This window comes from Cupriavidus sp. USMAHM13 (genome assembly GCF_001854285.1).
GTDB lineage: Bacteria > Pseudomonadota > Gammaproteobacteria > Burkholderiales > Burkholderiaceae > Cupriavidus > Cupriavidus malaysiensis.
Map to the genome: position 1 here is coordinate 4,079,324 of NZ_CP017751.1, position 54,629 is coordinate 4,133,952.

Consider the following 54,629-nt stretch of genomic DNA (forward strand, 5'->3'; position numbering starts at 1 on the left):
GAAACCAGCAAGCCCAAGCCTTGGTGCCTTGAGAAGGATGTGTTCCTGATCCTCGACTGCTGGGACAACTTCGAATACTTCAAGCTCAACCCCAAGGGCAAGGAGCTTAAACCGCAGTTGCCGCTCCCGGTGCGGCTGGTGGGCCTGCGCCTCGACAAGATCGAAAAGGCCAATGACAGCGGCCATGCCGACATCGCCACGCGTGAAGTCGCCAAGCTCCGCCTGCAGATTGCCGCGTTACCCAAAGAGTCGGTGGTGATCAAGGAAGCCGCCGCCGCGCTGGCGCGGCTGGACGATGACAACTTCTGGATCAGCCTCAGCCACGAGCGCCTTGAGTTCCTGCGCGCAGAAATCAAGCCGCTGTTCCGCACCGTGTCCGAGGCCGATTTCAAGGCCATGCGCTTCGAGCGCGATCTGCTGGAATATTCACTGGCCGTTTTGAGCGAGGAGAAGGAACAAGCCGACACCCTCAAGGAAGGCATCGTCGAGCAGATCGGCGAATTGCCACTCTCGGTCGGCTTCGTCAAGCAGGAAGAGGCCCTGATCCGCGCCGCGCAAACCAGCCACTACTGGGCCAAGGCGGATGAAGACGCCTTCGACGAACTGGTCGCCAAGCTCGGCCCGCTCATGAAATTCCGCGAGCAATCCAGCGGCCAGGAGCAAACCCACCTCGATCTGGCCGATGAGCTGCACAAGAAGGAATGGGTGGAGTTCGGCCCACAGCACGAGGCGGTCAGTATCACCCGCTACCGCGAAATGGTGGAAAACCTAATCGCCGAACTCACCGCGCACAACCCGGTGCTGCAGAAGATCAAGAACGGCGAGGTAGTGAGCAGTGAAGAGGCCAACGAACTGGCCGAACTACTGCACGAAGAACACCCGCACATCACCGAGGACCTGCTGCGTCAGGTCTACAAGAACCGCAAGGCGCGCTTCATCCAGTTCATCCGCCACATCCTGGGTATTGAAGTTCTCAGGAGCTTCCCAGACGAGGTCAGCGCCGCCTTCGACCAGTTCATCCGCGCCCACACCACGCTCAGCAGCCGGCAGATGGAATTCCTCAATCTGCTGAAGGGCTTCATTATCGAGCGCGAAAAGGTGGAGAAGAAAGACCTGATCAACGCCCCCTTCACGGTCATCCATCCGCAAGGCATCCGTGGCGTGTTCAGCCCACTTGAAATCAACGAGATCCTACAGCTGACCGAACGGTTGGCTGCCTAAATAACAGAGCACACCATGCTGCAAAACAACCCCGAACTCAAAAGCAAGATCGACCAGCTCTGGAACAAATTCTGGAGCGGTGGCATCAGCAACCCGCTCACTGCCATCGAGCAGATTACCTACCTACTGTTCATGAAGCGGCTCGACGAACTGGACCAGAAACGCCAAGCCGACGCCGAATGGGCAGGTGAAAAATACATATCCAAGTTCACCGGAACCTGGATTCCACTCGAGGAACGCAACTGGCCAGCGGCGGAACAGCGCCCCATCGACAAACGTACCCTGCGCTGGAGCGAATTCAAACGCATGCAGGCCGAAGAAATGTTGCAGCACGTGCAGGGCAAGGTGTTTCCCTTCCTCAAGGATCTGAACGGCGCAGAAAGCAACTTCACCCACCATATGAAGAACGCCGTGTTCATCATCCCCAAGCCAGCCCTGTTGGTGGAAGCGGTGAAGACCATCGACGACATCTTCGAGGTGATGGAGCGCGACTCGAAAGAAAAAGGCCAGGCCTTTCAGGACATCCAGGGCGATGTCTACGAATTCCTGCTGTCCGAGATCGCCACCGCTGGCAAGAACGGCCAATTCCGCACCCCGCGCCACATCATTAAGCTGATGGCTGACTTGGTGCGACCAGATGTTTCCGCACTCCTCCGTTCAAGTCCTAGTAGGCCTTACAAGGTTGCAGACCCGGCCTGCGGGACTGGAGGCTTTTTGCTGGGCGCCTATCAGTATCTGGTAACGCAGCTCGCAACTGAATCAGGCACGAACGATATTGCTACGGACGAAGACGGATTTAAACGAACGTCAAAGGCCGCAACGCTAACCACCGCTGTGCAAGCCAAGCTTGCCAGCTCACTTTGGGGTTACGACATCGACCAGACCATGGTGCGTCTGGGCCTGATGAACCTGATGATGCACGGCATCGACGAGCCGCACATCGACTACAAGGACACCCTCAGCAAGAGCTACACCGAGGAGTCTGAATACAACATCGTGCTGGCCAACCCGCCGTTCACCGGCAGCATCGACAAGGGCGACATCAACGAAAAACTGCAGTTGGCCACCACCAAAACCGAACTGCTGTTTGTCGAGAACATCTATCGCGTGCTTAAAACGGGCGGCACCGCCTGCGTGATTGTGCCGCAAGGCGTGCTGTTCGGCTCTGGCGGAGCGTTCAAAACGTTGCGCCAGATGTTGGTGGAGCGTTGCGACCTCAAGGCCGTGATCACCCTGCCCAGCGGCGTGTTCAAACCCTATGCCGGGGTCAGCACCGCCATTCTGCTGTTCACCAAGGTCTGGGGGCCGAAAGACAAGGTGAGCAAAGTCGCCACCGAACACGTCTGGTTTTACGAAATGGCCGCCGACGGCTATTCGCTGGACGACAAGCGCAGCAAGCAGGACGGCTATGGCGACTTGCAAGACATCATCGCCCGGTACCACGCCCGCGATGCCGCCACTGACACCGACCGCACCGCCAAGTGCTTCATGGTGCCGCACAGCGAGATTGCCGATGAGAAAAACAACTACGACCTCTCGCTCTCACGGTACAAGCAGGATGTATTCGAAGAAGTGCACTATGACGCGCCGGGCGTGATTCTGGATCGGTTGATTCAAGCCGAGGTGGGCGATGTGGATGAAGCGGACCTCGCCAAGGTGCAAAGCGGCATCGTGCGCGAGTTGCTGGAGTTGAAGGGGATGGTGGGATGACTCCTTCAATCAAACTAAAACCTTACATCACCCAAGTCAGAGGGATTGCTTACAAGCCCGATGAAATTGCGGATACCCCTTTTGAAAATTCCGTGCCATTGCTTAAAGCAAATAACATCACAGACGATGGCTTGGACAGTTCCTCTTTGATCTACATCGCCGCAGACAGAATTAAGTCTGAGCAATTCATCAGAGCCGGCGACTTGTTGCTGGCGGCGTCAAGTGGAAGCAAGAAGGCAATTGGCAAGAATGTACATTTTCCAGAGCCGTTTTCCGGTTCTTTCGGTGCATTCTGCAAAATTGTTCGCCCAAAGAATGGGCTTTACTCGGGTTACTTGAAGCATTTCTTCAAAACAAGATATTACCGATCCTCAATTGAAAAGGCCGTCCAAGGTGCAAATATCAATAACCTCAGGAACGAACATCTTGATGATCTTGAGATTTCCCTTCCGCCCCTCAATGACCAAATCCGTATTGCCCATCTGCTCGGCAAAGTGGAAGGGCTGATCGCCCAGCGCAAACAACACCTGCAACAACTCGACGACCTGCTCAAGAGCGTGTTTTTGGAGATGTTTGGCGACCCGGTGCGGAATGAGAAGGGATGGGACAAACCTGAGTTGAAAGCCTTCGGCAAGATTTCGACCGGCAACACGCCACCCAGAAATGAGTCTGCAAATTACGATGGCGATTTCATCGAGTGGATTAAGACGGACAACATCACCGGCAATGCTGTTTTCGTCACGTCAGCCACCGAGCACCTTTCTGAGGTTGGAGCGAAAAAGGCGAGAACGGTCACGAGCGGTGCGTTGCTTGTGGCCTGCATCGCGGGTAGCGTTGAATCAATCGGGCGTGCCGCATTAACAGACAGAACTGTGTCGTTCAATCAGCAGATCAATGCCATCCAGCCTGGAAAGGATGTTAATCCTTTGTACTTGTATGGCCTGTTTAAGTTGTCTCGAAGCTATATACAGAGTCACGCCACGAAGGGGATGAAGAAGATTCTGACAAAGGGCGATTTTGAGAAAATCACGATGATCAAACCACCCTTCGAAATTCAAAATCGATTCGCGGTCACTGTTGAAAAAGTCGAAGGTATTAAGTCTAGATACAAACAAAGCCTCGCCGATCTGGAAACCCTCTACGATGCACTAAGCCAGCGAGCTTTCAGAGGTCAGCTGGATCTGTCGCGCGTGCCTATGCCAAAACCACCAGCTCAACATATCGCTCCTGTTACCATTGGAGATCAAGCATCCGTACCCGAGCCTGTTGCGCAGGCTTCGCCTGTGATCGACTTGCCCGCCAGCGACAAGCTTCCGGCGGCACTGGAGAATGCCGAGGCGCGTAAAGCATTGATCGCGGAATGGCTGGAAGCCTATCGCCAACAACTGGGGGATGCACCATTTTCGGTGCAAGATTTTATGGTGGCGGTGAGTGATCGACTCACAGAATGGCTGCAGACTGTGGTGGAAGACGAAGCTGTCGCTGATGAGCAGAAGAACCGTTTAGCCGAGTTCTACCCGAGCAATGATGTTGGGCTTGACATAAACGACTATGAACACATCAAAAAATGGGTATTCGAGGCACTGGCGGCTGGCGCCCTGACGCAGAGGGGCAATAAAGTCGGCAACCGCATCGAACTCACGGCTGTTCAGTCATGAAACTGCTCCGCCTCAAGATCACTGACCCGGCGGGCTTTCGTAGCCTACCCTATGGTTTTGAACATCACTTCCGCACTGAGTGGAGCTTGCAGGAAGAACTGGCCCAGCCCGAAGGTTTTGCACCCTTCGTGTGCGCTGGCCCCAACGGCAGCGGTAAGTCCAACTTGCTCGAAGCGTTGGCAGCGATCTTCTTTCAGCTGGAGGTGCAGCGGGTACGCCGCAACTTTCTACCCGACATCTTTCAGTACGACCCTGATGACAATCCAGAGGGCATACAAGAGTACGAAGGCCATCCCAACGCCTATGAACTGGAATACCTGATCAAATTCCCGAAGGAACACCGGTCTTCCGGCAGTCCGGAGTTCGCCCATGTGGTCGTGATCAAGGAGCCGGACAAGTCGCCGTGGTTGCGCTGGGAGAACAACGAAGCGTTCCCTGTGGAGGGGTTTGCTTTCAGCACATTGACTGATGAAGAGCGTGACCTGTTATTGCCGCAGTACGTGCTGGGCTATTCCTCCGGCGAGAACGAGATTCTCAGCCTGCCGTTCTTTAAGATGCGTTTCATCCAGTTCGATGAGTACTGGAATGCTCTGACCCGGCAGCTCCCTTATCCCGGCCGTCCCGAAACGCGGCTGGCCTATCTGGACAGTGGCTTCAGCCAAGCTATTCTGTTGTGCAATCTTCTGCTCCAGGATGAGGCCACTCTCCAGCCCTTCCGCGAGGATGTGGGCATAGAGGCACTGCACGAGTTCCGCATTGTCCTGCGCCGCAGCATTCCGGCCACAAGCCAGCAAATTTCTGCCTTTACTTCGGGTGAGTACGCCTTGCCCACCGAAACGCAGGATGGTCGTTTTACAGATACCAATGTGGTTTATCTTGATCCGGAGACCGGAGATTACCGACTCAATCTGCTTCAAGGACTAGAGGCCAATGGCGATGAGCGTACTGAACGCACGGCCATTGTCGAAAAGCTCAAGCGCTGTGCCACGCTGCATTTTTACGATGAGGCTTCCGACACGCTGATCCTGGACTACAGGATCAATGAAGCGACCAAGCAAGCCTTCCGCGCCAATTTCGATGATCCGGCAGGCCCTGCACTCGCTTTGTTCCAGGCCTTGCAGGTTCTGCTGACGCTCAACCTGTATAGCGTCAGCGATACCATCAAGACCGATTTGTACCGCTCCACCAGCCACTACGTCAGTGAAACGGTACCGACGCTGGCTTCCGACCAGCGCATCATGCGCTTCAAGAATTTTTACTTCACAAAGCAGGGCGTAAAAAAGCCGATGCTGCTCAAAGAGCTGTCGGATGGCGAGTACCAGATGCTGCACAGCCTGGGGCTATGCCTGCTGTTTCGCAAGACCAATAGCCTGTTCCTGTTCGACGAGCCAGAAACCCACTTCAACCCGCACTGGCGCGCCAACTTCATTACCCGCCTGCGTCAATGCTTGCCCGATGTGGAGGATGCGAGACAAGAAATGCTGGTCACCACCCACACGCCCTTCCTGATCTCCGACAGCAAGCCGGACAAAGTGTTGGTGTTCGCCAAGGATAAAGCCAGCGGCGAGGTTAGTATCAGCAAGCCGAACTACAACACGCTGGGTGCCTCGATCAACAAGATCACCATGAACACCTTCGGCAAGCGCGAAACCGTCGGCGGTCACGCGCAGGCCTTGTTGGAGGCGTTGCGCGCACGCTTTGAACAGGGTACCGAAGACAAAGGGTCGTTGATCACGGAGATTCACCACCAGCTCGGCGACTCGGTAGAGAAAGTGCTGCTGATCAAGGCCATTCTTGACGGCGATCAGCCAAAAAATGGGGAGGCATAGGGCTGATGTTGTTTCCGTACACCTACGTGCCACACCAGATGGAGAAGATGCAGGCGTTCATCGACTTCATCTTTCATGAGGTCTGGTGCAAAGCGCCGGCAAGCGGCGACTACGGCCTGGATTTATTTCTTGCGAACCCTGAACTGCATGAAGTGATGACTGCATTTCACTATGACGACAGCAATGGCGCGGAGTTTTTCTCTGGCCATGTGGAGCGCATCTACGGCTTCTTCTCGGTTCTATCCGACGCGCAGATCAGACAGTTTCAGCAGTGGTATCAAGGCAATAACGACCTGGAGAAAGTGTGTGCCAATGATCCGGCAACACAACTCGCCCGTTACGGCGACATCGCTGTCAATCACAAAGACCTTGCCGCCCAGCTCGGTACGTTCTTCAAGGGCCTGTATTCGCAATCGCTTCTGAACCTCGTCGCATTGCGCGGCAAGATCGGTGACATTGACGACCACTATCAAATGTTCGTGCAGGCCAATAAGGCTGGGAAATGCCCTTTTTGTGGTGTCAACGATCTCCTGGGCGAGTACCACAACAAGCGCGAAGCCTACGACCATTACTTGCCCAAGGCGTTGTACCCGTTCAACTCCATCAACTTCCGCAACCTTGTCCCGGCTTGTCACCACTGCAACAGCAGCTACAAGACCAGCAAGGATCCCGCCTACACACCCAAAGACCCCGCCAGAGCAGTTCAACGTCGTGCTGTTTTCTACCCTTACAAACCAGCAGCGCAGTCCATCGAGCTACAGATCACTTTGCAGCATTCAGACATCGCCAAGCTGGCCCCGGCTGATATCACCCTACACTTTGGCCCAGCCGCTGTTGCCGAAGAAATCGAAACGTGGAAGGACGTTTACGGCATTGAAGAACGCTACAAAGCCAAGCTCTGCACAGAAAGCGATGGCAAGGCCTGGCTAACGCAGGTATTGGATGAGTGGAAGGAGCTGGGTCGAGATCCGCAAGATTTTCTGCAGACCTTGACGTTCAATACGAAAAAACGCCCATTCACTGACTGCAATTTTCTCAAAAAGCCCTTTCTCGATGCTTGTCATCAGACCGGTGTTCTTTGATGGATCTTAGGCAGCCTACAAGTCGGCTGCGGATCTTTGGAGGCTTGGGCTTGAATCAGCTTCCCAGATAGATTGCTGTCACTTCCATCCTCTCATGCCCAAGTTCACGACTGATCTGCTGCCGGACTTGTTGGTCGGCCAGGCGTCGTGATAGGCCGAGTTGAGCCGTGCTAAGTCCGCCTGCTGCCGGTGACTTCCACCCCGTCAATGTTTCATATCGCATCTGTGCATACCGATGCCGCAGTCCATGCATATTGCTCAAGCCCGCCGCCTTGCACTGTCCATCGTAGACGTGCCTTTGCTGTATGTAGGTCTTGTTTGCTGGTACCAATGACCCTGTGCCTGCCAGGTGGTGTGCCGCCTGGAGCGCGTCGCGTTGCTCTATCGTGATGACGGGCACCGCTCGCTCCCGGCCGCCCTTCGTCCATGATCCTTTGAGGGCAATGTGGTCACCCCGATCCGCGTAACTGGGCTGGAACTTGATCGCTTCCTCCCGACGCAATCCGAAGGCGGCCTGCAGCTGAAGGCTCATGCGCACGTGGCCATCGGTGATCTGTTCAAGACCTGTGCCCAGTTCCTGGGCCTTGCTGATGTTGGTCACATAGCGGCGTTCGGGCACGCCAAGCTGTGTGTTGTCCGCCGGCAAGATGCCAGCCTTGCCGATCTTTTCGGCTCACCAGCGCAGGTGAGAGAGCCGATTCTTGATGGTGCCAGACGACAAGCCTTCTCCCTGCCAGCGTTCTAGCAGCGTCTGGACGTGCTTTCCCTTGAGCGACGAGGCTTTCATCTGCCGGAAACCGGCCTCGCGCAGTTGCCGCGCGGCCAGCGACAGCGAACGCATCCGGTCGGCCTGTGTGTTGTAGCTACCGTCACGATTGCGCTAGCAAAGCTGCCGCAGGGTGTAGGTCAAGTCGTCCATTTTCCGGCCTCCATGCAAAGCGCCGTAATGCGTTGTCCTGAAATTCATTGGTTAGTGTTAGTGCCAACGCGCCAAGGCGAGATCCCGTGAGGGCAAGGGCATGGTGTTCAGGAGACACCAGAGCCTCGAATGAGGCGTCCGTCTTGCTCCTTGCTGGAAGTCCAGACGGAGGTAATGCAAGACGAAAGTGTTGTGAACGTGGACGAGTCCTCCTATGAGGTGAGTGGGATGAGACATGCAGCGGGAACCCTGTGCGTCGCGCACAGGCAATTGCTGCAAAGGACAGTGCGCCAGACGGCGCGGTAGGGATGAGTTCAAACAGACGAAGAAGGCTCCGCCCTTGGGTAGGGCCGGTATGCGGTCGGAGCCTGGGCATACCTGGGGTGGCTCCACCCTGCTGGGCCAGCGCTTGCAGGAACCTGCGCTGTTGGGGGGGCCGATGTACGAAGCCCATCGGTCTTGGCAACTGCCCGGTCAATGTAGTGCGGACATCATCATGTAGGCCGCACGCAATAGGAACTGGCTTTCGCCCGCATTGTTTGCGGTGTTACGCGGGTCGTCACTGCGGCGTGCAGTGACGACCCGTTTCGCGGCAGCATTTGCTACGCAGGATGCGGCTGCCATCCCCTGGCCTGCATTGCCTGCGCTGCGATGTTCCCAGCGTTCGTCGAGGTGTTCATGATTTTGCGGATGTTAGCGATGTGCGCCAGGGCGGTTTCACGCGATGCCGGTTGCGCCGTCGGTTCAGGGCGATCTTCGGTACGCGGCGGAGCTGCGGGCCGATTCTCGGCATTCCATGGGGTGGCAGACATCTCCTTGCGACCTGCCCACAGGCGGAATTCGCCAGCAAAGACGCGCTTCACCAAAGCGAAGAAATAGGCCACGACATTGCGCACGGTGCCGCTCTGGCTGCGTGCCTGCAACTCGTCGAGTACTTCCTGGCGATGCTGCGGCGGCAGCCGCCGCAAGGCGGCCTGCACGTCCTTTTGCTGGTCTGCCTGGGCATTGCTCAGGCAGGGCGGCAAGCTCAACGGCCGCGATGCGGGATCGCTGTTTTCTTCGCGCGCGCGGTACGTACGTTCTTTTTTATACATATACGTCTTATACGTACTGCTCTGCTCAGTCGTCATGTGGCGAGCATGCCCGGTCTGTTGCGGAACAAGCGTGCTGCCAGCGGAATCGCCAGACAATGGCAGTGGGTCGGCTGCCTCGCTTGCCGGCGACGGCGGCATCGGGGGCAAATCATCGTCATCGCGGAATTGATCGTGGGCCGCAATGGGAGCAGCTTCCGGTGCTTGCGCCAGCGTTGCCTGAATGTAGACGGCCACCCGATCCACCTGGTTGTTTTCGTGGCCGATGGAGGCTTGCAAAAGCGCGGGCAGGCTGGCATCGAGCGTGCAAGCCTGTTGGAAGTCGAGAGCGCTTTCGTGAACCTGATACAGCTCACTGAGCACATGGCCGGTCAGAGGATCGCGTTGCTGGCCCACCTGACTGATCCACCCCGTCAGCCGAAGCACAACGAGGACGCGCCGGGCCGTCTCGTACCCGGCCCTCTGCCCCAGCGGGGTGGAGGTGAGATAGCGGCGCAACTGCCCAAGGTTCGCCAGCGGGCTGATGCCCTCGGCAGAGCGCAGCATGCGCAGCACCTGCCAGCCATTGCGCTCCAGCGGCGTGAGGCGAGCATCGAGCATGAGCGAGGCGGGCGTGGTGAACAGGGCATCTTGCCCCAGCGAGTTGTGGCGGGTGTGGTGGTCTGCCATGAGCATTCTCCAAGGTATGGGCCGCAGCGGCCCGTTCCCCTGCATCTCATCGCGTGCCGTTCCATGCGTCAGCCAACAATGCGGTTTGCACCATACCCGTTTTATCCGGCAGGCGCAGCGCTGGCACCGGCATCCAGACTGATTTATCATCCTGATACCCCCTTGGGGGTACAACTGGGGGTACTTCCAGCGATTCCCGCAAAGGCCGTGGCTCGATTTCCCCGCGAAACCTAGCATTCACAGGCCTTTGCCGACCGATCAACGTTTAAACGTGTGATCCACGCCTGAGCCCGGCCCGGCACCTTGCCCCGGGCAGGCCCACCGAAAAGCCCGCAATCCCCTCGGAGTTGCGGGCTTTTTGTCGATTTTTCGACACTTTTGTCGTCCTGTTGTCACATGCAGCACCCGCAAGGGCAGCCGGCGCCGCCCGCTGCAGACTCCCTTACGCAGCCTGAGCCACTCCCGGGTACGACACCCCGAAGGCGCGGCCATCCCGGCGCGGGAGAAAACCGCCGGCTCAGTCCGAGCTAAGCCTGCCTCGGTAATGTCTCCACCGTGCAGATCCCTGCACTGCCCCTCCCGGAGACGCGCCATGTCCCGCCGCACCCGGCTTTCCGTGCCGGACCGGCGCCTCGCCATCCTGCCTGCCGGCGCGCGTGCGGGGCACGACGACCACAGCGGGCGGGCCCGAGCGCCCGCCCGCGAGGCCGAGCCGTCCGCGCCACGGAGGTCCGGCCGGGAGAACCTGGAACCGATGGAAGCCCTCAACCGAACGCTCTTTCTCTGGCTCAACGCGCCTGCGCACCCGCAGGCGTGGCTGGTGGCGCTGGCCACGGTCCTGGCGCAGTGGCTGATCTGGGCCATACCGGCCCTGCTCGCCATCGGCTGGCTGCGTGGCGATGAGCGCACCCGCAAGGCGATGCTGGCGGCCACGGCGTCGGCCTGGCTGGGGCTGCTCGCCGGCCAGCTGATCGGTCTCGCCTGGCCGCACCCCCGGCCCTTCATGATCGGCCTGGGCCACACGCTTCTCGCTCATGCGGCCGATCCGTCCTTCCCCAGTGATCACCTGACGCTGTGGTGGGCGGTCGCGTGCGCGCTTCTGCTGCAGGCAGGCCAGCGCCGTATCGGGGCCGCGCTGGCCTTGTCCGGCCTGGCCATCGCCTGGGCACGCGTCTACCTGGGCGTGCATTTTCCCTTCGACATGCTCGGCGCGGCCGGGGTGGCCGCGTCCAGTGCCTGGCTGGCACAGCGCGCCGCGCCCTGGTATATGGGGCCGGCCTATCGGACCGCCGATGCCGTTCATTGTGTCCTGTTCGGCAGGCTGATCGCGCGCGGCTGGGTCCGCGCATGAGGCGGGCCGCTTGCCAGGCGGCGCTGGCCGATCTGCCGAAAACCTTCGATACTTTCCAGGGCAAAGCCCGCACCGAGAGCGCTTCCGATGAAAACGCCAACTGAACAGGCACTGGCCAAGGTTCCCGAAGTCACGCTGGGGTTCTGGCTGATCAAGATCGCCGCCACCACGCTGGGCGAAACCGGCGGCGACGCGGTTTCGATGTCCATGAACCTCGGCTACCTGGTGAGCACCGGCATTTTCGCCGTGCTCTTCCTGGTCGCCGTGGTCGCGCAGATCCGGGCGAAGCGATTCCATCCGCTGCTGTACTGGGCCACCATCATCGCCACCACCACGGTCGGCACGACGCTGGCGGACTTCGCGGACCGCTCGCTGGGCATCGGCTACGCGGGCGGATCGCTGTTGCTGCTGGCCTTGCTGCTCGGCTCTCTGCTGGCCTGGCATCGCACGCTCGGCTCGGTGTCGGTGGGCACCGTGCACTCGCCCAAGGCGGAGGCCTTCTATTGGGTGACGATCATGTTCTCCCAGACCCTGGGCACCGCGCTGGGCGACTGGACCGCCGACACCGCGGGCCTGGGCTACACCGGCGCGGCCGTCGTCTTCGGCGCACTGCTCGCCTTGATCCTGGCCGCCCGCTACGGCACCCGCGTGTCCCGCACGCTGCTGTTCTGGGCGGCGTTCATCCTGACCCGCCCCCTCGGCGCGGTGGTCGGCGACTTCCTCGACAAGCCGCTGAGCGCCGGCGGGATGGCGCTGAGCCGCTATTCGGCGTCGGCCGCGCTGCTGTCCTTCATGCTGGCCGGCCTCCTGCTGTTCCGTCAGCGAGCGGCCACGACATCGCATTGAACCATCACGCCGCGGGAGGAGGAATGCGGGTATTGCTGGTCGAAGACGACCCCATGATCGGCGCGACGCTGGCCGCGGCGCTGAAGGATGCCTCCTACGCAACCGACTGGGTGCAGGACGGACTGGCCGCCCTGACCACGCTGGATTGCCAGCACTACGACCTGGTCCTGCTCGACCTGGGCCTGCCCGGCAAGGACGGCCTGGAGGTGCTGGCCAGCCTGCGCGCGCGCGATAACCCGGTGCCCTTGCTGATCATCACGGCCCGCGATGGCCTGGATGACCGCCTGCGCGGCCTGGACAGCGGCGCGGACGACTACGTGCTCAAGCCGTTCGAACTGGCGGAACTGCTGGCCCGCATGCGCGCCGTGCTGCGGCGCAAGGGCGGCAGCGCCGCGCCGGTTCTCGGCAATGGGGTGGTGTCGCTCGATCCGGCGGCGAAGGCAGCGAGCGTCAGCGGCGGCGCACCGGTGCAGCTGTCCAACCGCGAGTTCTCCTTGCTGCGGGCCCTGCTGGTCCGGCCGGGGGCCATCCTCTCGCGCGGCGAGCTGGAGGACCGCATCTACGGCTGGGGCGAAGAAGTCGAGAGCAATGCCGTCGAATTCCTGATCCATGCGCTGCGGCGCAAGCTGGGCAGCGACGTCATCAAGAACGTCAGGGGCGTGGGATGGATGGTCTCAAGAATAGTCTCGGAAGGCGCCTGAACGAGTCGGTACAGCTCAAGCTGTCCTTCACGCTGTCGCTGGCCATACTCGCGCTGGCCATCGTCGCCGGCGCCTTCTCGTTCCTGTCGGCCCTGGGCGAAGCCCATGAACTGCAGGACGATGTCCTGCGCCAGGTGGCGCACCTGGTGGATCGGCAGCACCTGCTGCCGGCGGAGCCGGGGGCCGCCACCGAATTCAAGCAGGGCGATGAAGAAGCACGGGTGATCGTGCAGGGCCTCGGCGATGGCGCCACTTCCCGGCTGAGCGTGGACGAAGGAGGAGCGCTGCCGCTCCCCGCAACCCTGCCCGATGGCCTGCACACGCTTGAGGTCGGCGGCGAGACGTTCCGTGTACTGGTCAAGACCACGCGTGCCGGCGAGCGTATCGCGGTCGCGCAGGAATCGGGCTTCCGCAATGAAATCGCCCGCGATGGCGCGCTGCGCACCGTGATGCCCTTCCTCATCCTGGTGCCGATCCTGCTGCTGATCGTCGCCGACCTGGTGCGCAAGATGTTCCGCCCCATCGCGGCGCTCTCCCGGGAGATCGACCAGCGTGCCGAACAGGACCTGCACCCGATCGAAGACCGGCATCTGCCTGCCGAGGTACGGCCCTTCGCCGTGGCCATCAACCGCCTGCTCGCCCGCGTCGGCCAGGCCATGGAGTCCCAGCGCCGCTTCGTCGCGGATGCGGCCCACGAGTTGCGCTCGCCGCTGACCGCCCTGTCGCTGCAGGCGGAGCGGCTCGCAGACGCGGAAATGTCAGCGGCGGCACGGGACAGGCTGGCGGTGCTGCGGCAGGGCATCGAGCGCGGCAGGAACCTGCTGGACCAGTTGCTGACCTTGGCCACGGCCCAGGCCGTGGCGGCATCGCCGACATCCCCCGTGTCCGTCCAGCACGTCTTCCGCCGTGTGCTGGAAGACCTGCTGCCGCTCGCCGAGGCCAAGCACATCGACATCGGCGTCGAGGGAACGCAGGACGCGCGGGTATGGGTGAGCGAGCTGGACCTGACCGCCGTGGTGAAGAACCTGGTCGACAATGCCATCCGCTATACGCCGGTGGGCGGACGCGCCGATCTCTCGGTAAGCGTGGCGCAGGGGCATGCCGTGCTGCGCATCCAGGACAGCGGGCCGGGCATCCCGGCGCAAGAGCGGGACCGGGTGTTCGACCCGTTCTACCGGACGCTGGGCAACGGGCAGCTCGGCTCGGGCCTGGGGCTGTCCATCGTCCGGACGATCGCCGATCGCATCGGCGCGGAGATCCGCCTCGACTTTGCCGACGAGGCGAAGCAGGCGGGCTTGTGCGTCACGCTGCGGATTCCGCTGGCGGGGCCGCTGCCGCCGGCCTGAGGGCCGTGCTGCCCGCGCCGCGGCGAGCCGGCACCTGACCGTGCGGCGCGCGCTGCCATACAATGCAGTCGAGCCTGCCCGCACCAGCGCGCCGCCCGTGCGGGCGGCCGCCGGCAAAGCCGGGCGAGGCCATCGCCATCCACCGGATGACTGCATCATGTATCGCCCCCGCACCTTTCTTCCCGTTCCGCCGTCCTCCCGCCTGACTCCCTGCCTGGCCGCCCTGGCGACCGTGTTCGCCGCCGCGGGCACGCCCGCCCGGGCCGAGGACGCAGCGCCCGCCAGGGACACCGGCGTCTGCCGCACCGCCTGGTTCGCGCACGGCGGCCACGTGCAGATGGAGGCCGACGGCAATATGCCGCTGTCGCGCCGCTCCACGCAGCAGCCGCCGCGGGCCACGGCCGCGGGCTGCGAGGTCGAGATCGAGATCCGTTCCAAGACCGCGCTGGCAGCCCTGATGGGGCCGCCCATCGTCACCGAGCAGCAGCAGCGCGTGCTGATCCAGCCCCCGGCCGACGGGCAGCAGGCCAGCGTCACCGGCAGCGCCATGGTCAACGCCTGGGGGCCGCATGCCCGCCTGTACGGCATGACCACCATCGACGGCCTCGGCCTGCTGGACTACCAGTACCGCGGCCAGGACCTGCGCGAAGGCAGCATGCTCGACGGGGAAACCGTAGATTCCAGCGCGTCCTTCACCATCTACGCGCGCGAGTCGGGCGAGGAAGTCGGCAAGCTGGTGGCCCCGCACGCCACGGTCGAGATCAGCGTGCGCCAGGTCGGCAAGCGCCGGGTGATTCAGACCGCGCTGGGCCCGTCGGAATGCCTGCCGATCCGTTATGTGCGCACCACCTCGGTCGGGCGCCTGATCGTGGCCGGCGTGCAGGTGCTGACCGAACCGTCACGCATGAGCGTCACCGACTGGTTCTGCCCCGCCGAGGGCTTCGTGATGCGCCAGGACATCGTCGAAGGCGGCGAGGCGCAGCGCATCGACACCACCATGGCCGACCGCGCGCAGGCGCCGGCGCCTGCGCCGGCCTCCCCTCGCACCAGCGACTAGCGCCCTGGCGCCGGGCCCGGCGCGTCGGCCCCCGGCGTCGCCGTGCCGCCTGCGGGCACCGCCAGGCGCAGCGCGCTGGCCACGCTGGCCAGCGCGGAGAAGGCCGCGCCCAGGCCCAGCGCCAGGGTCGGGCCGTGGCGCCCGGCGATGCCGAAGCTGGCCGCCACCAGCGCCGCGCCGGTGGCCTGGCCGAGCAGGCGCGCGGTGGCGATCACGCCGCTGGCGCCGCCGCTGCGCTCGCGCGGCGCGCTCGACATCAGGGCCTTCAGGTTAGGCGACTGGAAGAAGCCGAAGCCCGCGCCGCAGATCGCCATGCGGATGCCGATGTCGAACGCCGAGGGCGACACCGGCAGCATGGCCAGCGAGGCCATGCCCACGGCCAGCACCGCCAGGCCGATGCCGCCCAGCAGGCCGGGCGGGTAGCGGTCGGACAGGCGGCCGGCCAGCGGTGCCATCAGCGCCACCACCAGCGACCACGGCGTCATCAGGAAGCCGGTCTCCACCTGGCTGCGGCCGAGCACGGTCTGGAAATAGAACGGCAGCGAGACGAAGGCCAGGCCCTGGGCGGCGAAGGAGCAGATCGCCGTCACCGTGGACAATGCGAACAGCGGCCGCCGGAACAGGTCCACCGGCAGCATCGGCGCCGGGTGGCCGCGCTCGCGGCGCAGCAGCAGCGCGAACGCCACCAGGAATACCGCCAGCGCCGCCAGCGTCCAGTGCAGCGGCGCATGCTGCGAGCCCTCGCCCAGGGCGAAGATCAGCGCGGCGAAGGTGATCACGTTGAGCCCGGCGGCGACCCGGTCGAAGCCGTGCCCGCTGCGTGCCGTCTGTGGCAGCGAGGACCAGGCGATCGACAGCGCCAGCAGGCCGATCGGCAGGTTCACGGCGAACAGCCAGGGCCAGTTGCCGACCGACAGGATCACCGAGGCCACGGTCGGTCCCAGCGCGAAGGACATGCCCACCACCAGCGCGTTCAGCCCGACTCCGCGGCCGAGCCGGTGCATCGGGTAGAGAGCGCTGATCAGCGCCGTGTTGACGCTCATGATGGCGCTCGCGCCGATGCCCTGCAGCACGCGCGCGGCGGCCAGCGTGGGCAGCGACCACGACAGCGCGCATACCAGCGAGGACAGCAGGAACAGCACCACCCCGCCCAGGTAGATGCGCCGGTGGCCGAGGATGCCGCCGAGCGCGGCGAAGGGCAGCAGGGTCGCCACCATGGCGAGCTGGTAAGCGTTGATGACCCATACCGAGGCGGCCGGCGTGGCATGCAGGTCGGCGGCGATCGAAGGCAGCGCGGTGTTGGCGATGGCGGTGTCGAGCGTGGCCAGGGCCACCGCGATCATGATGGCGGCCATGCCGCGGCGCTCGCGCGCATTGAGGGGACGGTCGGCCGGGCGCGCCGTGGTCTGGGGGTCGGGAGTGCTGGGCATAGGGTGCGGCCTGTTGCGTGCTGCTTGCGGCGCGCACCCTGGCGGGCGCCGCCACGTCGCCGTGCGGCGCTGGCTGTCGGGGTCTTTGTCTGACGTCAGACGACACGATAAGGGAAAACACGGAAGTCTGCAGGCGTGGCGCACACGCGCCGGCGCCCACCAAGCGCCGGCACCATCACGTCAAGTCAGGTTGAGGCCGCCGTCGGCCAGCACGATCTCACCGGTCAGGTAGGACGATGACACCAGCATGGCCACGATCTCGGCAATGTCCTCCGGGCTGGCCCCGCGCCGCATCGGCGCGCGCTCGCGCCAGAGCGCGTGCGCCTGCGTCCAGTCGGCCGTCAGCGGAGTATCGACCAGGCCGGGCGCCACCGCGTTGACGCGGATCTCGGGCGCCAGCGCCAGGGCCAGCAGCCGGGTCGTATGGTTGAGTGCGGCCTTGCTCGCCGCATAGGGGATGGAAGCCCCCTTGGGCCGTATCCCGGCGTGGGAGCTGATGTTGACCACGCAGCCCGGCCGGCCCCGCGCGGCGGCCGCGCGCAGCGCCCCCTCCGCCTCGGCCACCAGCCGGAACGGCGCCACCACATTGACCTCGTGCATGGCCTGCCAGACCGCGGCGGTGGCCGCGCCCAGGTCGGCGTGGGGAATCACGCCGCTGATGCCGGCGTTGTTGACCAGGACGTCCAGCCGTCCCCATGCCGCCTGCGCCTCGCCTACCAGGCGCGTCCGCTCGGCGTCGTCGGCCAGGTCTGCCTGGACGTAGACCGCGTGGCCGAGTTCGGCGGCCAGCGCCCTGCCCGCCTCGGCGGAACGGCGCGAATGAAGCACCACGGCAAAGCCGTCGCGCGACAGCCGGCGCGCGACGGCGGCGCCGATGCCGGAGGTGGAGCCGGTGACGAGGGCCACCGGACGGTCAGCAAGGATGGGCGGTTTCATGGGTACGGACATACTCGGGACGGGATCGGAGAGCCGGGCCGCCCCGCTCGGAGCCGCAGCGGGCCGGCACGGCGCACGGGGGGAAGCGGGCCGCATGGCCCGGCCGGGATCGGAGGTGCGATCCGTGAGAGCGGCGGCGGGGGCCGCCATGCCGGCGGATGGCGCCGGAGGCGTGCCCGCAGGCCAGCCCCGCCGGTGGGCCGGGGCTATGCGCGGCAACGGGCTTGGCACCGCCGCGTCACGCCTGCAGACATCATGCAGCGGATTGTAGCGTGGCGGACAAGCAAGGGATGCTCCCTGCGCCGCACGCCATCCTTGACCATGGACTCAAACGCGGCACCACCCGCCTCCCTGGAACCAGACCGCCAGACGCGCGCTATGCGTGCGTCATGCGCACGTCATGCGCGCTTTGTGCGCGCGGCATAAAGCACCCGCCTTGACTTCGCAGGGACGGCCATTAGTATTTTTTGTGAAGACTCCCTCTTTCCGCGGCCAGAGCGCGGCCGTGCCCTCGCAACGAGGAGCACCACGGCGCGGCGCGGAATCCCCATGTGCGAACGCCGCCGCAATCGCCTCGCTTCCCGCACGCCCGCCTGCATGTGCCGGGCGGATGACTTCAGCCACCGTTTACGTTTGCCTGGTGGCTCCCGCCCCTTCCCCCGATGAACAGGAAACAACAATGCACCCTACCGCTCGCACCCTCCGTTCCGCCGCCACGCCGGCCTTGCTGGCCCTGGCCCTGATGGCCGGCCCGGCGCTCGCCCAGAGCAGCGCCAGCGCTCCGATGTCGACGCCCGCCGCGGCGGGCAAGCGCACGCCGGCCCTGCAGCACGAGGCGGCCGTCGAACAGCGCATCAAGCAGTTGCACGACCAGATGCAGATCACCGCCCAGCAGGCGCCGCAGTGGGACGCCTTCGCGCAGGCCATGCGCGACAACGGCAAGCGCGCCGGCGAGGCCTACCAGGAACACGCGCAGAAGCTGTCGACGATGAACGCCGACGAAGCCATGAAGTCCTACGCTTCGCTGGCACAGATGCACGCCGACCATATGCAGAAACTGAGTGCGGCCTTCAGCCCGCTCTATGCCACGCTGTCGGACACGCAGAAGGCGACCGCCGACCGGCTGTTCCGCCATGAGCATGAGCGCCACCATGGCGGCGACATGCACCACGGCATGCGCCACGGCATGCGGCCGGGCGCATCGTCACCGGCGGCAGCTGGCGGTTGAGGAGCGGTTGAGGAGCCGTTGAGGTTCCGCGCCAGGGCCGCGGCCGGAAACCGCGGCAAAGGGCGGCAAGCGGCGGCAGCCAGGGGGAGCGCGCCTACTGCGGCAGCTCGTTCGGCTCGATCAGGTCGTCGAGCGTCAGGCCCTTTTCCTTCAGGATGGCTTCCAGCACGGGCTGCAGCTTGCCCAGGGTTTCCTGCACCGTTTCGCGCACGGTGTCGACCACCACCTGGGTAGCGCGTTCGATCTCGACATTGAGCGCGTCGCCGGGCTGCTTCTGCTCGAACACCGTGGCGCGGCGCGTCTCGGGAATCAGCCACACTTCGAACCAGCCTTCGGCGCGGTTGACCTCCGCCACGGTCAGGCTGGCGCCGTTGACGGCGATATAACCCTTGGCGAAGACGTACTTGCGGAACGCCGGCGGGATACCGATGCGCAGCACGCGGTTGTTGTCCGAGTGGCGCACGCTCAGCAGGGTAGTGGCGAAATCGACGTGCCCGGACAAGGGATGGCCGCCGATCTCTGCGCCGTCCTTGGCCGCGCGCTCGACATTGACCTCGCCGGCCTGGGCATAACCACCCAGCGTGGTGATATTCAGGCTCTGCTGCATCACGTCGAAGGAGGCCGCGGTCGGCGACAGCAGCTCGGTCACGGTCAGGCAGACGCCGTCGACCGAGACGCTGGCGCCGATCGCCAGGTCCTGGCAGAAGCCGGGCGGGAATTCGAGTGCGAAGGTGCGCAGGCCCTCGCGGTCCTGGATGGCGGCGATCTTCGCCACGCCCTGGATGATGCCGGTGAACATGATGCTGTCTTCCCAAACTGGTCGGTGGTCCCGCGGGACCGCGGGGGGATCCGCCGGATCCCCGCCTGGATGCGGCGCCGGCCCGGCGCCGCCGCCATTGTCGCTCAGGCAGGCGGCGCGCGCTGGCGCCCCGCCCGCCGCGCTCATGCCGCGGCCAGGCGGCCGAGGCTGGCGATGGTCTGCACGCAGGCGTTGGCCGCTTCCTTGCCCTTGACGACGAAGTGCTCGGTGAAATAGCGGCGGTGCTCTTCGTGATCGTGGAAGCTCTTCGGCGTCAGCACGGCGGAGAGCACCGGCACCTCGGTGTCGAGCTGCACGCGCATCAGGCCCGAGATCACCGCGTCGGCGACGAACTCGTGGCGGTAGATGCCGCCGTCGACCACCAGCGCGCACGCCACCACGGCATCGTAGCGGCCGCTGGCGGCCAGCTTGCGCGCATGCAGCGGGATCTCGAAGGCGCCCGGCACGTCGATGACATCGATGGCATCGCGCGCCACGCCGAGCCGGACCGCTTCGGCCAGGAAGGCGTCGCGCGCGCTATGGACGATGCCGGCGTGCCATTGGGCACAGATGAGGGCAATGCGGCCGCCCGCTCCGCCGGAGCCCGGCGACGAGGAAGAACGGCCTTCGTGAACGAGTTGATACGAGGGGGTCAGCTGATTCATGGCTTTCCTTGGAGAGGTTTCCAGAATCAGGGCGCACGAGCGCTGCCTCCCGGGCCCGGCAGGCCAGGCAGGAGGCGAACACATCGCGCTCTCTTCCATCCGGACTATGACCGTCGGCTTCGGAATCGCACCGAATCTGCTGACCCCGGCCTGTGGGCAGGCCGGGCGCTCGCGGGCTAATGCGGGCTAGCGCGAGACGCGCGACAACCGCCATTACCGCCGGTGGGGACTTTCACCCCGCCCTGAGAACGCTGTTGCGGCAGTGCCGCAACGGGAAGATTCTGCCTCAAGGCAGCGCCGTCCGGCAAGGCCGGAGGTGATGCCGGCGGCAGAAAACCGAAGACAGGCGGCACATCGTGCGCCTGGCGCCGTGCCGCTGGCGACCGCGGCGGCACGGCGCCTGCAGAGCGGAACGCGATGGCAGCGCCGCTCACTCGGCCGACGCGCCCGATTCCTTCGCCACCTTGCCCCATTTGGCCGTCTCGGTGCGGATGAAGGCGGCCAGCTGCTGCGCGTTCATATTGCCCGCCGTCACGCCCTGCTCCTCGAAGCGCTTCTGCACCTCGGGCTGCTTCAGCACCTTGGCCAGCTCCGCGCCGACGCGCTGCTCGATCTCCGCCGGCGTGCCGTGCGGCGCCACCAGCGCGTACCAGGTGGTCACCTCGAAGCCTTTGACGCCGCTCTCGTCGAGCGTGGGCACCCCCGGATACGCGGAGGAGCGCCTGGCGGTGGTGACGGCCAGCGCTTTCACCGCGCCGCTGCGCACGTGCGGCGCCGCCGACGGGCTGGTCTCGATCGCCATCTGGATCTGGCCGGCGATCAGGTCGGTCATCATCGGCGCACCGCCCTTGTAAGGCACGTGCGAGAGATCGGTGCCCGTCATGGCGCGGAACAGCTCGCCCGACAGGTGCTCGGTGCTGCCGATGCCGGCCGAGCCGTAGTTGACCTTGCCCGGATGCTGCCGGATGTAGGCAATCAGCTCCGGCACCGTCTTGGCCGGGATCGCGGGATTGACCAGCAGCACATTGGGGGTCAGCGCCACCAGGCCGACCGGGTCGAGGTCGCGCGTGAACTCGTAGGGCAGCTTCTTGTAGATTCCCGGCGCCATGGTGTGCGCCACGGTGGCGAGCAGGAAGGTGTAGCCGTCGGGCTGGGCGCGCGCCACCACGCTCGCGCCCAGCGTGCCGCCGGCGCCGGGCCGGTTGTCGATCACCACCGGCTGGCGCAGGGCCTCGCCCAGTTTCTGCCCGACGATGCGGCCGATGATGTCGGTGGTGCCGCCCGCGGCGAAGGGCACCACCAGCGTGACAGGCCGCGCGGGCCAGGCCTGGGCCAGCACCGGCGCGGCGCCGGCGAGCATCAGCGCCGTGCCCAGCAGGCCGGCGAGCACGGTTCTGCGTGCGTGGGTCGTCATGGGTTCGTCTCCTCTTGGCAATGTCGCAATGTCGCAATGTCGCAATGTCGCAATGTCGCGATGTCTTTATCGTGATCGGTGCCGCGCGGCTCTCAGTCCGAGCCCAGCTTCAGCGTGTCCGGCTGGCGCTTCTCGATGGCCGACTTCAGCAGCGCCGCGCTGCGGTAGATGCCGTGCGCGAACTTGCCGTAGGGCAGCGTGGCGAACAGCGCCATCACCACGCCCAGGTGCACCGCCAGCAGCGCGGCCATGGCGCCGCTGTCGCGCCCGGCCAGCAAGGCCAGGCCGCTGAGCGCCGTCAGCAGCAGCAGGGCGATGAAGCCGCGGTCCATCGGTCGCTGGGCCGCGTCGCCGCGCGCCGGGTCGCGGCGCAGGTTCAGCCACAGCAGGCCGGCGCTGCCGATCGAGAGCGCGACGCCGCCGATGGTGCCGAGCAGCACCGGCGCGCTGAGATAGGCGTAGGGGGCGTGCCAGCCGAAGGCGTAGTGGTAGAGCGTCGCCACCGCGGTGGCGGCGAAGCACAGCAGGAAGCCGTAGAAGGTGCAGTGGTGGAAGCGGCGCCGCGCCAGCGTGAAGCGGTCATCCTCCTCGTTGCAGCCCTCGCCGTGCCCGCCATCCAGGTAGGTCAGCGTGAGCGCGTCGTGCGCGGCCTCGGCCAGCGCCGGCGCGCCGGCGCGGCCGGGCGAAACGCTGCGCCAGAAGCGCGTCACGCCGAGCGCCAGCGCCAGCAGCGCGAAGGCGAAGACCGCGCCGAACATCGCCGCCATCAGGTTGTGCGGGAAGATCGCGTAGAAGTCGCCCGCCAGCGGCGCGTGCCGCAGCGTGCCGTGGCGCGCCAGCGCCAGCAGCAGGAACAGCGCCAGGCCGGCGGCCAGCGCCAGCGCCACGGTGAGCCCGTTGCGCTTGTACAGGGCGCCCAGCGCCGGCGGCCAGGCATAGTCGGCATAGGTCTGGCCGCGCACGCGCGCCATCGCCTGCGGCACGTTGACGCCGAAATCGTGGGGCGGCGCGTACTGGCAGGCGTGGTAGCAGGCGCCGCAGTTGTGGCACAGGTTGGCCAGGTAGTGGATATCGGCCTTGCCGAACTCCAGGCGGCGCGTCATGGCCGGGAACACCGCGCAGAAGCCCTCGCAATAGCGGCAGGCATTGCAGATCTGCATCTGGCGCGCGACCTCTTCTTCATTCTCCGTCAGCGGCAGCACGCGGATCACGCGCCGCGGCGCGGATGCCTCGGCCGGCGCCTGCGCCAGGGCCTGCGCCTCGCGCGTGAGGGCCGACAGCGTGGCCGGCGCGGACAGGGTCTCAGGCTGCTTCATCTTGCTTTCCTCGTTGCTGCGCGGCGGCCTGTGCCGCCTGTGTGCCCGCGATGCGGCCGAAGGCGGTGCCGATCGACATGCCGACGCCGGCCGTGTATCCCTTGCCGAGCACGTTGCCGGCCATCATCTCGCCGGCCACGAACAGGTTGTCGCTCGGCACGCCGCCGAAGTGCACCGCCGCCTGCTCGTTCACCTTGAGGCCGAGGTAGGTGAAGGTGATGCCGGGGCGCAGCGGGTAGCCGTAGAACGGCGCGGTATCGAGCGGGCGCGCCCAGTGCGTCTTGGGCGGCACGATGCCCTCGGTGTGGCAGTCGTCGAGCCGGGTGTGGTCGAAGGTGCCGACGCGGCAGGCCGCGTTATAGGCCTCGATGCTCTGCAGGAAAGCCGCCTCGGGCAGGCCCAGCTTGCGCGCCAGCTCCGGCAGCGTATCGGCCTGGGTGCCGGGAAAGACCGGCGGCATGAAGCGGCCCACCGCCTTGGCGTCGATGATGGAATAGCCGATCTGGCCCGGCTGCTGCGCCACCAGCCGGCCCCAGATGGCATAGCGCTTGGGCCAGAAGTCCTCGCCCTCGTCGTAGAAGCGCCGGGCATCGCGGTTGAGCACCACGCCCAGCGAAACGCAATCGATGCGCGTGCAGATGCCGCCGTCGTAGAGCGGCGCGCGCGCGTCGATGGCCACGCAGTGCGACTGCGAGGGATCGCCGATGGCGTCCGCGCCGGCATCGATCATGTAGCGCAGCAGCACGCCCATGTTGTAACGGGTGCCGCGGATCAGGAAATTGTCGGCCGGCCACTCACCGCGCTCGTTGCGGCCCCAGGCCTCGCGCAGCCAGCCGCGGTTGGACTCGAAGCCGCCGGCGGCCAGCACGCAGGCGCGCGCGGCGATGCGCTCGCGGCCGATGCGCGCGGCGACGAAGCGGCCGCCGTCCAGCTCGATGGCATCGACCGGCGCCTGGTAGCGGATCTGCACGCCCAGTGCCTCGGCGCTGCGGTAGTAGGCATTGACCAGGGCCTTGCCGCCGCCCATGAAGAAGGCATTGGTGCGCGCCACGTGCAGTGCGCCGGACAACGGCGGCTGGAAGCGCACGCCGTGCTTGCGCATCCAGGGCCGGCAGCTGGAGGACGCGCGGATCACCAGCCGCGCCAGCGTCTCGTCGGTGAGGCCGCCGGTGACCTTGAGCAGGTCCTGCCAGTACTCCTCCTCGGGATAGGCGTCGACCAGCACATCCTGCGGCGCGTCGTGCATGCAGCGCAGGTTGCGCGTGTGCTGCGAATTGCCGCCGCGCCACGCGCGCGGCGCCGCTTCCAGCATCAGCACGGAAGCACCGGCTTCGCGCGCCATCAAGGCTGCGCACAGGGCAGCGTTGCCGCCGCCGATGACCAGGACGTCCCACATATTCCGCTCCGCCTCCCGCACTGCTTGGTGTCGAAGCGCGGACTGTAGCGAGCGGGGCGAGGCGGCGCCAGACGCGCCGGCTCAAGGGGTCTTCAGGCTTTGTGAAGGGTGGCCCCGGGCCAGCGCCCGGCCTTGACCAGCTCGCGCGTGACGCTGGCCAGCGTGTTGCGCGCCGCCAGCCCGGCCGGCGACAGCTCGTCGTCGGACAGGCTGACCAGCAGGTTGGGACGGTGTACGGCGCGGTCGGCGATGCCGATCATGGCAAGCGGCTCGCCCGCCACCCGGCCGACCGCCGCGCCCGGCTGCACGGTGGCGCCGAGGCCGGCGCGCACCGCGTCCATCAGCATGGCGAGCCCATCGATCTCGGCCACCACATTGGGCTGGCAGCGGCTGCGCAGGAAGGCGGCGTTGAGCACCGAGCGCAGCCCGTGCGGGCTGCTCGGCAGGATCAGCGGCAGATCGCGCAACGCCGACAGCCGCGTGGTGGCGGTGGACGGCAGGCCTGGCAAGCCGGGGCGGGCGATGACGAAGAGGCGTTCGGTCAGCAGCGGAGTCACGCTCCAGCGCTGCCCGGCGGCGGTCTGGAACAGCACCGCGAGGTCGAGCTGGCGCGCGCCGATCATCGCGCCGAGGTTGCCGGACAGGCTCTCGACCAGGTGCAGGCGGATGTCGGGATAGCGCTCGCGCATGGCCTGCAGGAAGGGCAGGCCGAGCACGGTGATGGTGCTGGGCGCCATGCCCACGCTGACGTGGCCGGACAGGCGCGCGAGCTGGGCCGCGCGCACGGCGTCGTCGGCATGGCGCAGGGCCAGCTGCGCCTGGCGCCAGAAGGCCAGCCCGGCGTCGGTCGGCACCACGCCGGTGGAGGTGCGCTGCAGCAGCCGGGTCGACAGCTCGCTCTCCAGCCGGCTGATCTGCTGGCTCAGCGCCGAGGTCACCACGCCCAGCTTCTGCGCGGCCTGGCCCATGCTGCCGAGTTCGACCACCTGTACGAAGTAGCGCAGTTGCCTGAGCTCCATGCCCTTCCCTTGGATATCCGATCCCGCGGATTCTAGCGGCATGGCGCGGGACACGGCACATGCCCTGCCCTGAGCACGCCCGGGGGCGTGCTCAGGGCAGGCTCAGGGCGCCACTTCCTCGATGCGGTCGACCCGGTCGGGATAGAAGGCGAGGTAGCCGGCGATCTGCGCCACCGCCGCATACGGGGCTTCGTACGACCACACTGCGTTGATGGCGCGCGTGCCGCCCACGGGGATGCTGAAGTAGCTGCAATCGCCCTTGTATGGGCAGTAGGTGGCGTGGCCGGTGCGCGCCAGCAGCGCCATGTCGGCATCCTCGCGCGGCAGGTACTGCACCGCCGCGTACGACGCCTCGCGCAGCGTCAGCGCGCGCCGGCTGTCGGCCACCACGCGGCCGGCGACCGTGACGATGACCCGGGCCGGATTGGGCGTCACGGTGATGGGATGGTCGGGTCCGGGAATCTTGACCGGCTTGGCCGTCATGACAGGCCTCCTGCGGGAAGGGGACGGAAGGGACGGAAGGGGACGCGGGGGCATCGGCAGCGGAAGCCGCGACGGCGCCGCGTCCGCCACAGTATGCGCCGCCCGGCGGCGGCACGCCCCTCAAGAAAAAAACGACTTGCATCTGTGAAATCAAGTCATTTTTGGAATTTCATCCACGGCACTACACTGACGCCAGGGTTAACCCTGAACCGCGTTCTTGTACACGACCAGCCACACGACGCCCCCAGGCCCTGCGGAGACGACGCCCCTCCGCGCTGCGCACGCACCGTTCCTCCGCAACGGGGAACGGTGCGCGGCCCGGCAAGACTCCGGCGCCCCCCTGTCCCGCCCGGGACTGCCATCCCGCCGGGGCCACGACTTGCACCATGAAGACCCAGACCTCCCTCCTCGCCGCCCTGCTGCTGCTGGGCGCCGCCTCTGCCTGGAGTACTCCCGCCGCCGCCATCCCCGCCCCCAGTGCGCCCCCCAGCGCGGATAGCCGCCTGTTCGGCAGCCCCGCCCGTCTCGACACCGTCACCCGCACCATCGACGTCACCCCCGGCACGAGTCGCGTGCTGGTCGGCTCGGGCGAATCGGTCGCCATCCGCGCCGGCGGCCAGACCGTCGGCTGGACCTTCCTGCAGGCCATCGGCGGCAGTTCGATGAAGCTGGCCCTGCTGATGCCCGGCGTGCCGCAGGCCAAGGACGTCTACATCCAGATCGCGCCGAGCGAGATCTACAGCGGCGGCTGAGCGCCGCCCGCCTCGCGCCGCGCCGGCCGCCCGGCGCGGCAGCGTTCCAGCAGGCGCAGCACCGCCGGCGCCTGCACATTGCGCCGGTGCGCCACCGCCAGCGGCGAGCGCACGGCCTGCTGCGCCAGCGGCCGGTACACCACGTCCGGCGGCGCGAAGGCGCGCATCGACTCCGGCACCAGGGCCACGCCGAAGCCCGCCGCCACCATGCTGACGATGGTGGACATCTGCGGCGACAGCGTTTCGACGCGCGGCGCGAAACCGGCGCTGGCGCAGACCGCCTGGGTGATGGCATAGAAGCCCGTGCCCTCCTGCGTGTGGGTACAGAGGAAGGTCTCGCCGCGCAGGCGGGCGGGATCGACCACGGCCTGGCGCGCCAGCGCATGGCCGGCATGCACGGCCAGCACCACCGGCTCGTCGGCCACCTCCAGCAGCGCCACGCCTTCCGGCAACCCCGGCAGCGGCGGCCGCACGAAGCCTAGGTCGAGTTCGCCGTCGGCCAGCCGGGTGAGCTGCAGCGGCATCTCCATCTCGCGCAGGCTGAACTGCACGTCGGGATGATCCTGGCGGAAACGATGGATCAGGCGCGGCAGCAGGCCCGACAGCGCCGCCGAGGCAACGTAGCCGATCGCTATGCTGCCGGTCTCGCCACGGCTGGCGCGCGCGGTCGCCAGTTCGGCCAGTTGCAGGCGGCGCAGCACATCCTGCGCCTCGCGCAGCAGCACCGCCCCCACCTCGGTCAGCGCCAGGCGGCGCCCGCCGCGCGCCAGCAGCGGCGCGCCCACCCGCTGCTCGATCCAGCGCAACTGCTGGCTCAAGGCCGGCTGCGAGATGCCCAGGCGCTCGGCCGCGCGGCCGAAGTGCAAGGCCTCGGCCAGCGCGACGAAATAGCGGTAGTGCCTCACTTCCAGGTCCATGGAGCTCTCCTTGCCTGCCAGGCCGTCTTCATAAGCTCAGCTTATCAATATTTAAGGTGGCTGCCGTTGTGCCTATGCCTGCGGCCGGCACAAGATGCGGCTTCGGCGTGCGCGGCCAGTGCCGCGGCGCCCCCCGTGAGGAAGGCTGATGAAACGAGTGGACAAGCGCGTGGCGCGCTGCAGCGAGGCCGTGGCCGGCCTGCGCGACGGCGCCACGCTGATGGTGGGCGGCTTCGGCAGCGCCGGCCTGCCGGCGGCGCTGATCAACGCCGTGCTGGACCAGGGCGCGCGCGGGCTGACGGTGGTCTCCAACAATGCAGGCTTCGACAACGAAGGCGTGGCCAGCCTGATCGCGGCCGGACGCGTGCGCAAGCTGGTCTGCTCCTACCCGCTCACCGCCGGCGCCACCGCCTTCCGCGATGCCTACCGGCGCGGCGAGGTCGAGCTGGAACTGGTGCCGCAGGGCACCCTGGTCGAACGCATCCGCTGCGCCGGCGCCGGCCTGGGCGGATTCCTCAGCCCGATCACGGTCGGTACGCCGCTGGCCGAGGGCAAGACGGTGCAGGAGGTCGGCGGCGTGGCCTATGTGCTGGAGCTGCCGCTGCGCGCCGACTTCGCGCTGGTCCGTGCGCATTGCGCCGACCGGCTCGGCAACCTGAGCTATCGCCTGGCGGGCCGCAATTTCAACCCGGTCATGGCGACCGCCGCCGAGGTGGTGGTGGCGGAAGTGGACAGCATGGTGGAAGCCGGCGCGCTCGACCCGGAACAGGTCGTGACCCCGGGCATCTTCGTCGACCGCGTCGTGCTGGCCCCGGGAGGCGCGGCATGAGCGGCCAGCCGAACCTTGCCCCCGGCGCCCGGCCCTGGACGCGCGAGGAGATCGCGCGCCGCGCCGCGCAGGACGTCCCGCACGGGGCCTACGTCAACCTGGGCATCGGCCTGCCCACCCAGGTCGCCGACTGGATGCCGCAGGACCGCGAAGTCTTCCTGCACAGCGAGAACGGCATCCTGCACCTCGGGCCGCGCCCGCCCGCCGGCCAGGAGGACGCCGAACTGGTCAATGCCAGCAAGCAGCCGGTCAGCCTGCTGCCGGGCGCATCCCTGTTCGACTCGGCGCTCAGTTTCGCCATGATGCGCGGCGGACACCTCGACCTGGCCATCCTCGGCGCCTACGAAGTGGCGGCCAACGGCGACCTCGCCAACTGGACCCGCGCCGACCCCGGCACGCCGCCGGCCGTCGGCGGTGCGATGGAACTGGCCTTCGGCGCGCGCGCGGTCTGGGTGCTGATGGAGCACACCACGCGCGACGGCCGGCCGCGGCTGCGCGCGCGCTGCAGCCTGCCGCTGACCGCGGCCGGCGTGGTGCGCCGCATCTATACCGACCTGGCGGTGCTGGCGGTGACAGCGGACGGGCTGCGCGTCGAGGCGATGGCGCCCGGCGTGACCTGGTCCGCGCTGCAGGCGCTCACGGAGGCGCCGCTGCTGCGCTGAGGCCGCCGCGGGCGGGCGCCTGCGTGCCGGCGAACGCTGGCGTCGGCGCACTGTCGCACAGCGCCGCCGGCGCCGGGCCGGCCGGAACGTCAGGCCTCCGGCAGCACCTCGTGCACCAGCGCGACGAAGGCGCGCGCGGCCGGCGACAGCGTACGCCCGGCCAGCCACACCGCGCCATAGGGCGCGCGCAGCTCGGTGGCCGGGCGCAGCGGCAGCGCGGCCGCCTCGCCCGCGGCACAGGCACCCGCCATCATCGACCGGGGTACCAGCACGACGGTGTCGGTCGCCTGCATCAGCGTGCGCAGCGCGTGCATGTCGTCGCAGGTGACGGTGAGCAACGCCTCCGGCGCCGCGGCCGGTCCGCCACGCGCGTCGGCCTCGGCCTGGAGCTGGGCGGCGAAGAAAGCCTGCACGCGAGCCGGCAGGCGCGGCCCGGCCACCGGGAAGCCTGCCAGTTCCGTCAGCGCTACGGCGCGCCGCCCGGCCAGCGGGTGGCCGGCGCGCACGAAGAAGCCGGTCTGCAGCGCGGGCAGGCGATCGATATGCAGGTGCGGCTGGCCGGCCAGGCTCTGGCTCTCGCCGATGAAGACGTCGAGCCGCTCAGCCTCCAGCGCCTGCACCATGCTCTGCGTGTCGGCGATCTCCAGGTCGATGCCAAGGCGCGGGTGGCGCGTCACCAGCGCGGCCAGCACAGGCTCCAGCAGGAAGGCCGCGGCAAAGGGGCCGAAGCCCAGGCGCAGGCTGCCGATCTCGATGTCCTGCAGCAACTGCAGCTCGCGCCGCAGCTCGCGGCCCTCACGCAGCATGCGGCGGGCCCGCGCCAGCACCATGGTCCCCGCGGCGGTCGTGCCGGCCTTGCCGTAGCTGCGGTCGACCAGCGCGCAACCGTAGTCGGCCTCCAGCGCCTGGATGCTGCGCGACAAGGCGGGCTGGGACAGGTGCAGCGCGTCGGCGGCGCGGGCAAAGCTGCCCTGCTCGATCAGCGTGACGAAGTGATGCAAGCGGCGAAGGCCCATGGTGCCGTCTGGTCTCCTGGAGGGGTTCCTGGAAGCGTTCCTGTGTCGTAACTCGCCGAGGCTGCCACGGGGACACAACCTTCAACTTTGCATGATTTGCATCGAAAACTTAAAAATATGGCATTGGACGTATTTTCTCAAGCCGGGTAGCGTGTGGACGCCACTCGCCCCCACGGCGGTGGCATGGCGACAGACCCGACAGAAAAAGACACGCAGGAGACAAGGCATGTTCAGACGACGCGCGCTGCTCGCGCTCGCCCTCGGCGGCATCACCCTCGGCACCGCCAGCACCGCGGCCCAGGCCCAGGCCGGCGGCTATCCGGCCAAGCCGATCCGCATCGTGGTGCCCTACCCCGCCGGCGGCGGCACCGACATCGTCGCCCGCGCGCTGGGAGAAAAGCTCAGCAAGCGGCTGGGCCAGCCCATCATCGTCGACAACAAGGGCGGCGCCTCCGGCATCATCGGCACCGATGCCGTGGCCAAGGCCGCGCCGGACGGCTACACGCTGCTGGTCACGCTGACGCAGTCCGTGCTGACCAATCAGTTCCTCTACGCCAAGCTGCCCTACGACCCGCGCAAGGACCTGACGCTGATCAACGTGCTGGCCGACGCGCAGCTCGTGCTGGTGACCACGCCCGCGCTGCCCGTACGCAATGCCAGGGAACTGGGCGAGTACGGCCGCAGCCACCGCGGCAAGGTCGGCTACGCCTCCTGGGGCGTGGGCTCCTACGCCCACCTGGCGGGGGCCTACTTCAGCCGGCAGATGCAGGCCGACATGGTGCACGTGCCCTACAAGGGCGAGGCGCCGATGCTGCAGGACCTGATGGGCGGCCAGGTGCAGTTCGGCGTGGCCAGCCTCCTCACCGCCAAGCCCTACATCCAGAACGGCAAGCTCAAGGCGCTGGCGGTGACCGGCGACAGCCGCAACGCCGGCCTGCCCGAGGTGCCCACCTTCGCCGAGTCGGGCCTGCCGGACAACGCCTTCAAGACCATGGGCTGGATCGGCCTGCTGGCGCCGATGGGCACCCCGCCGGCGGTGGTGGCGAAGCTGGACGAAGAAGTCCGCGCGGTGCTGCAGCAGCCCGACATGCAGACCCGCCTGACTTCGCTCGGCCTGCGCCCGCTGGGTACCACGCCGAAGGAATCGCAGGCGCTCTACGCGCGCGACTGGCCGGTGCTCAAGCAACTGGTGGCGGACTCGGGCGCCAGGCTGGATTGAGCGGCACGCCGGCGCGCGTCAGGCGCCGCCCGCACCGGTCTCGATCTCCGGCTCCACCGACATCCCCACGCGCAGCCGCGCGGCTTCCGGCTGGGCCGGATCGAGCCGGATGCGCGTGGGCAGGCGCTGAACGATCTTGGTGAAGTTGCCGGTCGCGTTCTGCGGCGCGATCGGTGCATAGCTGAGGCTGCTGGCCGGCGCCACGCTGTCGACCCGGCCGCGCAGCACCACGCCCGGCAGCGCGTCGACCTTGATGCGCACCGGCTGGCCGGGCCGCACGTGCGCGAGCTGCGTCTCGCGGTAGTTGGCCTCCACGTACACGGCATCCAGCGGCACCACCACCATCAGCGGCTTGCCCGCGCCGACGAAGGCACCGACGCGCACCGAGCGCTCGCCCACCATGCCGGCCTGCGGCGCGACCACGCGCGTGTAGGACAGGTTCAGTTCGGCGGCGGCCTGCGCGGCGCGGGCCTGCGCCAGCACGGCGCGCGCCTTCTGCAGGTCGGCCCGCAGGATCTCCAGCTGCTGCCGCGCGGCCTCGTGCGTGGCGGCGTTCCGGTCGCGGCCGGCCTGCTGGATGGCGAGCCGCGCTTCGGCCTGCTGCAAGGCCTGCACCGTGCCGGCGCCGTCGGCGGCCAGGTTGCGGTAGCGCGCAGTGTCCGCGCGCGCCAGCCTGAGCGCGGCATCGTCGGCCGCCACACTGGCCCGTGCCTCGCGGATGACGCTCTGCTGCCGCGCCTGCTGCGCCTGCAGGCTGTCGATGGCGGCCTCGCTGCTCTGCACCTGGGCGCGTGCGCTGTCGAGCGCGACCACGAAGTCGCGGTCGTCGAGGGTGGCCAGCAGCGTGCCGGCCTGCACCACCTGGTTGTCCTGTACGAGCACCTGGGCGACGCGGCCCGACACCTGCGGCGCCACCACGGTGAAATCGGCGCGCACGTAGGCATTGTCGGTGGACTGGACCGCGGCCTCGGCTTCCGGCTGGTTCAGGTAGGCCAGCGCGCCGAGGGCGATGAGGGCCACCAGGCTGACGGTGGCGATCTGGATCTGTCTGGGGAGTGCCATGGCGATCTCCGGATAAGTTCGTTGCGGTTTCGTTACGGCTTCGTTGCTGTTGCGTTGCGGTGAAGCCGTAGCGAGCGGAATACAGTGACAGCGGCCCCGCTAGCGCGGCGCGGCCACGGTAGGAGCAGGGATGTACTGCAGGCGCAGCACCACCGGGATCAGCGCCAGCGCGAACCATCCCAGCACGCGGTAGGCGTCGGCGGTGGCGAGCACGAAGGCCTGCCGGGCCACCATGCCGCCCAGCCCCGCCGGCAGCGGCGCGTCGCCGAGGGCACCGCCCAGCCGGCCGACGTGGTCCAGCAGCAGGCTGGTGTGGAAGCGCTCGCGCACGGCCAGGAACTGGCCGAGGCCGGCACCGCCCAGCAGCGTGCCGAACACGCGCAGGGCATTGATGATCCCCGATACATAGGGGCCCTCTTGCGGACGCACCACGCTGGTGGCGAGGAACAGCAGCGGCACCACGGTCATCGGCTGGCCGAGTGCCTGCAATGCCTGGACCCAGGCGAATTGCCGCCACATCCAGTCGGGCGTCAGGCGCGCGGCCAGCAGGCAGGACAGCGCCAGCAGCGCCAGGCCGCACGCGAACACCCAGCGCGCATCCACCCAGCGGCGGTACAGCAGCAGCGCCACCAGCGAGCCCAGCACCATCTGCGGCAGGCCCACGATCAGGCCGATCGGCATGCCCTGCAGCGCGCGGTAGCCCCAGGTCCGCGCCAGGAAGCCCGACGGCAAGGCCGAGCCCGACAGCATCACCACCAGCAGGCAGACGAAGACGGCGAAGCCCAGGCCAAGGTTGCGCCGCGCCAGCAGGCGCAGTTCCATGAAGGGCTCGGGGTGGTACCACTCGGTCAGCAGGTAGAGGGCCGTGCAGCCGGCGCCCGCCGCCAGCGCGCAGGCGACCAGCGGCGAGCGGAACCAGTCCAGGCGCACGCCCTGGTCCAGCCCCACCGCCAGCAAGGCCAGCCCCGTCGCGCCGCAGGCCAGGCCCAGCCAGTTGCCGCGCGGGAAGCGGCCGGCCTGGATCGGCTCGCGCGGCAGGCCGCGCGCCACCAGCGCGCCGGCGATGGCGGCCAGCGGCACGATCTGCCAGTAGACCAGGCGCCAGTCATGCAGCGCATCGGTCCACTGCGCCGCCAGCCACATCGCCACATTAGGGGCAAAGGTGGCGGTCATCGCGTACAGCGCCAGGCCATGCAGGCGGACCGGCGCCGGCAGGAACCTGAGCGCGGCCGACATCAGCAGCGGGATCATCGCGCCGCAGGCCAGGCCCTGCAGCGCGCGCAGCGCCAGCAGCAGGTGCAGGTCGCGCACCCAGGGCAGCAGCAAGGCCACGGCCACGCTGGCAAGCAGCAGCCCGAGATGGAAGCGGCGCAGCGTCAGCGTGATGGCGAACCACGAGGCAAAGGGCATGGCCACCAGTTCGCCGGCCGCATAGGCGGTGCCGAGCCAGGAGGCGTCGTCCAGGCCGAAGCCGAGCGCGCCGCGCACGTCGGCCAGCGCGAGCGTGCCCACGCGGTTGTTCAGGCCGGCCATCATCGCGGCCAGGAAGATGCCGCCGAGCGCCAGCAGCGGGCGCGTGGTACCGCCGGCAGTACCGGACGCGGCAGCAGGCGCGGCCACCACGGCCGGCACCGCAAGGCCGCCGGACACGGACGCCACCTCGCCGGAACGGGCGGCGCTCACGAGTTGGCTCCCTGGCCGCGCTCATCGGGCGGCGGCAGGCTGGTATTGGCCGTGGCGGCGGCCTCGCCCGGCGCCGGGTCCGCCGTCGTCCCCGCCGTCGTCTCCGCCTCCCAGCCGCCACCCAGCGCCTTGTACAGCGCGACCACGGTCAGGGTGGCGGTGGTGGCGCTGTCGCTCAGCGCGAGCTGGCCGCCGAGCAGGTTGCGCTGCGCCACCAGCACCGGCAGGTAGTCGGCGGCCCCCTGCTGCCAGGCGCGTTCGGCCGCCTGCAGTGCGACGCGGTTCTGCGCCTCGGCGCGCGCCAGCTCGGCATGGCGGCGCTGCTCGGCGGCCCAGGCGTCGAGCGCATTGTCGATCTCGTGCCAGGCCTGCAGCACCGTCTTCTGGTAGGCGATGGCGGCGGCCTGCTGCCCGGCCTCGGTGAGCGCCAGCGTCTGCTTCAGGCGCCCGCCCTCGAAGATGGGCAGGTAGAGCGTGGGCCCGACCAGGAAGTTGCGCGAGGCCCAGTTGCCCAGGTCGGTGAACTGGAAGGCCTCGGCGCCGAGCCGGGCCTTGAGCGTGAGGCGCGGATAGAAATCGGCCTGGGCGGCGCCCACCGCCGCGGTGGCCGCGTGCAGTTCGGCCTCGGCCTGCAGGATGTCGGGGCGGCGCCGGGCCAGTTCCGAAGGCAGGCCCACCGGCAGCGCCGGCGGCATGGCGGGCAGCGGCATCGCACGCGTGAGCTCGCCGTCCAGCTCGCGCGGCGGCAGCGCCAGCAGCAAGGCCAGCGCATTGAGCAGGGCATCGCGCTGCCGCTCCAGCTCGGGCTCGAGCGCCGTCACCGTGGCCAGCTGCGCCTGCGCGGCGGCAGTATCGAAGCGCGTTGCCACGCCGTTGGCCTCGCGGCTCTGCGCCAGCCGCAGCGCATGTACGGCGATGGCCCGGTTGGCGCCCGCGATGTCGAGCTGTGCCTGCACGCCGCGCCATTGCAGATAGGTGCGCGCCACCTCGGCCGACAGGCTGACGCGCACGGCCTCGCGGGCCAGCAGCGCGGCCTGCGTGCCCGCCTGCGCCTGTTCGAGCAGGCGGCGCGCGCGGCCCCACAGGTCGATCTCCCAGGCGGCGTCGAAACCGGCCTGCCACAGGTCGATCGCATGGCTGGGCGCGCCCAGCGCGGCGAACAGGCCGTTGGCGCTGACCGCTTGGCGGCCGTAGTTGCCGCCCGCGCCCAGCGCCGGCAGCAGCGCGGCGCCGGCGATGCCCATCCGGGCGCGGCTTTGCGCCACGCGCGCCGAGGCCGCGCGCAGGTCGAGGTTGGCCGCCTGCGCGCGTGCCTGCAGCGCGTCCAGCGTGGCGTCGCCGAACAGGCGCCACCAGGCCGCGGGCGCGGCCTCGGCGGTCAGGCGGGCCGGCAAGCCCTCGGCACGGCGCGGCGACAGCGTCGCGCCGGCCAGCGGCGCCGCGGGGGGAGAGAAGTCAGGGCCGACGGCGCATCCGCCCAGCAGCAAGGCCAGGAGGAGCGCCGGCGCCCGGGGATGCAGGCGTGGCAGTCGGATCATGAGAGCGAGGGGGAAGCCCGCGCGGACCGCATCGACGGACGCGGCCCGGCACGGCGCTTGCGCAAAGGGATGAACACCAGGACACCAGCCGGCGAGAGCCATGCCGGGGCGCCTACCAGGCGCGGACGGCAGGGCATCCGCGCGATAGCCGCATGCTAGGCCGGCGCCCGGCTGGCGCCATGACGCCATCGCGCCAGAGAATTGCGCAATCCGGCCATTGGCTGGATTGCGAAACGGATTGACCGAGTTGCAAAATGACGCCACCCCAGCCGGCCTCTACAGTCCCGCCATGGACTGCGCCGAGCCGTCGCCGGTCCCCGCTCCACGCTCTGCCCTTGTCGACTTCCACACGGACCGCATGCCCGCCAGTACCGACCTGCTCCGCTCCCACCTGCCGCACAGCGTCGCGCGGCCCGTCGCCGCGCTCAGCATCCAGGTGGTGACGGATGGCAACGAGCAGCCGCTGCACGCCCATCGCAAGGCCCAGCTTCTGCTCACGCTGTCCGGCGTGATCACCTTGGAGACCGAGCGCGGCGTATGGATCGCGCCGCCGCAGTGTGCGGTGTGGATCCCGGGCGAGTTACCGCACAAAGCCAGCGGCGCCGGCAAGGTGCTCGGCTACGGCCTGTTCGTCGAGCCCGATGCGGTGCCGGGCCTGCCCACCGTGTGCTGCAGCGTCTCCGTTTCGCCGCTGCTGCAGGCCCTGATCGCGCGCGCGGCGGAAATGCCCGAGCTGTACGACGAGCAAGGACCGGACGGGCGTGCCATTGCCGTGCTGCTCGACGAGTTGGTGAAGGCCCCGCTGGAAGAACTGCACCTGCCGCGGCCGGCGGATGCCCGCCTGCGCCGGCTGACCGAAGCCCTGCTCGCCGAGCCCGCCGACCCTGCCACGCTGGAATGCTGGGCGACGCGCATCGGCATGAGCGAGCGCAGCCTGAGCCGGCTGTTCCGCCAGGAAACCGGCATGAGTGTGGGCCACTGGCGGCGCCAGTTGCACGTGATCACCGGCACCCGCCTGCTGACCGGCGGCCTGTCGGTGCAGGCCGTGGCCTTCGACCTGGGCTACGACAGCCCGAGCGCCTTCGTCACCATGTTCAAGAAGGCCGTGGGCAAGCCGCCGGGGCGCTTCCTCGCCGAGCGGCGCCAGGTGCTGGCGCAGCAGGCCGGGGAACGCGCTGGATGAGGGCGGGATGGGGCCGGGATGGGCCGGGATGGGGCCGGATGAAACGCAGCGGAAGATCCGGCGAGGGCTGGCACGGATCGGGGCACGGCGGAAGTCTCGCTTGCACCGGGGTTGCAACGGCAATCGATACGGCGCGCACCGGGTCATTCATGCGTTCCATCGCTCCATCCGGCTGCGCAGCAGGCAAGCCTGCGCAGCCGGATGGAGACCAGGAACGGCGGGTCGGATCCGGCCCGCCACATCACGCGCAGAGCACTGGACGGCGCCCTCGGACCCGGCGGCAAGGCTGCTGGATCCGGCGTTTCCCCGAGGCAATCCCCAAAAGCCTGCAAGTCGGCCCGCCCGCTGTTGTGATGAGGACGTGGCCGCCAGCGCTCCCTGTCTGCTGCCGCGATGCATCGACGCTGTCGTTGCCCGCGGCGCGCCGCAGGTTGCCGCACGAGGCGGAGCTGCCGCGCCGGGCTGCCGCTGGAACCCAGTATGCCGGGGCGGCGGCAACCGTCCCATCACGCAAACGAGTTAATCTCGCGCGTGCACCGGCGAAGATGACCTGCCGCGAGCCACCGCGCGATACCGGGACAGCACACCACGCATCGCCAGCACCCGGGACGTCGCTCCCCCGGCACACCGTCGTTGCGCCGCCGCGACGGTGGCACGAATCGCCTGGGCAAACGCGCGCCGACTGCCGATACTGGTGGCGGGCCGTTCGCGAAGCGCCCGTCTTTCAAGCCCTGGCCTGTCTGGCAGGGCTTTTTCGTTGGTGACAGATGAGTGACAGTCGTGCCGTCAAACTCAGGCGCGCATTGGCTTGAGAGCGAGCCGTTGCGAGGCCCTGTCTCTGGCCTCCCACAGCGATCACGCTGGCAAACGCAGAGCTTCCCGCCTGAATTCGCTGCACAACTTGCGAAAGGAGCGACTTCCCGCGTGCGCCTGGTCCAGGTCGATCTCCGCAGAGAAGGCGGGTTGATCGGTCATCACCTGATAGGTTCCGCCCGGCATATGCTGCGTCATCCAGAGCTTGGTGTTGCGCGGCCGCTCGGCTTCGACTTGCTGCGGGGCCATCAGGCTCCTGTCGGGAAGCCAAGGACTGGAGGCGAAGCGTATCTGCAATTCCGTATGGAAAACGTGACGTTCTGATACGGAACGAGCCCATGTCGCGAGGCCGAATCTTGCACGCAATCGGCACAAACGGACACAGAAAGGGAAAGTCAACGCCCACACAATCACAACGCCTACCGGAAGCCGGTCGCGCAAATGCCGCTGACAGGCAGACGTGCCGATGTCGATACGGTCTCTGGTCCGGGCAGGCACTTCTACTTGAGGAAAGTCCAAGCACGCAACGAAGAGGAACCATGCCCCTGTCGCCATTTCAAGTCACTCGGAAAGCCATCGAAAGCAGGCCCGTTGGCGTCCAGAACATGAAGCTACGCTCAGCGCTGATGCTGGCCCTCAAGGACCATCTCGCCAGCACGGCCAGGAATGAGTCACAGGCGGCCACGCTATTCGGCGTACCGCAGGCACGCATCGCAGAACTCATGCGCGGCAGAATCCACCAGTTCGATCTCGAATCGCTCGTCGGCATGGCTGCGATGGCGGGCCTTCGCATCGAGATGCAGATAGTGGATGCCTCTGGAGAACAGCCGCGCTGCGGATCCGGTCAGTGTGTGCCTGCAATGCCGAACCATCGCACCCGACATCGGAACCCGAAGCCGTCGCGCTGAGGCCAAGGGCCCGCGTGGGGCCCTTGGCCTTCCATCAACGCAATGCATCGGATTGGAACGTTCAGGTCCGATTAGCATCCGTCCTGTCCTGCAGGACCGCCATCTCGCTCATCACCAGCGTTTCATGAGCCAGGTCCGCCGCCAGCGACAGGATGCCGTCCTGCGGTTCCGGCTCCAGTGTCTCGAAGGCGCCGTCGCCGGTCGCGCAGTCCCGGAGCAGGTACAGCAGGCCGTGCAGTTGTGCCGCCTTCTCCGCTGCCACGCTCAATGGCGTTTCGAGGGCGAAATGGCGGGTCAGGAAGATGGCCGAGGGGCCTTGCTCGGCAGTGAGGTTGGAACGGGTGTGTTTAAGCATGGTCAGCCATCCCCCACCCAGAGGACGCCCGCGGAACGGGGGGCTCGCTACAAATGATGGGAGCGCTGACACCGGGCAATAGGCAGGTCCGGATCCTGACAGTCAAAGACCGATACATGGCATTTGCCTCCTGGGCTAAACGATTGCCTGTGGATTGCCTGTGTATTCGGGCTGTCAATCCCGGTCGCTTTGCATGCGACGAGATGAAGCGTACTCCCGGAGGGGCCCAGGGAATGTTGCGCTTTGATACGCAAACAGTGTGCGGTGAAAATCCTCTGCGCAGCCTTGGCAAGCGCAGCGCCGCCACATCTCACAACGCCTCCAGCCCCTCCCCCACCACCTTCACCAGCACCGCCGTTCCATCATCCCCGACACGGAACTCGCCGTACTTCGCGTGCTCGAAACGCGCCGCCTGCCCCTCCTGGAAGAAGAAGGCGTCGGTCGAGACCTGGACCTGCACGCCGCCCCAGCGTGTGGGCACGGTCTGGTAGCGCAGCAGCCGTTCGCCGGGCGCGAGCGCTTCGCTGCCGTGCAGGCGCACGAAGACGGCTTCGCGCCGGGCGTCGAGCGTGACCACGGCAACGCCCGCGCGGGCGTCCGGCAGGTCGTGCTGCCGGCGCGCTTCGCGGATGGCGTTGCCGATGGCGAAGTTCAGCGCCATGTAGTCGCCCTGCATCAGCGAGCGCGGGTCCACCGGGGCCAGGCGCAGGTAGACGGTCTGGCCGCCGGCCAGCAGCCGTTCCTTGCCGGCGATGCCGAAAGCGGCCACGCCCAGCGTCAGGGCCCAGGCGATCAGGATCCAGCGTTTCATCGCAGCTCCTTGGTGCCGCCGCGGCGCAGCAGCACGACGCGCGCCAGCAGGACCAGCACGCCGGCGCCGGCCAGCGTGGCCGACTTGGCGAGCAGGGTCCAGCTCAGCGCGCTGTAGTACCAGGTGAAACCCGCCAGCAACGTGGCCACGCCCAATCCGAGCCAGGGCAGCGAGGCACGCCGCAGCGCCAGCCCCAGGGCCAGCACGCCGACGCTGACGGCCGGCGCGCCCGCCATCAGGCCGCCGAGCGCCAGTGCGACGATCACCGCGGGCAGGCCGGCGGCATTGGGCAGTTCGAGGCGGCGCGCTTCCGCGGCCGCGAACACGGCCAGCAGGAAAGCCAGCACGGCGCCGGCGTGCCAGTGCATGCCGATCGGCGCCGCCCCGCCTGTCGCGAGCAGCCAGGGCCGGTCGGCGCCGGTCAGCATGAGGGCGCCGCCCAGGGCGAACAGCAAGGTCGCATCGGCGGCGGGTTCGGCCCAGTCCAGCCGGTCGGCGGTGCACAGCTGTGCCTCGTTGTTGGTGAAGGCGATCAGCAGCACGCAGGCCAGCGGCACCAGCCCCACCAGCGGCCAGGGATAGGCCAGCCAGCCGTCGAGGGCGGACGGTCCGATCAGGCGCTGCGCGGTCACCGCGAGCGCGCCCCAGGCCGTCAAGGCGCACAGCAGCCGGTGCAGGCGGTTGGGCACCACGGCGAACAGCAGCGCCTGGAACGCGGCGATGCCGGCCCAGAAGCCGGCCGACTCCAGCGCGCGCTCGAAGGCGACCCCCTTGGCCGCGCCCAGGATCACCATGCCCTGGCCGCTCAGGCTGATGGCCAGCGCGAACTGTTCCAGCGCGATGCCGCCGAGGCGGCGCCGGTACAGCACGTAGGCCAGTGCGACCATCGCGGCGCCGCACAGCGCCATGGCCCAGCCGTTGTCGCGCGCGGCCAGGAAGACGCTGCCGACCAGGAAGAGCTGGAAGAACAGCGCGCCCAGCCAGCCGGCGCCGCCCATCAGCACGCGCACCGCCCACGGGGCGCGCACGGCTTCGGTATAGGCGCCGCTGGCCATGCCGCGCGCGGAGAAATCGTCCCAGACCTTGCGCACGGCGCGGCGGGTCGAACGGGACGTGTCGTCCGGATGCATCGTGCTCATGCCTGCGCTCCCATCACGTGGCGGCGGTGCGCCCGCAGCAGCCAGCTGGCCGCGCCGCCGGCCAGGGCCACGGTCAGCAGGCCCAGCAGCAGGAAGACGCCGTAGTCGGCGCTGCCGCGCAGCAGCCAGTGGCCGGCCCCGCCGATCCCCAGCACGATGGCGCTGAAGCTCGCCAGGCTGAGCAGCACGATATCGAAGGCGCGCAGGTAGACCCAGGCACCGAGCGCGGCCAGCGCGGCCAGGGCACACAGGTAGTAGCCGCCGGCAACCGCGGACTGCAGCAGGCTGGCCAGGCCCAGCCAGGTGGCGTAGGCGCAGGCCAGCGCGCCCGCGATGCGGGCCCCGGCCTGGCCGCGGAAGCCCAGCGCCGGCGCCAGCGCGCACAGGCCGTACCACAGCGCCAGTTGCACCGCGGTGGCCAGCAGCAGCAGCAGGCTGGTGGCAAGGCCGCCACGCTCGCCGAACAGCAGTTCGAACATGCCGCCCACGCCCAGGCGGATGCTGCAGTAGCGCAGCAGCGCCACATTGCCCACCACCAGCACCACCCACCAGTGCGGCGCGGCGCGCGCCGCCAGGGCCCAGGGCACGGCCAGCAGCGCCCACAGGGCGAACAGCTGCCAGGCATCGGCGCCGGTCTGGTAGACCTGCCCGATCACGGCCAGCAGCGCGCCCGTGAGCACCTGCGCGCCGGCCAGCGCCGCCTGGGCCGCGAGGTCGCCGGGCCGGCGCGGCAGGGCGAAGGCCGCCAGAGCGGTGATCAGCGCGGCCAGCAGGCCGAACTTGGCGAACTTGTGCAGGTCCTGCCAGTTGAAGGCGAAGAAGACGATGACGCCGACGCACAACAGCGCCGCGCCCAGCGCGAGCAAGGCGAGGTCGAGCCAGCCGCGCCAGTCGGCCGCGCCGGGCTCGGTGCGGGTCCAGGCCAGCCTGGCGGCCGCCGGCACCAATACGCCGTCGCGGCGCCAGCCGGCCAGGGCCTGGCGGATCGCGCGCCGCTCGCGCAGCAACTGCATCGGAGAGGAAGGCATGGGCAGGGAAGGGATGGACGCGATGAGATGCACTGTAGCAAAGCGACTGCCACTACGCATCCGCCGTCGCATCCGCCTGCCGCATCCAGGGCGCCCGCAGCGGGCCGCCGGTGCTTTGCGCGGGCCGCGCCTGCCCGGTATCCTTGGCGCCTTGTCCGATCACTACCGGCGCCTGGCCGCGCCCTGACCTGCCATGACCCTGGGCATCCTTGCCGCCATCCACGACGAAGTCGACGCGCTGATCGCCGCCATGCGGCACGAGGATGCGAAGGCCACGGTACACCGCGTCGGCATGCGCGACTACCACGTCGGCACCCTGCACGGCCAGCCCTGCGTGCTGGTGCTGGCGCGCATGGGCAAGGTGGCGGCGGCGGCCACCACGGTGACGCTGATCCGCGAATTCGGTGCCAGCGAGATCGTCTTCACCGGCCTGGCCGGCGGTGTGGGCGATGCCACGCACGTGGGCGACGTGGTGATCGCCGACGCCACGCTGCAGCACGACCTCGACGCCCGTCCCTTCTTCCCCCGCCACGAGGTGCCGCTGCTGGAACAAGCCAGCTTCGCCACCGATGCCGCCCTCACCGCGGCCCTGCGCCAGGCCACCGAGGACTTCCTGCGCCTGGACCTGGCCGAGGCCGTGCCGGCGCCGGTGCGCGCGCGCTTCGGCGTCAGCGCGCCCGCGCTGCACCTCGGGCTGATCGCCAGCGGCGACCAGTTCATCGGCGCGCCGGCCGCGGTGGCCGAACTGCGCGCGCGCCTGCCCGGGCTGCAGGCCGTGGAGATGGAGGGCGCAGCAGTGGGCCAGGTATGCCATGAGTACGGCGTGCCCTATGCGGTGATGCGCACCATTTCCGACCGTGCCGACGACAGCGCCCATGTGGATTTCGCCGCCTTCCTCAGCGAGGTGGCGAGCCACTATTCCAGCGGCGTGCTGAACCGCTTCCTGGCGGCACGCCGCTGAGGCAGCGGCGGCGGCACGATCCGCCCGCGGGCGGGGCGGTGTCACCCGCGCCGGAACACCAGCCCCCACAGCGCCGTCAGCAGGGCGGCGCCCAGGATCGCGGCGCCCCAGCCGATCATCTGCCCGTCGATGAACCAGCGCAGCGCCTGGCCGCCATAGAAGGCCAGCGCCGCCCCCACCGCACCCAGCAGCGGCGCGACGCGCCAGCCGACCACGCGCCGCCCGACCGGGTGCAGTTGGCGCCCCGTGAGGCCGACCAGGGCGCCGACCACCAAGATTCCCACCATATGTTTTCCTGAATGCTGCGGTGCCGGCGGCCGTGGCCTGCCGCCCGCCGCCGGATGCAAGGTATCGCAAAAGTCACCCGTTCGGGGGCCTTGCGGCAGTGATGCCGCCCTCCCCCTCGATTCACCGCCGAGCGTGCAAGGATAAGACTTGGCGGACTCCTGAGCCAGATCAAGTCCGCGTCCAGCAATTTGTACCGCCGGCGGTATAATGCAAAGCGGTCCGCGCTGTATACGCCGCCTTATACGCGTCCACGCCCTCCGGCATCACCGCGGCCCAGAAAAAAGCCCCCGAAAGCACCCCCGCAAGAATGCAACTGCTCGCGATCGGCATCAATCACACCACGGCACCCGTCTCGCTGCGCGAGCGTGTGGCGTTTCCGCTTGAGCAGATCAAACCCGCGCTGGGCACCTTGCGCAATCACCTTGCGGGCCGCAGCGGCACCGAGGCCGCCATCCTCTCCACCTGCAACCGCACCGAGATCTACTGCGCCACCGACATCCTGGTGAGCGGCTCGGACGGCTTCGAGCACACGCTGCGCTGGCTGGCCCAGCATCACAACGTGCCGGCCGGCGAACTGGCGCCGCACCTGTATGCGCTGCCGCAGTCGGAAGCGGTGCGCCACGCTTTCCGCGTGGCCAGCGGCCTGGATTCGATGGTGCTGGGCGAGACCCAGATCCTCGGCCAGCTGAAGGATGCGGTGCGCACCGCCGGCGAGGCCGGCGCGCTGGGCACCTACCTGAACCAGCTGTTCCAGCGCACCTTCGCCGTGGCCAAGGAAGTGCGCGGCCAGACCGAGATCGGCGCGCATTCGGTGTCGATGGCGGCGGCGGCCGTGCGGCTGGCGCAGCGCATTTTCGAGAGCGTGTCGACGCAGCGTGTGCTGTTCATCGGCGCGGGCGAGATGATCGAACTGTGCGCGACCCACTTCGCCGCGCAGCAGCCGCGCCAGATCGTGGTGGCCAACCGCACCGTCGAACGCGGCGAGAAGCTGGCCGAGCAGCTCTCCGGCCAGGGCCTGACCACCGAGGCGATCCGCCTGTCCGAACTGGGCGAGCGCCTGCACGAGTTCGACATCGTGGTCTCCTGCACCGCCAGCTCGCTGCCCATCATCGGGCTGGGCGCCGTGGAACGCGCGGTCAAGCGCCGCAAGCACCGCCCCATCATGATGGTGGACCTGGCCGTTCCGCGCGACGTGGAGCCCGAGGTGGCGCGCCTGGACGACGTCTTCCTGTACACCGTGGACGACCTCGGCGCCATCGTGCGCGAGGGCAATGCCATGCGCCAGGCGGCGGTGGCCCAGGCCGAGGCGATCATCGAGTCGCGCGTGCAGAACTTCATGCACTGGCTGGAGACCCGCAGCGTGGTACCGGTCATCCGCGACCTGCAGCAGCAAGGCGAGTCGATGCGCCAGGCCGAGCTGGAACGCGCGCGCCGCATGCTGGCGCGCGGCGATGATCCCGAAGCCGTGCTCGAGGCGCTCTCCGGCGCCCTCACCCGCAAGTTCCTGCACGGCCCCACCCACGCCCTGAACCACACCCAGGGCGAGGATCGCGAGGCACTGCTGCGCCTGGTGCCGGGCCTGTTCCGCCACAGCAGCCACTCCGAGCGCTAGCCGCGCCCGTCCTTCGCGCGCTGCCTTCGCGGCACGCGCCAGCCGCCCAGCCGCCCGCGCGGCGCCAGCCCCCGCAGCCGTCCTGCCCAGCCTGGCGCGGATGCGGCGGCGATGTCCCAGAACACCCTCCCGGAATTGCCGAACCCCCGATGAAAGCCAGCATGCAAGCCAAGCTCGACCAACTGGCCGAGCGACTCGAAGAGGTCAACGCCCTGCTCGCGCGCGAGAACGCCACGGCCGACATGGAGCAGTACCGCAAGCTGACGCGCGAGCACGCCGAACTGTCGCCGGTGGCCGAACAGTACGGCCAGTACCGCCAGGCCCAGGACGACCTGGCCACCGCCCAGGCGCTGCTGGACGACCCCGAGATGAAGGACTTCGCCGCCGACGAGATCGCCGTGGCGAAGGAGCGCCTGGAGGGGCTGGAGGGCAGCCTGCAGACGCTGCTGCTGCCCAAGGACCCCAACGACGACCGCAACCTGCTGCTGGAAATCCGCGCCGGCGCCGGCGGCGAGGAAAGCGCGCTGTTCGCCGCCGACCTGCTGCGCATGTACACACGCTACGCCGAGCGCCAGCGCTGGCAGGTCGAGGTGATGAGCGAATCGGAATCCGACCTGGGCGGCTACAAGGAAGTGATCGTGCGCATCGCCGGCGACAAGGCTTTCTCGCGGCTCAAGTTCGAGTCCGGCGGCCACCGCGTGCAGCGCGTGCCGGCCACCGAGGCGCAGGGCCGCATCCATACCTCGGCCTGCACGGTGGCGGTGATGCCCGAGGCCGACGAGGTGGGCGAAGTGCAGATCAACCCGGCCGACCTGCGCATCGACACCTTCCGCGCTTCCGGCGCCGGCGGCCAGCACGTCAACAAGACCGACTCCGCGGTGCGCCTGACCCACCTGCCGACCGGCATCGTGGTCGAGTGCCAGGACGACCGCAGCCAGCACCGCAACAAGGACAAGGCGATGAAGGTGCTGGCGGCGCGCATCAAGGACATGCAGGAGCGCGCCGCCCAGGCCAAGGAAGCCAGCACGCGGCGCAACCTGATCGGCTCGGGCGACCGCAGCGACCGCATCCGCACCTACAACTTCCCGCAGGGCCGCGTCACCGACCACCGCATCAACCTGACGCTGTACAAGATCGACGCCATCATGGACGGCGACCTCGACGAACTGGTGGGCGCACTGGCCGCCGAGCACCAGGCAGACCAGCTCGCAGCCCTGGGGGAAGAGGCCTGAGCGCCCCCCCATGCCGTGCGCTCACCTTTGTTTGCACATCCGGCACGATCGGAAAGCCTTTGTATCTGTTGTAAATGCTTGAAACAGCACTGGCATGGCCTGGGCCGCTTCCTATAATCGAACGCGACTGGACCTGCCGCGCAAGAAGGCAGGCGAACGTCACCTCGAAACGGACAAAAGGATGAAATCATGAAGAAGTTGCTCGCACTGCTGATGGTCGCCGCCGCTCTCACCGCTTGCAGCAAGAAGGAAGAAGCGCCTGCCACCAGCGCCGAAAGCGCGATGCAGAACGCCGCCGATTCCGCCAAGGCCGCTGCCAGCGATGCCGCCGCGGCTGCCAGCAATGCGGCCGACGCGGCCAAGGCCGCCGCCGGCAATGCCGCCAGCCAGGCTTCCGCCGCCGCCGAGCAGGCCAAGTCGGATGCCGCCAGCGCCATGGCCAATGCCAAGGATGCGGCCAAGGACGCCGTCAACGCGGCTGCCGACAAGGCCAAGGACGCCGTCAACAAGTAATCCGGACGTACCGGCCGGCCCCGGGACATGCTCCTGGCCGGCCACCGGCGCGGCCAGGCTGCGCCGCACGGCCCCGCCCCCGCCACGCCGGCGTATGCTGTCCGGCAAGGCACGGCGGGGTTTTTTGCTGCCGGCCACCGCCCGACCTACCCGTACCCCGAGACACCATGCCGCACCCGGCACCCGCCGCCCCGTCAGCTCCCCAGGCCTCGCCACCCGCCGCCGATAGCGGCCCAGATAACCCAGATAGCGGCCGCTGGCCGTCCTCGCCCACCCTGCGCGAGGCGCAGGCGCTCGCCACCGCGGCCGGCCTGCCGGTGCTGGAGGCGCGCATGCTGCTGGGCCACCTGACCGGCTACAGCCGCACCCAGCTCATCACCCGCGACGACGAGGCGCTCACTCCTGCGCGCCGCGAGGCGCTGGCCGCGCTGGTCGCACGCCGGCTGGCGGGCGAACCGATGGCCTACCTGCTCGGCGAGCGTGAGTTCTTCGGCCGAGTCTTCCGCGTCACGCCGGATGTGCTGATCCCCCGGCCCGACACCGAGATCGCGGTCGAGGCGGCGCTGGCGCGCCTGCACGGCCGCGCGCGGCCGCATCTGCTGGACATGGGCACGGGCTCGGGCATCCTGGCGCTGACCCTGGCGCTGGAGCGGCCCGACGCCGAGGTCTGGGCCACCGATGTCTCGCCGGCGGCGCTGGCGGTGGCGCAGGACAATGCCGCGCGGCTGGGCGCGGGCAATGTGCGCTTCCTGCGCTCCGACTGGTACGCAGCGCTGCCGGAAGCAGTGCGCTTCGACCTGATCATCAGCAACCCGCCCTATATCGCCGCGGCCGACCCGCATCTGGTGCAGGGCGACCTGCGCTTCGAGCCGGTCGATGCCCTGACCGACCATGGCGACGGCCTCGGCGACCTGCGCACGATCGCCGCCGGCGCCCCGGCCCGCCTGGCGCCCGGCGGCTGGCTGCTGGTCGAGCACGGCTACGACCAGGGCGAGGCCGCGCGCGGCCTGCTCGCCGCGGCGGGCTTCGCCGAGATCTCCACCGCACGCGACCTGGGCGGCAACGAGCGCTGCAGCGGCGGGCGGCTGGTCACCTGAGCGGGCCGGCGGTGCCTGCGGCGCCACCCACGCAGGCACCGCCGCGGCGCTCCTGGCCCGGCCCTGAAGGGCCGGCCCGAATCAAGTAAAATCCGCCCCAGCACGGCGCGCCCCCGCGCTTGTTCCGATTTCCCCGTGCGGCATCGGCCCCGGCCGGCATCGCCTCAACCCGATACGTGAAACCATGAGTGACGTGCAACAAAAGATCGACCAGATCGTCAAGGGCAGCCCGGTCGTGCTGTTCATGAAGGGCACCGCCCAGTTCCCGATGTGCGGTTTCTCCGGCCGCGCCATCCAGATCCTGAAGGCCTGCGGCGTCGACGCGCCGACCACGGTCAACGTGCTGGAAGATGACGGCATCCGCCAGGGCATCAAGGAATACGCCAACTGGCCGACCATTCCCCAGCTCTATGTCAACGGCGAATTCATCGGCGGCTCGGACATCATGATGGAGATGTATCAGAGCGGCGAACTGCAGACCCTGCTCAAGGGCTGAACATGACGGCCACGCCCGCGGCCGGCGGCGCCGCGCCGCGGCGCGTGATCATTGCCATCACCGGGGCCACCGGCGCCGTCTACGGCGTGCGGCTGGCCCAGGTGCTGCGCGGCGCGCCCGGGGTCGAAACCCACCTGCTGGTATCGCCCGCCGGCGTGATGAACCTGCAGCACGAGCTGGACATGGGCAAGGGCGAGGTCGAGGCCCTGGCCGACGTGGTGCATAACGTGCGTGACGTAGGCGCCACCATCGCCAGCGGGTCCTTCCGCGCGCATGCGATGGTGATCGCACCCTGCTCCATGCGCACCCTCGCCGCCGTGGCGAACGGCTTCTCCGACAACCTGATCACGCGCGCCGCCGACGTCACGCTGAAAGAGCGCCGCCGGCTGGTGCTGCTGGTGCGCGAGACGCCGCTCAACCTGGCGCACCTGCGCAATATGACGGCCGTCACCGAGATGGGCGGCATCGTCTTTCCGCCGGTGCCCGGCTTCTACCAGAAGCCGCGCACCATCGCCGAACTGGTCGACCACACGGTCGGCCGCGTGCTCGACCTGATCGATCTGCCCGAACTGGCGCAGGCCCTGGCGCCCAGCTGGCCCGGCCTCAGCGGCCAGGCCTGAGCCGGCCGGCCCGCACCGGGGCGCACCGGCCCTTGCCCGCTCAGCGCCAGTGGCGATAGCGCCGGCCACCACCGTAGTAGCCGCCGCCGTAACCGAAATAGACCGAGGGGCCGACGTAGGCAGGCGGGGCCACGTAGGCCGGCGCAGGCGCAACCACGGCCGGGCCGCCATAGGCGTCATAGGCCGGGTAGGCGGGGTAGGCCGGATAGACGGCACAACCGCCGAGCATTGCCGTGGCGGCTGCGGCCGCCATTCCGATCAACAGCGTCTTCATCGCGAGTCCTTTGGGGCGTTCCTGTTCTTAAGAACGTTATACGGGGACTCCCCGTAATACAGCGTCAAGGCGCTGTAACCCTTGTTACGATTCGCTACGAATCGCGCGCGTCACCCCGGCGCGCGTCACCCCCTCCCCGCCACGCTCCGCGCCCGCTCGGACCGGCATCCTGCACCGCACTAGATGTCGAAGCGAATCCCCTGCGCGAGCGGCAGCGCATCGCCATAGTTGATGGTATTGGTGGCGCGCCGCATATAGCCCTTCCATGCATCCGAGCCCGATTCGCGACCGCCGCCCGTTTCCTTCTCGCCGCCGAAGGCCCCGCCGATCTCGGCACCGCTGGTGCCGATGTTCACGTTGGCGATGCCGCAATCGCTGCCCGCCGCCGACAGGAAGGTCTCGGCCTCGCGCAGCGACTCGGTGAAGAGGCAGGACGACAGGCCGTGCCGTGCCGCGTTGTTCAGCGCGATGGCCTCGTCCAGCGAGGTGTAGGGCATCAGGTAGAGGATGGGCGCGAAAGTCTCGGTCAGCATGGTGTCGTGCTGCTCGCCGGTCAGCACCAGCGCCGGCCGCACGTAGCAGGCCTGCGGATAGCGCTCGCCCAGCAGGCGTTCGCCGCCGTGCACCACATTGCCCTGCGCGCGGCAGTCCGCCAGCGCGTTGGCCATGGCATCGCCCGCGTCGCCATCGATCAGCGGCCCCACCAGCGTGCCGTCCTCGAGCGGGTCGCCCACTGGCAGCCGGCCCAGTACCTGCACCAGGCGCTCGCCCAGTTGCGGCAGCAGGTCGGCATGCACGAACAGGCGCCGCAGCGAGGTGCAGCGCTGGCCCGCGGTACCGGCCGCGGCGAAGGTGATGGCACGCACCGCCAGCTCCAGGTTGGCGGACGGCGCCACGATGGCGGCATTGTTGCCGCCCAGCTCCAGGATGCTGCGCTTGAAGTGGCGCGCGCAGGCCACACCGACTTCACGCCCCATGCGCGTGGAGCCGGTGGCACTGACCAGGCGCACCGCCGGATGCTCGACCAGGTAGCTGCCCAGCGCCCGGCCGCCGGGCAGCACCGCCGAGATGCCTGCATACTGCGGCGCGGCGTTGGCCACCACGCGTTCGAGCAGGCCATGCGCGGCCAGCGCGCTCAGCGGTGTCTTCTCCGACGGCTTCCACAGCACGCCATTGCCGCACACCAGCGCCAGCGCCGCGTTCCAGGCCCACACCGCGACCGGGAAATTGAACGCCGAGATCACCGCGCACAGGCCGAAGGGGTGCCAGCTCTCGCGCATCACGTGCTGCGGCCGCTCGGAGGCGATGGTCAGGCCGTGCAGCTGGCGCGACAGGCCGACCGCGAAGTCGCAGATATCGATCATCTCCTGCACCTCGCCCAGCCCTTCCTGCAGGATCTTGCCGGCCTCCAGCGAGACCAGGCGCCCCAGCGCCTTCTTGTGCTCGCGCAACACCTCGCCGAAGCGCCGCACCACCTCGCCGCGCGCCGGCGCGGGCAGCAGCGCCCACGCGCTCTGCGCCTCGCGCGCGCGGTGGATGCGCTGCCCGGCCTCGGCCTCGCTGCAGGCGGGCAGGTGCCCGTAGGTCTCGCCGTCGATGGGCGAGCGCAGCGCCAGCGCGGCGCCCGTGCCCGCGCCGTCCGACCACGGGCGCGGCAGGCCCATGGCCTGCCAGCATGCTGCGATGTCCTGCGTCTTCATGCCGTCGTCTCCTGCAAGGGATGGCTTCTGTAGCGCCGGCCGAAACGGTTGGCCAGGAAGGCATCGAGCGCAATCGCCTCCTGCCGCACGAAACCGGCCTGCGGCAGCACGCCCTGTGCCACCAGGTCGAGCGCGGCGCAGATGCCGGCGGCGGTGGTGAGCTGGATCGCGTTCAGGTGGCCAGCCGGCGAGTCGGCGCCGCCGATGCGCGCCGAGAACGAAGCCTGCGTCAGCGGCGCGGCGCCCGCGGCGCCCGCTGCAGGATACCCCGTGGCGCTGGCGAAGACGATCACCACATCCTGCTGCGTGACCGGGATCGCGCTGTCGAAGATCTCGCGCAGCCATTCGCGCCGGTCGCGCAGGCGCAGGTCGTTGAGCAGCAGCTTCATCACCGCGCAATGGCCCGGGTAGCGGATCGACTTGTAGTCGACCTGGCGCGCGCGCCCGGCCAGCGTCTCGGGCAACGTGCCCAGCCCGCCGGACGTATTGAAGGCCTCGTACTCGACGCCGTCCAGCGCGAAGCTCTCCAGCCCTTCCAGCGCGGGGACTTCGACCTGCCGGCCGTCGACGATGGCCTCGCAGGGATTGCAGTACTCGTTGATCAGGCCCTCGGTGCTCCACGTGAGGTTGTACTTGAGCGCGTTGTTCGGGTAGCGCGGCAGCGCGCCGACGCGCATGCGCAGTTCCAGCAGTTCGCCGCCGTCGCGCAGGAAGCGCTGCGCCAGGTCGTGCCCGACGATGCCGATGAAGCCCGGCGCCAGCCCGCACTGGGGCATCAGCACCGAGCGCGCGCCGTCGGCCAGGCGCCGGATGGCCTGGGTCGCGGCGACGTCCTCGGTCAGGTCGAAGTAGTGGACGCCGAGCGCCGCCGCCTGGGTGGCGACACCGACCGCCGCGTGGAAGGGCAGTGCGTTGAGCACCGCATCGGCGCCGGCCAGCAGCGCCGCGCAGGCGGCCGGCTCGGCGGGATCGCCGGCCTGTCCGACGATGCCGGCAGGCAGGCCCTGCAGCCGCGCCGCGTCGCGGTCGACCAGGCGCACGCGGTAGTCGCCGCTGTCATGCAGCATGGCGGCGATGGTGCGGCCGATCTTGCCCGCGCCCAGCACCACCACCTGCCAGGGCCTGCGCCCCGCGCGCGCGCCGCCGCCGCCCGCCACCCCCACCGGATCGGCCGCGCGGGCCAGTTTGCCTTGCATCGTCATGGGACCTCCTCTCGTGCTTGACCTGCCGTTGCATGACGGCCTTCTGGTGTGAAGTATGGGTCGCAGCTCCGTCGGAATGAAGGCACGAGATTGACGATATCCAGTCATAATCCGTCGAAACGACAGACATTCCCGACGAATCGACAAACGTCGACAGTCATCGACATGCAAGCGGCGCGCCGGCCCCGGCGCCTCGCCCAACCCAGGCAAGGAGGAACCCGATGCCGGAACTGGACGCCACCGACCGCCACCTGCTGTCGCTGCTGCAGGCCAACGCGCGCGAGAGCGCCGCCAACCTTGCGCGCAAGCTGGGCATCGCGCGCACCACGGTGGTGGCGCGCATCGCCCGGCTGGAACGCGAAGGCGTGATCGCCGGCTATGGCGTGCGCCTCGGCCAGCAGATGGAAGACAACGCCATCCTGGCCTTCTGCGGCATCTCGGTGCAGCCCAAGGCCGCGCCCGCGGTGGTGCGCGCGCTGCAGCGCCTGCCCGAGGTGGAAGAGCTGAACTCGGTCAGCGGGCCGGTGGACTACCTGGCGGTGATCCGCTGCGACACGCACGCGCGGCTCGACAAGCTGCTAGACGAGATCGGCATGCTGGAGGGGGTGAACCACACCGCCACCTCGATCGTGCTGGCGCGCAAGATCGATCGCAGGCGTGCTGCCGGGTAGTGCCGGATAGTGCCGGGCAGCACCGCCGCAGGCGCCAGCCGGATCGCCCCGCGGCAGGACGGGCGCGGCGGCGCTATGCTGCCGCATGCGAACGCGCCAGCGGTGCGGCCGCCGCGCCGACCGTCCCCATCAACGAACCTCGAACCGCAACAAGCATCCAGGAGAGACACACCATGAACCCTCGCATCCGAGTCGCCGTCGGCGGCGTGACCGGCTGGGCCGGCAGCGAACTGGCGCGCGGCGTGGCGCATGCGCCCGATATGCAACTGGTGGCCGGCCTATCGCGCGGCGCCGCCGGACAGCCGCTGGCGCAGCTGACCGGCCATGCCGACACGCCGGGCGTGGCGGCGGCCAGCATCGACGTGCTGGCGCAGACGCCGTGCGACGTCTACGTCGAGTACACCAAGCCGGCGGTAGCCAAGCACAACATCCTGCTGGCACTGCGTCACGGCGCGCACGTGGTGGTGGGCACCTCGGGCCTGTCGGACCAGGACTACGCCGAGATCGACGCCGCCGCGCACCAGGCCGGACGGGGCGTGCTGGCCTGCGGCAACTTCGCCATCACGGTGGTGCTGCTGCAGAAGTTCGCCGAGATGGCCGCACGCCACCTGGACCAGTGGGAGATCATCGACTACGCCAAGGCCGGCAAGGTCGATGCCCCGTCCGGCACCGTGCGCGAACTGGCCTATCGCCTGGGACAGGTCAGGCAGCCCGAACTGACGGTGCCGCTGGACAAGGTCAACGGCCCGGTCGAGACGCGCGGCGCCTCGCTGTCGGGCACCCAGGTGCACGCCGTGCGCCTGCCCGGCTACCAGCTCGGCGTGGAGGTCATCTTCGGCGCCGACGGCCAGCGCCTGCACCTGCGCCACGAGGCGGGCGACGGCTCCAGGCCCTATGTCTCGGGCGCCCTGCTCGCCATCCGCAAGGTGCACACGCTGCGCGGCGTGGTACGCGGACTGGATCGCGTGATGGAAGGACTGTAGGACGGTCTGCAGGAACGTCTGCCAGGCAGGCGGTGCGCCGGCCCATGCCGGCAGCGCCGCAGCGCGGGCAGCCGGGCTACCAGGCGGCCTTGCCCTTGGCCTTCGGCTCGGGTGCGGCCTTGGCGGCCGGCGCCGAGGCCGGCGCCAGCTGCTTGGCCATGGCATCGCTCTGGCCCGTCATCAGCTTGCGCGCCTGCGGCAGCAGCATCTCGATGGTGCCCTCGTCGCCCTCTTCCGGGATCGCATACAGCTCCACCGTCAACGGCGCCTTGACCCAGGCCGCGTGCACGGTCTTGAGCGGCTTGCCGTTGCGGTCCTTGACCTCGACTTCGCGCTGACGGAGCGGCTTGCCGTAGCCGGCCACCAGCGACTCCAGCGCGGCCTGCTGGCCGCGCGTGCCGGTGGTCGGCACGATCAGGCCGACCAGCGCGTTACCGTCGACGAAGGCAACCACGTGCGTGCCGTCCATGAAGGACGGGCGCTTGTCGCGCGGCACGCCGATCTGGCGCATCACGCCGTCGCCGCGCAGTTCCACGCAGTAGGCTGTCACGTCGCGGCCATCCGGCGTGCGCTTGTCGGCGCAGTCGGGCAGTGCCGGGATCGGGTTGCCGATCTCCAGCGTGTGCAGCACCGGCGCCAGCGCGTTGCTGCCGGTGCCGGCGGGCGCCGCCTGGGCAGCGGTGGCCGAAGCCGCGGCGGTGGACGGGGCCGGGGTTGCCGCGGGCGCGGCGGCGCGGGCCGCCGGCAGGCAGGCCATCAGGCTGGCGGCAGCCAGCCCGGCAAGGGTCAATCGCATCGATACTCCAGGAATCTCGGACGGCCCGGCGCCATGCGCGGGCAGCCAGCAGTATGCCGGCTTCCCGCGCCTGCGCGCCGTGCGCGGCGAACAAGGCAGACAA

The 54,629-nt window shown here is 68.4% G+C and carries 51 protein-coding genes, 1 pseudogene and 1 riboswitch (1 of these 53 cut by a window edge); of the genes and pseudogenes, 26 read left to right on the top strand and 26 right to left on the bottom strand.

The genetic code is table 11. The annotated features are described in order from the left end of the window. The 5 genes in view from BKK81_RS18010 to BKK81_RS18025 are tightly spaced (at most 38 nt apart) and all read left to right on the top strand, a layout consistent with a single transcriptional unit that may run on beyond the window. Positions 1-1,221 carry the end of a type I restriction endonuclease subunit R gene (locus tag BKK81_RS18010; protein WP_197523936.1) on the top strand. 1,545 nt of this gene lie to the left of the window's left edge, so the window shows 1,221 of its 2,766 coding nt (coding positions 1,546-2,766); the start codon falls outside the window, past its left edge; the stop codon is at positions 1,219-1,221. A 15-nt stretch (positions 1,222-1,236) separates the two neighbouring features. Then, positions 1,237-2,931 carry a type I restriction-modification system subunit M gene (locus tag BKK81_RS18015; RefSeq protein WP_071015730.1) on the top strand — a complete coding sequence of 565 codons (1,695 nt, stop codon included), beginning with the start codon at positions 1,237-1,239 and terminating at the stop codon, positions 2,929-2,931. After that, positions 2,928-4,589 (top strand): restriction endonuclease subunit S, encoded by a 1,662-nt coding sequence (locus tag BKK81_RS34420; protein ID WP_083384166.1) that lies wholly within the window; start codon positions 2,928-2,930, stop codon positions 4,587-4,589. The genes BKK81_RS18015 and BKK81_RS34420 overlap by 4 nt, the downstream gene beginning before the upstream one ends. Next, positions 4,586-6,418: a restriction system-associated AAA family ATPase gene (locus tag BKK81_RS18020; protein WP_071015732.1), complete on the top strand. Its 1,833-nt coding sequence runs from the start codon at positions 4,586-4,588 to the stop codon at positions 6,416-6,418. Before BKK81_RS34420 ends, BKK81_RS18020 begins: the two co-directional genes overlap by 4 nt. A 38-nt stretch (positions 6,419-6,456) precedes the next feature. After that, positions 6,457-7,500: an HNH endonuclease gene (locus tag BKK81_RS18025; protein WP_197523937.1), complete on the top strand. Its 1,044-nt coding sequence runs from the start codon at positions 6,457-6,459 to the stop codon at positions 7,498-7,500. Between the two features lie 55 nt (positions 7,501-7,555). Here BKK81_RS18025 and BKK81_RS18030 read toward each other — a convergent pair. Next, a pseudogene (locus BKK81_RS18030) lies at positions 7,556-8,419 on the bottom strand (phage integrase N-terminal domain-containing protein). A gap of 602 nt (positions 8,420-9,021) precedes the next feature. After that, on the bottom strand, positions 9,022-10,179 hold the full coding sequence (locus BKK81_RS18035) for an STY4528 family pathogenicity island replication protein (RefSeq protein WP_071016614.1): 1,158 nt from the start codon (positions 10,177-10,179) through the stop codon (positions 9,022-9,024). 592 nt (positions 10,180-10,771) lie between these two features. On the opposite strand from BKK81_RS18035, the gene BKK81_RS18040 reads away from it, so the two are divergent. The 5 genes from BKK81_RS18040 (at position 10,772) to BKK81_RS18060 (ending at position 15,480) form a co-directional block, all read left to right on the top strand. Then, a complete protein-coding gene (locus BKK81_RS18040) occupies positions 10,772-11,530 on the top strand; it encodes an undecaprenyl-diphosphatase (protein ID WP_335582869.1) in 759 nt (252 codons plus the stop codon). Positions 11,531-11,617: 87 nt separating this feature from the next. Then, positions 11,618-12,376: a COG4705 family protein gene (locus tag BKK81_RS18045; protein ID WP_071015739.1), complete on the top strand. Its 759-nt coding sequence runs from the start codon at positions 11,618-11,620 to the stop codon at positions 12,374-12,376. Between the two features lie 23 nt (positions 12,377-12,399). Next, on the top strand, positions 12,400-13,077 hold the full coding sequence (locus BKK81_RS18050) for a response regulator transcription factor (protein WP_071015741.1): 678 nt from the start codon (positions 12,400-12,402) through the stop codon (positions 13,075-13,077). Further along, positions 13,041-14,423, top strand: a complete 1,383-nt coding sequence (locus tag BKK81_RS18055) for an ATP-binding protein (RefSeq protein ID WP_071015743.1) — start codon at positions 13,041-13,043, stop codon at positions 14,421-14,423. The genes BKK81_RS18050 and BKK81_RS18055 overlap by 37 nt, the downstream gene beginning before the upstream one ends. Positions 14,424-14,580: 157 nt before the next feature. Beyond that, complete coding sequence (locus BKK81_RS18060; RefSeq protein WP_071015745.1) at positions 14,581-15,480, top strand: hypothetical protein; 900 nt, start codon at positions 14,581-14,583, stop codon at positions 15,478-15,480. On the opposite strand, the gene BKK81_RS18065 is transcribed toward BKK81_RS18060, so the two are convergent. Both BKK81_RS18065 and BKK81_RS18070 read right to left on the bottom strand, forming a co-directional pair. Continuing rightward, complete coding sequence (locus BKK81_RS18065; protein ID WP_071015747.1) at positions 15,477-16,910, bottom strand: MFS transporter; 1,434 nt, start codon at positions 16,908-16,910, stop codon at positions 15,477-15,479. The genes BKK81_RS18060 and BKK81_RS18065 overlap by 4 nt on opposite strands. A 180-nt stretch (positions 16,911-17,090) precedes the next feature. Next, complete coding sequence (locus BKK81_RS18070; RefSeq protein WP_071015749.1) at positions 17,091-17,846, bottom strand: SDR family NAD(P)-dependent oxidoreductase; 756 nt, start codon at positions 17,844-17,846, stop codon at positions 17,091-17,093. 679 nt (positions 17,847-18,525) lie between these two features. Between BKK81_RS18070 and BKK81_RS18075 the strand changes: the two genes are divergently transcribed. After that, entirely contained in the window at positions 18,526-19,074 is a 549-nt protein-coding gene (locus BKK81_RS18075) for a Spy/CpxP family protein refolding chaperone (protein WP_071015751.1), read from the top strand. Positions 19,075-19,168: 94 nt separating this feature from the next. Here BKK81_RS18075 and BKK81_RS18080 read toward each other — a convergent pair whose 3' ends face one another. The 7 genes from BKK81_RS18080 to BKK81_RS18110 form a co-directional block, all read right to left on the bottom strand. After that, a complete protein-coding gene (locus BKK81_RS18080) occupies positions 19,169-19,873 on the bottom strand; it encodes a riboflavin synthase (RefSeq protein WP_071015753.1) in 705 nt (234 codons plus the stop codon). A 143-nt stretch (positions 19,874-20,016) separates the two neighbouring features. Then, entirely contained in the window at positions 20,017-20,538 is a 522-nt protein-coding gene (locus BKK81_RS18085; protein ID WP_071015754.1) for a 6,7-dimethyl-8-ribityllumazine synthase, read from the bottom strand. An 83-nt stretch (positions 20,539-20,621) separates the two neighbouring features. Further along, positions 20,622-20,792: riboswitch (FMN riboswitch) on the bottom strand. A 176-nt stretch (positions 20,793-20,968) separates the two neighbouring features. Further along, on the bottom strand, positions 20,969-21,952 hold the full coding sequence (locus BKK81_RS18090) for a Bug family tripartite tricarboxylate transporter substrate binding protein (RefSeq protein ID WP_071015756.1): 984 nt from the start codon (positions 21,950-21,952) through the stop codon (positions 20,969-20,971). Positions 21,953-22,044: 92 nt separating this feature from the next. Continuing rightward, entirely contained in the window at positions 22,045-23,268 is a 1,224-nt protein-coding gene (gene tcuB, locus BKK81_RS18095; protein ID WP_071015758.1) for a tricarballylate utilization 4Fe-4S protein TcuB, read from the bottom strand. Next, positions 23,255-24,664, bottom strand: coding sequence for an FAD-dependent tricarballylate dehydrogenase TcuA (gene tcuA / locus BKK81_RS18100; protein ID WP_071015760.1), 1,410 nt, complete (start codon positions 24,662-24,664; stop codon positions 23,255-23,257). Before tcuA ends, tcuB begins: the two co-directional genes overlap by 14 nt. Positions 24,665-24,756: 92 nt before the next feature. Continuing rightward, positions 24,757-25,683 (bottom strand): LysR family transcriptional regulator, encoded by a 927-nt coding sequence (locus tag BKK81_RS18105; RefSeq protein WP_071015762.1) that lies wholly within the window; start codon positions 25,681-25,683, stop codon positions 24,757-24,759. Positions 25,684-25,785: 102 nt separating this feature from the next. Further along, on the bottom strand, positions 25,786-26,166 hold the full coding sequence (locus BKK81_RS18110) for a DUF427 domain-containing protein (RefSeq protein WP_071015764.1): 381 nt from the start codon (positions 26,164-26,166) through the stop codon (positions 25,786-25,788). Between the two features lie 386 nt (positions 26,167-26,552). On the opposite strand from BKK81_RS18110, the gene BKK81_RS36775 reads away from it, so the two are divergent. Continuing rightward, entirely contained in the window at positions 26,553-26,918 is a 366-nt protein-coding gene (locus BKK81_RS36775; RefSeq protein WP_071015765.1) for a CzcE family metal-binding protein, read from the top strand. On the opposite strand, the gene BKK81_RS18120 is transcribed toward BKK81_RS36775, so the two are convergent. Further along, positions 26,903-27,835 carry a LysR family transcriptional regulator gene (locus BKK81_RS18120; protein ID WP_071015766.1) on the bottom strand — a complete coding sequence of 311 codons (933 nt, stop codon included), beginning with the start codon at positions 27,833-27,835 and terminating at the stop codon, positions 26,903-26,905. The genes BKK81_RS36775 and BKK81_RS18120 overlap by 16 nt on opposite strands. Before the next feature lie 148 nt (positions 27,836-27,983). On the opposite strand from BKK81_RS18120, the gene BKK81_RS18125 reads away from it, so the two are divergent. Together BKK81_RS18125 and BKK81_RS18130 are read left to right on the top strand one after the other, a co-directional pair. Beyond that, a complete protein-coding gene (locus tag BKK81_RS18125; RefSeq protein ID WP_071015768.1) occupies positions 27,984-28,664 on the top strand; it encodes a CoA transferase subunit A in 681 nt (226 codons plus the stop codon). Then, positions 28,661-29,326, top strand: coding sequence for a 3-oxoacid CoA-transferase subunit B (locus tag BKK81_RS18130; RefSeq protein WP_071015769.1), 666 nt, complete (start codon positions 28,661-28,663; stop codon positions 29,324-29,326). The genes BKK81_RS18125 and BKK81_RS18130 overlap by 4 nt, the downstream gene beginning before the upstream one ends. An 89-nt stretch (positions 29,327-29,415) precedes the next feature. Here BKK81_RS18130 and BKK81_RS18135 read toward each other — a convergent pair whose 3' ends face one another. Then, positions 29,416-30,342: a LysR family transcriptional regulator gene (locus BKK81_RS18135; RefSeq protein ID WP_071015770.1), complete on the bottom strand. Its 927-nt coding sequence runs from the start codon at positions 30,340-30,342 to the stop codon at positions 29,416-29,418. Positions 30,343-30,568: 226 nt separating this feature from the next. Here BKK81_RS18135 and BKK81_RS18140 point away from each other — a divergent pair, with 226 nt between their 5' ends. Then, the gene (locus tag BKK81_RS18140; protein ID WP_071015772.1) at positions 30,569-31,561 is read left to right on the top strand and encodes a Bug family tripartite tricarboxylate transporter substrate binding protein; all 993 of its coding nucleotides are present in this window, start codon (positions 30,569-30,571) and stop codon (positions 31,559-31,561) included. Between the two features lie 18 nt (positions 31,562-31,579). Here the strand turns inward: BKK81_RS18140 and BKK81_RS18145 are convergent, their stop codons facing one another. The 3 genes from BKK81_RS18145 to BKK81_RS18155 all read right to left on the bottom strand — a co-directional run bounded on the left by BKK81_RS18145 (position 31,580) and on the right by BKK81_RS18155 (position 35,844). After that, positions 31,580-32,623 carry an HlyD family secretion protein gene (locus tag BKK81_RS18145; RefSeq protein ID WP_071015774.1) on the bottom strand — a complete coding sequence of 348 codons (1,044 nt, stop codon included), beginning with the start codon at positions 32,621-32,623 and terminating at the stop codon, positions 31,580-31,582. Between the two features lie 99 nt (positions 32,624-32,722). Further along, positions 32,723-34,306, bottom strand: a complete 1,584-nt coding sequence (locus BKK81_RS18150) for an MFS transporter (protein ID WP_231907946.1) — start codon at positions 34,304-34,306, stop codon at positions 32,723-32,725. Further along, entirely contained in the window at positions 34,303-35,844 is a 1,542-nt protein-coding gene (locus BKK81_RS18155; protein WP_071015776.1) for an efflux transporter outer membrane subunit, read from the bottom strand. Before BKK81_RS18155 ends, BKK81_RS18150 begins: the two co-directional genes overlap by 4 nt. Positions 35,845-36,202: 358 nt before the next feature. Here BKK81_RS18155 and BKK81_RS18160 point away from each other — a divergent pair, with 358 nt between their 5' ends. Next, on the top strand, positions 36,203-37,027 hold the full coding sequence (locus tag BKK81_RS18160) for an AraC family transcriptional regulator (protein WP_071015778.1): 825 nt from the start codon (positions 36,203-36,205) through the stop codon (positions 37,025-37,027). Between the two features lie 855 nt (positions 37,028-37,882). Here the strand turns inward: BKK81_RS18160 and BKK81_RS18165 are convergent. Next, on the bottom strand, positions 37,883-38,089 hold the full coding sequence (locus BKK81_RS18165) for a hypothetical protein (RefSeq protein WP_071015780.1): 207 nt from the start codon (positions 38,087-38,089) through the stop codon (positions 37,883-37,885). 290 nt (positions 38,090-38,379) lie between these two features. On the opposite strand from BKK81_RS18165, the gene BKK81_RS18170 reads away from it, so the two are divergent. Continuing rightward, a complete protein-coding gene (locus BKK81_RS18170; protein ID WP_071015782.1) occupies positions 38,380-38,748 on the top strand; it encodes a helix-turn-helix domain-containing protein in 369 nt (122 codons plus the stop codon). Positions 38,749-38,809: 61 nt separating this feature from the next. Here BKK81_RS18170 and BKK81_RS18175 read toward each other — a convergent pair whose 3' ends face one another. The 4 genes from BKK81_RS18175 to BKK81_RS18190 form a co-directional block, all read right to left on the bottom strand. Beyond that, the gene (locus tag BKK81_RS18175) at positions 38,810-39,103 is read right to left on the bottom strand and encodes a hypothetical protein (protein WP_071015784.1); all 294 of its coding nucleotides are present in this window, start codon (positions 39,101-39,103) and stop codon (positions 38,810-38,812) included. Between the two features lie 310 nt (positions 39,104-39,413). Then, positions 39,414-39,914, bottom strand: a complete 501-nt coding sequence (locus BKK81_RS18180; RefSeq protein WP_071015786.1) for a GDYXXLXY domain-containing protein — start codon at positions 39,912-39,914, stop codon at positions 39,414-39,416. Continuing rightward, positions 39,911-41,053, bottom strand: coding sequence for a DUF4401 domain-containing protein (locus BKK81_RS18185; RefSeq protein ID WP_231907947.1), 1,143 nt, complete (start codon positions 41,051-41,053; stop codon positions 39,911-39,913). Before BKK81_RS18185 ends, BKK81_RS18180 begins: the two co-directional genes overlap by 4 nt. Then, entirely contained in the window at positions 41,050-42,081 is a 1,032-nt protein-coding gene (locus BKK81_RS18190) for a DUF2157 domain-containing protein (RefSeq protein ID WP_231907948.1), read from the bottom strand. The genes BKK81_RS18185 and BKK81_RS18190 overlap by 4 nt, the downstream gene beginning before the upstream one ends. 193 nt (positions 42,082-42,274) lie before the next feature. Between BKK81_RS18190 and BKK81_RS18195 the strand changes: the two genes are divergently transcribed. Continuing rightward, positions 42,275-43,042, top strand: coding sequence for a 5'-methylthioadenosine/adenosylhomocysteine nucleosidase (locus tag BKK81_RS18195; protein WP_071015793.1), 768 nt, complete (start codon positions 42,275-42,277; stop codon positions 43,040-43,042). Between the two features lie 41 nt (positions 43,043-43,083). Here BKK81_RS18195 and BKK81_RS18200 read toward each other — a convergent pair whose 3' ends face one another. Then, positions 43,084-43,329, bottom strand: coding sequence for a hypothetical protein (locus tag BKK81_RS18200; protein WP_071015795.1), 246 nt, complete (start codon positions 43,327-43,329; stop codon positions 43,084-43,086). Positions 43,330-43,637: 308 nt separating this feature from the next. Between BKK81_RS18200 and hemA the strand changes: the two genes are divergently transcribed. The 6 genes from hemA to BKK81_RS18230 all read left to right on the top strand — a co-directional run bounded on the left by hemA (position 43,638) and on the right by BKK81_RS18230 (position 48,900). Then, positions 43,638-44,942, top strand: a complete 1,305-nt coding sequence (gene hemA / locus BKK81_RS18205) for a glutamyl-tRNA reductase (RefSeq protein ID WP_071015797.1) — start codon at positions 43,638-43,640, stop codon at positions 44,940-44,942. Positions 44,943-45,091: 149 nt separating this feature from the next. Beyond that, positions 45,092-46,174, top strand: a complete 1,083-nt coding sequence (prfA, locus tag BKK81_RS18210; RefSeq protein WP_071015799.1) for a peptide chain release factor 1 — start codon at positions 45,092-45,094, stop codon at positions 46,172-46,174. A gap of 189 nt (positions 46,175-46,363) precedes the next feature. Beyond that, entirely contained in the window at positions 46,364-46,687 is a 324-nt protein-coding gene (locus BKK81_RS18215) for a hypothetical protein (RefSeq protein ID WP_071015801.1), read from the top strand. Between the two features lie 167 nt (positions 46,688-46,854). Continuing rightward, positions 46,855-47,784 (top strand): peptide chain release factor N(5)-glutamine methyltransferase, encoded by a 930-nt coding sequence (prmC, locus tag BKK81_RS18220; protein ID WP_083384168.1) that lies wholly within the window; start codon positions 46,855-46,857, stop codon positions 47,782-47,784. A 184-nt stretch (positions 47,785-47,968) separates the two neighbouring features. Then, positions 47,969-48,280, top strand: coding sequence for a Grx4 family monothiol glutaredoxin (gene grxD, locus BKK81_RS18225; protein ID WP_071015802.1), 312 nt, complete (start codon positions 47,969-47,971; stop codon positions 48,278-48,280). A gap of 2 nt (positions 48,281-48,282) precedes the next feature. Next, positions 48,283-48,900, top strand: a complete 618-nt coding sequence (locus BKK81_RS18230) for a UbiX family flavin prenyltransferase (RefSeq protein WP_071015804.1) — start codon at positions 48,283-48,285, stop codon at positions 48,898-48,900. Between the two features lie 40 nt (positions 48,901-48,940). Here the strand turns inward: BKK81_RS18230 and BKK81_RS18235 are convergent, their stop codons facing one another. The 3 genes from BKK81_RS18235 to BKK81_RS18245 form a co-directional block, all read right to left on the bottom strand. Next, complete coding sequence (locus BKK81_RS18235; protein WP_071015806.1) at positions 48,941-49,174, bottom strand: hypothetical protein; 234 nt, start codon at positions 49,172-49,174, stop codon at positions 48,941-48,943. 179 nt (positions 49,175-49,353) lie between these two features. Then, the gene (amaB, locus tag BKK81_RS18240) at positions 49,354-50,874 is read right to left on the bottom strand and encodes an L-piperidine-6-carboxylate dehydrogenase (RefSeq protein ID WP_071015808.1); all 1,521 of its coding nucleotides are present in this window, start codon (positions 50,872-50,874) and stop codon (positions 49,354-49,356) included. Continuing rightward, positions 50,871-52,076, bottom strand: a complete 1,206-nt coding sequence (locus BKK81_RS18245) for a saccharopine dehydrogenase C-terminal domain-containing protein (RefSeq protein ID WP_442873228.1) — start codon at positions 52,074-52,076, stop codon at positions 50,871-50,873. The genes amaB and BKK81_RS18245 overlap by 4 nt, the downstream gene beginning before the upstream one ends. Positions 52,077-52,297: 221 nt before the next feature. Here BKK81_RS18245 and BKK81_RS18250 point away from each other — a divergent pair, with 221 nt between their 5' ends. After that, positions 52,298-52,747 (top strand): Lrp/AsnC family transcriptional regulator, encoded by a 450-nt coding sequence (locus BKK81_RS18250; RefSeq protein WP_071015810.1) that lies wholly within the window; start codon positions 52,298-52,300, stop codon positions 52,745-52,747. 173 nt (positions 52,748-52,920) lie between these two features. Continuing rightward, the gene (gene dapB, locus BKK81_RS18255) at positions 52,921-53,730 is read left to right on the top strand and encodes a 4-hydroxy-tetrahydrodipicolinate reductase (protein WP_071015812.1); all 810 of its coding nucleotides are present in this window, start codon (positions 52,921-52,923) and stop codon (positions 53,728-53,730) included. A gap of 76 nt (positions 53,731-53,806) precedes the next feature. Here dapB and BKK81_RS18260 read toward each other — a convergent pair whose 3' ends face one another. Next, a complete protein-coding gene (locus tag BKK81_RS18260; protein WP_071015813.1) occupies positions 53,807-54,526 on the bottom strand; it encodes a hypothetical protein in 720 nt (239 codons plus the stop codon). Positions 54,527-54,629: the final 103 nt, after the last annotated feature.

What these genes read in the sequence shown, in the direction of transcription:
- BKK81_RS18015 (WP_071015730.1), top strand. Translation starts at nt 1,237, where the DNA reads ATGCTGCAAAACAACCCCGAACTCAAAAGCAAGATCGACCAGCTCTGG.
- BKK81_RS34420 (WP_083384166.1), top strand. Translation starts at nt 2,928, where the DNA reads ATGACTCCTTCAATCAAACTAAAACCTTACATCACCCAAGTCAGAGGG.
- BKK81_RS18020 (WP_071015732.1), top strand. Translation starts at nt 4,586, where the DNA reads ATGAAACTGCTCCGCCTCAAGATCACTGACCCGGCGGGCTTTCGTAGC.
- BKK81_RS18025 (WP_197523937.1), top strand. Translation starts at nt 6,457, where the DNA reads ATGGAGAAGATGCAGGCGTTCATCGACTTCATCTTTCATGAGGTCTGG.
- BKK81_RS18035 (WP_071016614.1), bottom strand. Translation starts at nt 10,179, where the DNA reads ATGGCAGACCACCACACCCGCCACAACTCGCTGGGGCAAGATGCCCTG.
- BKK81_RS18040 (WP_335582869.1), top strand. Translation starts at nt 10,772, where the DNA reads ATGTCCCGCCGCACCCGGCTTTCCGTGCCGGACCGGCGCCTCGCCATC.
- BKK81_RS18045 (WP_071015739.1), top strand. Translation starts at nt 11,618, where the DNA reads ATGAAAACGCCAACTGAACAGGCACTGGCCAAGGTTCCCGAAGTCACG.
- BKK81_RS18050 (WP_071015741.1), top strand. Translation starts at nt 12,400, where the DNA reads ATGCGGGTATTGCTGGTCGAAGACGACCCCATGATCGGCGCGACGCTG.
- BKK81_RS18055 (WP_071015743.1), top strand. Translation starts at nt 13,041, where the DNA reads ATGGATGGTCTCAAGAATAGTCTCGGAAGGCGCCTGAACGAGTCGGTA.
- BKK81_RS18060 (WP_071015745.1), top strand. Translation starts at nt 14,581, where the DNA reads ATGTATCGCCCCCGCACCTTTCTTCCCGTTCCGCCGTCCTCCCGCCTG.
- BKK81_RS18065 (WP_071015747.1), bottom strand. Translation starts at nt 16,910, where the DNA reads ATGCCCAGCACTCCCGACCCCCAGACCACGGCGCGCCCGGCCGACCGT.
- BKK81_RS18070 (WP_071015749.1), bottom strand. Translation starts at nt 17,846, where the DNA reads ATGAAACCGCCCATCCTTGCTGACCGTCCGGTGGCCCTCGTCACCGGC.
- BKK81_RS18075 (WP_071015751.1), top strand. Translation starts at nt 18,526, where the DNA reads ATGCACCCTACCGCTCGCACCCTCCGTTCCGCCGCCACGCCGGCCTTG.
- BKK81_RS18080 (WP_071015753.1), bottom strand. Translation starts at nt 19,873, where the DNA reads ATGTTCACCGGCATCATCCAGGGCGTGGCGAAGATCGCCGCCATCCAG.
- BKK81_RS18085 (WP_071015754.1), bottom strand. Translation starts at nt 20,538, where the DNA reads ATGAATCAGCTGACCCCCTCGTATCAACTCGTTCACGAAGGCCGTTCT.
- BKK81_RS18090 (WP_071015756.1), bottom strand. Translation starts at nt 21,952, where the DNA reads ATGACGACCCACGCACGCAGAACCGTGCTCGCCGGCCTGCTGGGCACG.
- tcuB (WP_071015758.1), bottom strand. Translation starts at nt 23,268, where the DNA reads ATGAAGCAGCCTGAGACCCTGTCCGCGCCGGCCACGCTGTCGGCCCTC.
- tcuA (WP_071015760.1), bottom strand. Translation starts at nt 24,664, where the DNA reads ATGTGGGACGTCCTGGTCATCGGCGGCGGCAACGCTGCCCTGTGCGCA.
- BKK81_RS18105 (WP_071015762.1), bottom strand. Translation starts at nt 25,683, where the DNA reads ATGGAGCTCAGGCAACTGCGCTACTTCGTACAGGTGGTCGAACTCGGC.
- BKK81_RS18110 (WP_071015764.1), bottom strand. Translation starts at nt 26,166, where the DNA reads ATGACGGCCAAGCCGGTCAAGATTCCCGGACCCGACCATCCCATCACC.
- BKK81_RS36775 (WP_071015765.1), top strand. Translation starts at nt 26,553, where the DNA reads ATGAAGACCCAGACCTCCCTCCTCGCCGCCCTGCTGCTGCTGGGCGCC.
- BKK81_RS18120 (WP_071015766.1), bottom strand. Translation starts at nt 27,835, where the DNA reads ATGGACCTGGAAGTGAGGCACTACCGCTATTTCGTCGCGCTGGCCGAG.
- BKK81_RS18125 (WP_071015768.1), top strand. Translation starts at nt 27,984, where the DNA reads ATGAAACGAGTGGACAAGCGCGTGGCGCGCTGCAGCGAGGCCGTGGCC.
- BKK81_RS18130 (WP_071015769.1), top strand. Translation starts at nt 28,661, where the DNA reads ATGAGCGGCCAGCCGAACCTTGCCCCCGGCGCCCGGCCCTGGACGCGC.
- BKK81_RS18135 (WP_071015770.1), bottom strand. Translation starts at nt 30,342, where the DNA reads ATGGGCCTTCGCCGCTTGCATCACTTCGTCACGCTGATCGAGCAGGGC.
- BKK81_RS18140 (WP_071015772.1), top strand. Translation starts at nt 30,569, where the DNA reads ATGTTCAGACGACGCGCGCTGCTCGCGCTCGCCCTCGGCGGCATCACC.
- BKK81_RS18145 (WP_071015774.1), bottom strand. Translation starts at nt 32,623, where the DNA reads ATGGCACTCCCCAGACAGATCCAGATCGCCACCGTCAGCCTGGTGGCC.
- BKK81_RS18155 (WP_071015776.1), bottom strand. Translation starts at nt 35,844, where the DNA reads ATGATCCGACTGCCACGCCTGCATCCCCGGGCGCCGGCGCTCCTCCTG.
- BKK81_RS18160 (WP_071015778.1), top strand. Translation starts at nt 36,203, where the DNA reads ATGCCCGCCAGTACCGACCTGCTCCGCTCCCACCTGCCGCACAGCGTC.
- BKK81_RS18165 (WP_071015780.1), bottom strand. Translation starts at nt 38,089, where the DNA reads ATGGCCCCGCAGCAAGTCGAAGCCGAGCGGCCGCGCAACACCAAGCTC.
- BKK81_RS18170 (WP_071015782.1), top strand. Translation starts at nt 38,380, where the DNA reads ATGCCCCTGTCGCCATTTCAAGTCACTCGGAAAGCCATCGAAAGCAGG.
- BKK81_RS18175 (WP_071015784.1), bottom strand. Translation starts at nt 39,103, where the DNA reads ATGCTTAAACACACCCGTTCCAACCTCACTGCCGAGCAAGGCCCCTCG.
- BKK81_RS18180 (WP_071015786.1), bottom strand. Translation starts at nt 39,914, where the DNA reads ATGAAACGCTGGATCCTGATCGCCTGGGCCCTGACGCTGGGCGTGGCC.
- BKK81_RS18185 (WP_231907947.1), bottom strand. Translation starts at nt 41,053, where the DNA reads ATGAGCACGATGCATCCGGACGACACGTCCCGTTCGACCCGCCGCGCC.
- BKK81_RS18190 (WP_231907948.1), bottom strand. Translation starts at nt 42,081, where the DNA reads ATGCCTTCCTCTCCGATGCAGTTGCTGCGCGAGCGGCGCGCGATCCGC.
- BKK81_RS18195 (WP_071015793.1), top strand. Translation starts at nt 42,275, where the DNA reads ATGACCCTGGGCATCCTTGCCGCCATCCACGACGAAGTCGACGCGCTG.
- BKK81_RS18200 (WP_071015795.1), bottom strand. Translation starts at nt 43,329, where the DNA reads ATGGTGGGAATCTTGGTGGTCGGCGCCCTGGTCGGCCTCACGGGGCGC.
- hemA (WP_071015797.1), top strand. Translation starts at nt 43,638, where the DNA reads ATGCAACTGCTCGCGATCGGCATCAATCACACCACGGCACCCGTCTCG.
- prfA (WP_071015799.1), top strand. Translation starts at nt 45,092, where the DNA reads ATGAAAGCCAGCATGCAAGCCAAGCTCGACCAACTGGCCGAGCGACTC.
- BKK81_RS18215 (WP_071015801.1), top strand. Translation starts at nt 46,364, where the DNA reads ATGAAGAAGTTGCTCGCACTGCTGATGGTCGCCGCCGCTCTCACCGCT.
- prmC (WP_083384168.1), top strand. Translation starts at nt 46,855, where the DNA reads ATGCCGCACCCGGCACCCGCCGCCCCGTCAGCTCCCCAGGCCTCGCCA.
- grxD (WP_071015802.1), top strand. Translation starts at nt 47,969, where the DNA reads ATGAGTGACGTGCAACAAAAGATCGACCAGATCGTCAAGGGCAGCCCG.
- BKK81_RS18230 (WP_071015804.1), top strand. Translation starts at nt 48,283, where the DNA reads ATGACGGCCACGCCCGCGGCCGGCGGCGCCGCGCCGCGGCGCGTGATC.
- BKK81_RS18235 (WP_071015806.1), bottom strand. Translation starts at nt 49,174, where the DNA reads ATGAAGACGCTGTTGATCGGAATGGCGGCCGCAGCCGCCACGGCAATG.
- amaB (WP_071015808.1), bottom strand. Translation starts at nt 50,874, where the DNA reads ATGAAGACGCAGGACATCGCAGCATGCTGGCAGGCCATGGGCCTGCCG.
- BKK81_RS18245 (WP_442873228.1), bottom strand. Translation starts at nt 52,076, where the DNA reads ATGACGATGCAAGGCAAACTGGCCCGCGCGGCCGATCCGGTGGGGGTG.
- BKK81_RS18250 (WP_071015810.1), top strand. Translation starts at nt 52,298, where the DNA reads ATGCCGGAACTGGACGCCACCGACCGCCACCTGCTGTCGCTGCTGCAG.
- dapB (WP_071015812.1), top strand. Translation starts at nt 52,921, where the DNA reads ATGAACCCTCGCATCCGAGTCGCCGTCGGCGGCGTGACCGGCTGGGCC.
- BKK81_RS18260 (WP_071015813.1), bottom strand. Translation starts at nt 54,526, where the DNA reads ATGCGATTGACCCTTGCCGGGCTGGCTGCCGCCAGCCTGATGGCCTGC.